Raw genomic sequence first — 46,431 nt, 5'->3', positions numbered from 1 at the left:
AGTCTCGTTTGGTTAATTGCTGTTTTTACTTTTGGGATTAGGCTCAATAAAGTTTTTACTAACTCGGTTACTTAAAGGCTTATTTTCAATGTTTTGTAATTCAATTTCTATGGCATCACAAGAAATATGAATTTCAAATAATGAAGTAAGCAAAGATAAGCTCAAGCAGCTTAAACTAACACCAAATAAAATAATGCCCGTGGTATTAAATTCTATAAATAATGCAAACATAGATAACGTACATAATAAAAAAGAGGCCACTCCGTATACTTGCATGGTCCTTATTAGTTTTATTCGCTTTCTAAGATTAGTTATTTGCGCCACTACAACAGGACGAATAGACTCACCTTCACGGGCATTCAATTCTCGTATTAGTTGCGCAAGCACTAAAAATCGGTTTGTATAGGCAAGTAATAACAATGAGATGGCTGGAAAAAGTAAACCTGGGGTAGTTAGCGTCATAATGTGTCCTTAAATCATATTATTTGCTTTAGGTTACGCGGGCTTATTGTACACATAAAGTAAATGAGGTGAATATTGCAAAATACTAATAATAGCCAATCAAATGTAACATCATTTGATTGGGTGACGCTTTATAATGCAGAAAATAGTTTAGAGGCCAATATAATAAAAGGACTGATTCTTAATGCGGGAATTGAGTGCCAAATAAAAGGTGAAATACTGCAAGGCGCAATGGGCGAGATCCCATTTGAACAAACACAAGTAAGTGTGCAGGTTTATGCGATAAAAGAGCGCCATGCACGTGAAATATTGGTAAACTATCAGCAAGTAAAACAATCCGCTCCAGATTGGGTGTGCCCTAATTGTAATGAGCATAATGGATCAACATTTGATTTTTGTTGGTCATGTGGGACCTTAAAGAATGACAAAAGCGAATAATTTTCAGCGTATTAGAGAGTTAAATTATTTACAAAAAGCGGTATTGGCCAGTGCGTTAATAGAGCGTATGTTGCCTAATTATGGACTATTTAGTGAGGCTACCGGCTTTGGCGATGAGGTTATTTTACGCAATGCTTTAAATGTATGTTGGGAAAAAATACTCCTTCCTAAAAGTAAAATTGATTTAGAAAAGCAAGTTGAAAAAATAGAACCTAATGTTCCTGAACTTGCCGATTTTGATATGTTTGGTACCTATCCTGCAATCGATGCTGCCACCTCATTACTGAGTTTAATGCATGGCCTTTTAGCACAAGATGAGCAAGAGTTTGTTAATGTGAGTAAAATATCACAGGCCACCGTAGCTCGCTTTATTGAGTACCAAATGACGGTTGAAGGTGATGTTGCCGATAACAAAGCGGTGCGTGAACACCCACTGATGCAATACGAAATAGAGGTATTAGGTGAACTAATTGATTTTGTAGAAGCAATGGGGCGTATCACTGCTGAAAATGTGAAAGCATTGAAAAAGCATGTCCTTGCTGATGGCCAAACTAACATTGGTTTAGCACTGTAAGTTATTTGTTTTAAACACCTTGTTAGGTGGCAGGAGAATTAACAATGCGAATTTTAGGCATTGAATCATCATGCGATGAAACTGGTATTGCTATTTATGATGACGAAAAAGGGCTGCTAGCCCATCAATTATATAGCCAAGTAAAAGTACATGCAGACTATGGTGGTGTAGTACCTGAACTTGCCTCGCGCGATCACGTACGTAAAACATTGCCGCTTATTGATGCGGCATTTGCGCAAGCGGGTTGTGGGCCTGAAGATTTAGATGGTATTGCTTATACGGCAGGGCCAGGTTTAGTAGGGGCTTTGTTAGTAGGTACCTCAATTGGTCGCTCCTTAGCATATGGCTGGGATATCCCAGCGGTGGCAGTGCACCATATGGAAGGGCATTTATTAGCGCCAATGCTTGAGGAAAACGTCCCCGAGTTCCCATTTATTGCCTTACTGGTTTCTGGCGGTCATACCATGATGGTAAAAGTTGCGGGCATTGGTCAATACGAAGTATTGGGTGAGTCGGTAGATGATGCTGCTGGTGAAGCATTTGATAAAACAGCCAAGTTACTTGGGCTTGATTACCCTGGAGGCCCTCGTTTGGCTAAAATGGCTGAACAAGGTGTTGCAAAGCGATTTGTTTTTCCGCGTCCAATGACAGACAAACCTGGCTTAGATTTTAGCTTTAGTGGCCTAAAAACCGCCGCTTCGATTGCTATTCGTGAAAACGACAGTGATGAGCAAACTAAAGCAGATATTGCCCATGCATTTCAAACAGCCGTTATAGATACTTTAGTGATTAAGTGTAAGCGCGCATTAAAACAAACGGGTATTAAACGTTTAGTAATAGCCGGTGGTGTAAGTGCTAATACGCAACTACGTTTGCAACTAGAGCGTGTGATGCAAGGTATGAAGGGTGAAGTGTTTTACCCTCGTACTGAGTTTTGTACTGACAATGGTGCAATGATTGCTTATGCTGGTATGCAGCGTTTAAAAGCGGGGCAGTTTGCTACGCTTGATATGAAAACTAAACCGCGCTGGCCAATCGATAGCTTAGAAGCAATATAATTAACCATAATTCAGGTTAGTTATTACTTCTTATCATCTGTAGGGGCTTGTTTAGTCCCTACTTTTGGTTCTTCCCCTTTAAATAAACGCACAATATTAGTGCGATGCCTAATAATGATCAGTAGCGTAATAAAGGTCACGGGTAAGGTATATAACGGCTTTATCCACCATGTATATAAAGGCGCTAGCGTAACGGCCACTAACGCGGCAAGTGATGAGTAACGAGTAATCGCGACAATCAGCAACCAAGTACCAATCAATAACCCTCCTAAAGAAAGCCCTATCGGTAGTAACGAGCCAAATGCAGTTGCAACCGCCTTACCGCCCTTAAAACTAAAAAATAACGGGTACATATGCCCTAGGCATGCAGCAACGGCGATTAAACCAAGCTCTAATGGCTCAAGTTTTAAAAAATAAGCGCCCCAAACAGGGATTGTGCCCTTTAAAATATCGAAGACTAAAACTAAGCATGCAGGAAGTGACCCGCCTAAGCGGTAAACATTGGTTGCACCTGGATTATTGGAGCCATGCGTGCGTGGATCGGGGAGTTTGAATAGCCGCGACACTAAAATGGCCGATGAAATCGAGCCGAGCAAATAGGCTAATACAAACATTAAAATGACTAACACGCGCTTCCTTATTTTTTAATCATTACTTTTAAGCTATTATTGGCGTCAAAATTTACGGGCTTCTTAAATTGCTCGCAATTTTGTAACTATTCTATTGTAGAAGTAATTTTAGTATATTTAAACACTGATTAAAGTATATACAGTATTAATTTGATTGATACAATATGTAATTAACTCAGTGACTTGTTACAGTCATTTGGAGTATCAATGGACAAGGTATTTATATCACAATTGCATGTCGAAACGATTATCGGGGTGTATGATTTTGAAAAGAAAAGTAAACAAAGCCTGTACTTTGATATTGAGATGCTAAGCAATATTAAGCCCGCAGCACAAAACGACGATATTAACTTGGCACTGGATTACGCTAAGGTAAGTGAGCGTGTTATCGAACACAGTACGGCTAAACCGGTAGAGCTTTTAGAAACACTGGTGGAGCAATTAGCGCAAATCATTTTAACCGAATTTAATACCCCAAAAGTGACAATAAAAGTAAGTAAGCCCGCTGCAGTTGCACAAGCGCAAACCGTCGGTGTAGAAATAACCCGCAATAAGGCTACGGCTTAAATGGCGCAAATATTTATTAGCTTAGGGTCGAATATTAATAAAGCAGAGCATATCAGGCGTGCTTTAGTGGCGTTAAATAAACATTTTAAAAATACACAACATTCTTCGGTGTTTGAAAGTGAAGCGGTGGGTTTTGCCGGTAATAACTTTTACAACTCCGTACTTGCTGCCACTACCGATATGGCGCTTGAAGATGTGTGTGCGTTATTAAAACAAATAGAGCGCGATAATGGTCGCAAAGCAAATGATAAAAAATTTAGCCCGCGCACCTTGGATCTCGATTTACTCTTTTACGATGATGTCATTTGCGAGAGCCCAGCTCAACTACCACGTGACGAAATTACCAAAAATGCCTTTGTATTACAGCCTTTAGCAGAGGTGGCTCCTGATTTTTATCACCCTGTAGCAAAAAAAACGATTGCCCAAATATGGAATGCATATAACAACCCTCAACAAAAACTATGGAAGGTGGAGTTTTCTAACCCATGAGTATTATAGAAATAATTGTTTTAGCCCTAATTCAGGGATTTACTGAATTTTTACCTATATCGAGTTCTGCACACTTAATTTTACCATCACAAATTTTAGGCTGGGAAGATCAAGGCTTGGCATTTGATGTTGCCGTTCATGTAGGAACGTTAATTGCTGTTGTTATTTATTTTCGTAAAGAAGTGGCCGATATACTCGGTGCTTGGTTTAAATCGTTTGGTGCACAAGGTACAACAGATGACAGCAAACTAGGCTGGTGGATAATTTTAGGTACTGTGCCTGCCGCTATTTTAGGGCTATTGCTAAAAGATTTTGTTGAACTGTATTTGCGCAGTGCATGGGTGATTGCAACCACAACCATCGTATTTGGCTTGTTGTTGTGGTACGCCGATGCTAAAGGTAAGCAAATAAAAACAATTTATCAGCTTAACTGGAAAACCGCACTCATCATTGGCTTTGCGCAAGCCGTTGCGATGATCCCAGGGACTTCTCGCTCAGGTATTACCATGACCGCGGGTTTAATGCTGGGTATGAATAAGCAAAGTGCAGCCCGTTTTTCGTTTTTGCTGGCTATTCCGATTATTTCAATGATGGGCCTTTATTACACAGCAGAGCTAGCGCTTGGCGATCATATTGTTGATTGGACTGCTTTATTGTTAGGTGTAGTGCTGTCGTTTTTATCAGCTTATGCTTGTATTTTTATGTTTTTAAAAGTGATTGAGCGAATGGGAATGCTACCATTTGTTATTTATCGTTTATTATTAGGTGTCGGTTTAATATTCTTTTTAATGCTATAAGCTATTAATCTTCAGGGAAGCCTCCCACTTTGGGAGGCTTTTTTATTTGCGCCAAGGGTTAATGGTAACTTAAGCTAAATTTTGGCATTATAACGCCATTAAATTTTGCCCTAGAGCAAACTCCGCGCAGGATGAAAGGATAGTAAATGCATATACATATTTTGGGTATTTGTGGCACATTTATGGGTGGTATTGCCGCTATAGCTAAATCATTAGGTCATCACGTTACTGGGTCTGATCAAAACGTTTACCCACCAATGAGTACCCAATTAGAAGAGTTAGGAATCGAGCTAACCCAAGGCTATGATGTATCTCAACTAGAACCGGCACCCGACATCGTCGTCATAGGTAATGCTATGAGCCGAGGGAACCCGTGTGTTGAATATGTATTAGATAAAGGCTTGCCTTATACCTCAGGCCCAGAGTGGCTTAAGCATAATTTACTACAAAAATCATGGGTGCTGGCGGTGGCAGGAACCCATGGTAAAACAACCACCGCCAGTATGCTGGCGTGGATACTTGAATATGCGGGTTTAAAACCGGGCTTTTTAATTGGCGGAATTGTACAAAACTTTGGTCTTTCTGCGCGAGTTGGGCAAACGCCATTTTTTGTTATAGAAGCCGATGAGTACGACACGGCCTTTTTTGATAAACGCAGTAAGTTTGTTCATTATTTACCTCGAACACTTATTTTAAATAATCTTGAATTTGATCATGCTGATATTTTTGAAGATTTAAACGCAATTAAAAAACAATTTCACCATTTGATACGTACACTACCGCAAAGCGGCAAAGTGCTTTGGCCAAAAAATGATGAAGCACTGAGCGATGTGATTGCAAAAGGGTTGTGGAGCGAGAGCGAAACATTAGGTGATGATTGGAGTTATGAATTACTCAAAGCCGATGGTTCTCAATTTAATGTTTTACTAAATAGGCAGTTACAAGGCGTTGTTAGTTGGCAAGCGATTGGTGAGCATAACGTTAAAAATGCCATTATGGCTATTGCAGCAGCACGCCATGTGGGAATTGCAATAGAGCACAGTATTGAAGCTTTGGGCGAGTTTATCAGCCCAAAAAGGCGGATGGAGCTTAAAGCAGATATTAATCATATTAAAGTGTATGACGATTTCGCCCATCACCCTACCGCGATTCAAACAACACTTGCGGGGCTGCGTGCTAAAGTGGGGGATGAAAAAATTATTGCGATTTTAGAGCCGCGCTCTAACACCATGAAAATGGGGGTGCATCAATTTACACTTCTCGATTCACTTCGCGATGCAGATGATGTGCTGTTATTTGAACCAGAAAATTTAAACTGGTCACTTAAAAAGCAAGCTGACAAAGCGGGTATGCAGTGCTTTGATTCTACAACCGCTATTATCGAAACAGTGCTTGAAAGTATTGAGCCAAATCAACATGTTTTAATTATGAGTAATGGTGGTTTTAATGGCCTTCATCAACAACTTGTTGATGGCTTGGCCAATAAATACAGCGGAGAATAATGTGCAATTTAAAGATAAAATCACCTTAGCATTTAGTGGTGCATCAGGCGCTCCATATGGATTGAGGTTGCTAGAAGTGTTACTTGAGCAACAATTTCAAGTGTATGTGCTTATTTCAAGTGCCGCGCGCGTAGTTTTTGATACCGAGTCCAATATAAAGTTATCAGGGAATGAAGACAAAGCCACAGAGCAATTAAGCCTGTTATATAACGCAAAACCTGGGCAGTTAAAGGTATTTGGTAAAGATAATTGGTTTAGTCCGGTGGCTTCGGGCTCTGCAGCGCCGAAAAAAATGATAGTATGTCCATGTAGTGCCGGGTCTGTGTCTGCGATTGCAGTCGGCGCATCAGATAATTTATTAGAGCGCGCCGCCGATGTGGTGATAAAAGAGCGAGGCCAGCTTATTCTAGTGCCACGCGAGACGCCATTTAGCGAAATTCACTTGGAAAATATGCTCAAATTGTCGCGTTTAGGGGTCACTATCATGCCCGCTGCTCCTGGGTTTTATCATCAACCACAAAGTATAGAAGACTTGGTTGATTTTATGGTGGCGCGAATTTTAGATCATTTAAATATTGAACATAATCTCACAAAGCGCTGGGGTTATGGTGAGGGTAAGAAATGAATAAGCAAAATATTGCTTTAAATATTGAAGGCCTTACCAAGGTTTACAAAAATGGGGTAGAGGCAGTAAAAGGGGTTGATTTACAAGTGCATGAAGGTGACTTTTTTGCACTGTTAGGTCCAAATGGGGCGGGTAAATCAACCACTATTGGGGTGATATCTTCTTTGGTTAATAAGACCAAAGGTAAAGTTGAAGTATTTGGTCATGATATTGATACCGACCTAGAAGCAGCGAAAGCGAACTTAGGTTTAGTGCCGCAAGAGTTTAACTTTAGCCAGTTTGAAACCCTAAGCCAAATACTCGTTAATCAAGCAGGCTATTATGGTGTTCCTCGCGCGCAGGCGCACAAACGTGCTGACAAGTACTTAGCACAGCTAGGGTTACTTGAGAAAAAAGATAAGCAAGCACGTACTCTTTCTGGTGGTATGAAGCGTCGTTTAATGATTGCACGTGCCTTAATGCATGAGCCCAAATTACTTATTTTAGATGAGCCGACAGCGGGGGTTGATATAGAGCTTCGCCGCTCAATGTGGGACTTTTTAAGGCAAATTAACGAACAAGGTGTGACCATTATTTTAACAACCCACTACCTTGAAGAAGCCGAATTACTGTGTAAAAACATCGCCATTATTGATTCTGGTCGCATAGTTGAAAACACCACTATAAAAGCTTTATTGGCTAAATTAGACAAAGAAACCTTTGTACTGGATTTAAAACAGCCTACCAATCCGGTGACACTTGAAGGGTATAATTTTACCATGACTGATGAGCACACCATTGAAGTTGAAGTGGCTAAATCACAAGGGCTCAATGCTGTATTTAGTGCGTTAACCGAACAAGGTAATACTGTGCTAAGCATGCGTAATAAAGCAAATCGATTAGAAGAATTATTTGTAGGTTTATTAGAGCAAGGGCGGGGCGAATAAATGTTTAAATATGGCGTAGCCTTAAAAAGTATTTGGATTAAAGAGTGTATTCGCTTTTTGCGTATTTGGGTGCAAACCTTAGTGCCGCCAGCGATTACTATGAGCTTATATTTTGTTATTTTTGGGAACTTAATAGGCTCGCGTATTGGCGATATGGGCGGCTTTAGTTACATGGAGTTTATTGTTCCTGGCCTTATTATGATGTCAGTTATAACAAACTCTTACTCGAATGTAGCTTCAAGCTTTTACTCAACTAAGTTTCAAAAAAGTATTGAAGAGTTATTAGTTGCACCTGTGCCTAATTACATCATTGTACTGGGTTATATGGGCGGAGGTATGACCCGTGGCATTATGGTTGGTTTTATCGTAACGTGCGTTTCTTTATTTTTTGTAGATATACAAATACACAATATTTTTGTGATTATAGCCACTGTTATTCTCACCTCGGCGGTGTTTGCCTTGGGCGGGTTAATTAACGCTATTTATGCAAACAGCTTTGATGACATAAGTATTATTCCGACCTTTATTTTAACGCCGTTGACCTATTTAGGCGGGGTGTTTTATTCAATCACTTTACTGCCTGATTTTTGGCAAATGGTGTCGCAAATTAATCCTATTATTTATATGGTTAACGCATTTAGATATGGGTTTTTAGGTGTTTCGGATGTAGATTTATCGGTCGCAATGGGTGTGTTGTTGGTGTTTATCAGCGTCCTATTTACTTTAGCACTGACGCTAATCAAAAAAGGTGTGGGGCTAAGACACTAATGAGCGATGCAAATTCACGTAGTATTGTATCTAATCAAGCGGGACTTCATGAAAAGCTTGATGAAATAGTTAATAAACACTTACAGGCTGAGTTTAAAAAGCCAATTGCAACGCATACGCAAACCGCATTTGATGAAGTTAATGCTAAAGTGCAAGCCTTTAATGGGCCGCTTATTTTAGATTCCTGTTGTGGGGTCGGGGAGAGCACCGCTAATTTAGCAAAACTTCATCCTGAAGCGTTAGTCATAGGCATTGATAAGTCATCTCATCGACTTGATAAGCATGATGTTGAATATAAACAAAGTGAAAGTGGTCAATACATTTTAGTGCAAGCTGACTTAAATGACTTTTGGCGTTTAGCGGTGGCTGCTAATTGGCAGCCTACGCATCACTATTTGCTTTACCCTAACCCTTGGCCTAAGTCTAAACACATACAAAGGCGCTGGCATGGGGCGGCTATATTCCCGTTTATTGTAAAGTTAGGTGGTTTACTTGAGGTGCGCAGTAATTGGGATATTTATGTTAAAGAGTTTGCCAGAGCGCTTGAATTAGCGGGGAATCCATGTGAAACCGAATTGTTTGAGTCAGACGAAGCAATTACCCCTTTTGAACGTAAGTACTGGGCCAGTGGCCAGCAAAGCCACCGGCTTGTTATAAATCTTAAATAGCTAATTGTTGCTTAAAGTGAGTCACATGTGGCGTTGGTTTACCAAGGTAACTACCTTGCATCAGCGCCACATTTAGTTTATTGAGTAGCTCGGCAACCGTGTTGTTTTCTACCGCTTCAACAACCAATTCAAATTCAAGCTGCTGGGCTATATCAGCAATATAGGCGATAAATAGCGACGTATTTTCATCATTTACCAGTTGCTTGGTGATCGCACCATCGAGTTTAATACCATCTACCTCAATCTTTAACGTATTGAGCGTATTAATAAACTCATTACCCCAACAATGCATCACTATTTTTGCCCCTTTACTTTTCACCATCGCAATAAATGATTTTATTTCATAGTAGTGTGTAATGACCTGCGACTCTAATATTGAAATAGTAATGTTTTCAGGGTTGGGGTAGCGATGAAGCTCATATGCTATGTGATCATAAATAGTGGGATCTGCAATATTTTCAGCGCACACAGTTAACCCCCAGCTGATTGCTGATTTGCGAAAGCGCGAAATGCATTGAGTAAATAAGGTACGTGTTAACATCCCATCCATACGCAGTCTATTTAGTGCATTTGCAAAGGTATCAGGGGTTAAAATCTCCCCTTGTGAAGTGACTATTCTCGGTGAGCAATCATACCTAATAACTTCATCGGTATGAGTATTTATAACCGGCTGAAAGTAAGGAACAACACGATGAGCATCAAATGCTTCACGAATTTCTTTTGCTATTTCAACATTATATAAATATAGAGATTTAGCGTCATTAATTGCCTCACAGTAGTTAACTATGCTCTGATCGCCCTGCTTAGATTGCAGTAACGCAATATGAGCATTCTTAAGCAGTAATGACTTATTGCCTCTAGCTACACCAGCGTTAAGTGTAATATAAATAAAAGGCTGATTTAAAAACGGTATATTTTTATTATGCGATTGTATGATGCTATATAGCTCATCAAAGGGAGTTTCTTTATCAGTCAAAATAGCGAGTTTATTAGTTGCAATACGATAAATACGTGCGTGCAAACGGGCTTGCTGCTTAAAGTGACTAAGTAGTTTTTTCATCACTTCATCGGTTGTTTTTGTGCCAAAAAAGCGACTGATATTATCAATTTCGTTCACTAAAATAATCGCAATTTGCAAATGATGTTCATTGCTTTTTTTTAGCCGTTTTTCTAAGGCAATATGATTTTCAAATCCGCTTGCATGGTCGCTCATTAATGAACGACGTACTCCATAGTAATAAAGAATATAAACTATTAATAAAATAATAATTACGCAGCAAAAATGAAACATAGATTGATATAAGTCTGTTTTTAACGCATTGCTAATTTTATCAACGCTAATATCTGCAGCTGTAATATAGGTTCTGCCATTTTTTGCCAGATGAGGAATATATACTGTTTTAGAATGACCGCGATGCGCTGTTGAGGTTTCAAAAATAGGGGCCGTTGATAAAAATGCAGCCATAGTTATTGGCGTGGCTTCGGGATAAAGATCTAAAAACTGAGTAACTTTACCGTTATTTTGATCATCTTGAGTGTAGCTAGAGGCAGTAAAATAAACATTTTCATCAATCAGTACCATTGAATATAAATAATCTATATTTAAATCATTGGCCAATGCCGAAAGCTGGTCGGCTTTATTTTGATAGCTTGAAAAGCTAATTTCTTGCGCTACTTTATCGTGATAATCATTACCTAAAATGTACTTTACGCTGGTGGCTGCATTTAATAAACGATTATCAATGCTGCGTATCACATCATTATTGATGGCAGTGTAGGTGTAGTAACTGTAAATTATTAAGCTGACTAAAAAAAAGACGGTACCGAGCGCCAACCGAGTTAATTTTAGATTTCCTTTTAGCATGCAACATCCTTATTTTTTGTTAGATTTATTATACTTAAAAATTATAAATGCCCAATATTTTAATTACCCTTTGTACTAAATATAAAAAATAGTGAAATGTTATCTATTTTGTATTGTCTTTTATGGCTTAAAACGAGACATTTTTGTCATATTGCAGTAAAGTTAGCGCAATTTTTTAGAAATGCCGTTGCTTAAAAACACCTTAAATTAGCGTGTTTTACAAACTAACAGGTGTTTTAGTCACACACTAGGTATGAAGATGGATCAAAAGCGTTGTGCCGTCGCCTCTAAAGAAAGCCTCAAACGGATATTTACCGTTCCAGAGGCCCCTGACTCAACTTTGAGCAAAATAGAGCTTGAAATTTCGAGTAATTTAGCAGGTTTCTTAAACGAAAATATCGCGGCAATTGAAAAACCATTACATGAAATAGAAAAAGATTTTCAATCGGCGGCTATCCCTGAAGAGCCAACGTTTGTGTCTTGCTATGCCCAAGATATTATGGAACAGCTGGTTGCTCATTCTGTACATACCGCAGCGCCAAGCTTTATTGGTCACATGACATCTGCTCTGCCACATTTTTTACTGCCGTTATCGAAATTAATGGTTGGGCTAAATCAAAACCTTGTAAAAATAGAAACCTCAAAAGCGTTTACCCCATTAGAGCGTCAAGTTTTAGGAATGATGCATCATTTAGCTTATAGCCAAAGTGATGGTTTTTATTCTAAATGGATGCACAGTGCAAAAACCTCTTTAGGAGCATTTTGCTCTGGTGGCACAGTAGCTAACATTACAGCACTTTGGATTGCCCGCAACCGCTTATTGAAAGCGGATGGCAACTTTAAAGGCATTGCTGCACAAGGTTTAGTGGCGGGAATGCTCCACTATGGTTACAAAGGACTGGCGGTTTTAATCTCTGAGCGAGGTCATTACTCATTAGGCAAATCGGTTGATTTACTAGGTATTGGCCGTGAGAATTTAATTGGTATTAAAACATCGGCTGATAATAAAGTTGATGTAGATGCTATGCGAGAAAAAGCGCTAGAGCTTGAAGCGCAAGGCATTAAAGTGATGGCAATTATTGGTGTAGCCGGAACGACTGAAACTGGTAATATCGATCCACTTGAAGACATGGCTAATTTAGCACAAGAGATTAATTGCCACTTTCATGTTGATGCGGCGTGGGGCGGAGCTACTTTACTCTCTAATACTCATAGGCACCTTTTAAAAGGTATTGAGCATGCAGATTCAATCACCATTGATGCGCATAAACAAATGTATGTACCGATGGGAGCAGGTTTGGTGCTGTTTAAAGACCCTGCTGCAACTGATGCCATCGAACACCATGCTGAATATATTTTACGTAAAGGCTCTAAAGATTTAGGCAGCCATACCCTTGAGGGGAGCCGCCCTGGTATGGCGATGTTAGTGCATGCTTGCTTACGTGTTATTGGTCGTAAAGGCTATGAAATGCTTATCGATCGCAGTATTAAAAAAGCACGTTACTTTGCTGATTTGATAAAAGCAGATGAAGACTTTGAATTAATATCAGAACCTGAGCTATGTTTGCTAACTTATCGTTATGTCCCTAAGCAAATTAAAAATGCGATAGCACAGGCCGACGCACAAACCCGTTTAGATATCTTTGCCGCGCTTAATCGTTTTACTGCAAGCATGCAAAAACGTCAACGTGAATCAGGTCGCTCGTTTGTATCGCGTACACGTTTAACGCCAGTTCAATATGATAACCAACCAACCGTAGTATTTAGAGTGGTGCTTGCGAACCCGCTTACATCAGGTGCAATATTAAAAGAGATATTAGAAGAGCAGAAAGAACTAGCTCAAACCGACCCTGTATTTAAAAAGTATTTACGAAAATATATGTAACTAACCTGAACTCTGGTTAAGAGGTTTATTAACATATTGAATCAAAAATGATATTTATGTTTATTTTCTCTAGCCAGAGATTTTCAGTGAAAACAAGGCGAACTTACGCGTCAATAGCTAGCCTATTGCAAGTAAATTCAACGCAGTTAGCGCTAAAAAATAGCTGCTTGAGATAGATTTATTATTCAGAGTTCAGGTTAAATATAAATGCTAATAAAAAGACGCTTAATAGCGTTCTTTTTGTTACTGATTAAAAGCAACTCGCCTTTATGAGGTTGCTGATAATTTGTTGCGAAGGCTTTATTTTTTCCATCGCTAAATATTCATCGGGCTGATGCGCTTGGTTAATTGAACCCGGTCCCATGACGATGGTTTCACAACCCAGTTGTTGTATAAATGGTGCCTCAGTACAGTAATTAACAGCCACTGCTTTTTGCCCTGCTATATTTTCGGCTAGTTTAACTAACGCGCTGTCTGTGCTTCCTGTAAATGCTGGAATTGGCTCATGTAAATCAATCACACTGACCGAATTAGGGTATTGCTGATTTATATCGTAGGTTGCATCAAGCAGCAATGCTTGCAGCTCTTGTACACTTAAGCCAGGAAGAGGGCGCATATCAATGTGCATTTCACAGCAACCGCAAATCCGATTTGCATTATCGCCCCCATGAATATTACCTAAATTGAGCGTTGGGTGAGGAATTTCAAAGTGATTTATTGAATATTTATTCTTAAGTTGTTCTTTTAAGATTAGCAATTTTGTAATCACTTTATGCATCACTTCGATGGCGTTAAGACCCCGTTCGGGATCTGAGCTATGTCCTGAACGGCCGACAACTCTTATTGCTGTACTCATATGACCTTTATGAGTAAATACCGGAGTCATATCAGTAGGTTCACCAATAATACAGCGACTTGGCTTTAAATTTGGGTGCTTACAGATTTGTTGCGCGCCAGCCATAGTGGTTTCTTCGTCTGCGGTGGCTAATATTAAAATTGGTTGTGTTTGTTGCTTTTCATCAAGCTCACTAATAGCCTGCAGTACAAAAGCAAAAAAACCTTTCATATCAATGCTACCTAAGCCAAATAGTTTGTTATCTCGCTCAGTTAATTTAAATGGGTTGTGATTCCAACGACTATCATCAAATGGCACTGTATCAGTGTGGCCTGCTAGCATTAAACCGCCGTCGCCTTGACCGCGTTTTGCTAATAAGTTGTAGCGACCTTTGTTGCCTTCTAACTCTATTATTTCACAGTTAAAACCTAAGCTTTCACACCATTGCGCTAGCAATTCAATGACACTTTTATTACTCATGCATAAATGATCTTCAATGGCACTGATAGAGGGGGCAGCAATCAATTGCTGGTACATCGAAATAAATGACGGCAGAGACATAAAAAATTCCAAAATAAGTATTCATTTTAATTGCATAACAATATAAAAGTATTTATGATGAATATCAATTCACTTTTTAAGCATAAATATATTAAAGTTACGCCATGAAAATAATACGACGATAGTTATCACTCACAAATTTAATCTGTTTGGCTGGGTTAGACCCTAGTGTAAACAAACAACATGGAATGTGGTCACTAATTTTAGATAAAGAGTAAATAATGAACGTAGTAATTATAGGTGCCAGCGGTTACAGCGGCGCAGAACTGGCTAGCTTAGTAGCAAAACATCCAACGCTTTCACTAACTGGCTGTTATGTATCAGCGCAAAGTTTAGATAAACATAAATTGCTTAGTGAATTGTATCCTGAGCATTTAGGGTTACTTGATTTACCTTTGCAGCCACTAAATGAACATGCACTTGCTGATATCACTCATTCAGCAGATTACGTTTGTCTGTGCACCGATCATAAAGTAAGTGTGGATTTAGCGCCTCAGTTTTTAGCGATGGGCAAAAAGGTATTTGACCTTTCCGGTGGCTATCGTCTTGCAAGTAATGATGATTACGTTACTTATTATGGTTTTGAACACCAGCATCCAGAGCTCCTCAATGAAGCTGCATATGGCCTTGCAGAGTGGAATAGTGAGGCCATTGCAAAGGCGCAGTTAGTTGCTGTAGCTGGCTGCTACCCAACTGCCGCATTAAACGCATTAAAGCCTCTTCAGCAAGCTGGATTGCTAAGTGATGAGCGGATTATTATTAATGCTGTATCGGGAGTAACTGGAGCAGGTCGTAAAGCAAGTATTGGCACACATTTTTGCGAAGTATCGCTTGCTGCTTATGGTTTGTTTAACCATCGTCATGGGCCTGAAATACAACAGCACCTAGGTCATGAGGTGTTATTTACTCCTCATTTAGGTAATTTCCCGCGCGGTATTTTAGAAACTATTTATGTGCAATTAAAGCCGGGTGTGACCAGTGAGCAAGTAGCTAAAGCGTATCAAGTCTTAGCGGATGAGCCATTAATTCGTTTGCTTGGCAGCAAAATCCCTTCGATTAAAGGGGTGGCCAAACAACCTTATGTAGATATTGCGTGGCAGCAGCAAGGCTCACAGTTAATAGTAATGGCAGCAATTGACAACTTATTAAAAGGGGCAGCTGGTCAGGCTCTGCAATGTATTAATTTGTCAATGGGTTTGCCTCACACTACAGGCTTAGTAGGAGCGTTTAAATGAGCAGTAAAACGTGGGTTATTAAACTCGGTGGCGCAGTACTCAATACTGAAAATGCCGCTAAAGCGCTTTTTGAGGTTCTTAATGAGCAACATGATGCACAATTTGTCATTGTGCATGGTGGTGGCTCATTAGTTGATAGCTGGTTAAAAGAGGCTGGTTTTGCCAGTGCTAAACACCAAGGTTTACGTATTAGCCCTAAAGAACAGATGCCTTATATTGTTGGAGCCCTTGCGGGTGCGGCAAACAAACAACTCATGGCGCAAGCAATTAGTGTTGGTCATAAGCCGGTGGGGTTAAGTTTATATGAAGCAGGGATCACCGCCTCGCAAAAATTAAAAGCATTGGGTCAAGTAGGTCAATGTCACAACAATGCTGATTCTATTATTAATGATTTACTCAGTGCTGGCCGGTTACCAATCATCAGTTCTATCGGCTTTGATGAGCAGGGCTTGTTATACAACGTTAATGCCGATGAAGCAGCCGCCGCAGTGGCAAATAATTTAAATGCAGAACTTATTTTTATGACGGACGTAGAGGCGGTACTTGATGCCAATAAGCAGCCTTTACATCAACTTGACACAAAACACATTGATACTTTAATTGCAGAGGGAGTAATTGTGGGCGGGATGGAGGTCAAAGTTAAGACCAGTCTTCACGCTGCCCAACATTTACGACGCGGTGTGTACATTTCCAGCTGGCAAAAGCCAGAAAACTTAACTGCTTTGCTGCAAGGCGAGCATGTCGGAACTAAAGTAACACCATAGGTTGAACATGTTTAAAGATTTTTTAACGGGTCTAGAATTAGACCAACAAGGCGCACTAAATTTATTAAAATTAGCGCAAGATATTAAAGAAAGCCCTGCAAAGTATAGCCAAGTGCTAGCTGGTAAGTCAGTGGTTACTTTGTTTGAAAAGCAAAGTTTACGTACTCGCCTTTCATTTGATATTGGTATAAACCGTTTAGGGGGCCATGCGGTATACCTTGACCAACAAAATGGTGCAATGGGCGCCCGCGAATCAATAAAAGATTTTGCCTTAAATATTTCGACTTGGGCAGACGGGATTGTTGCGCGGGTTAATCAGCACAGTACGTTAACGACACTCGGTGAGTATTCATCCGTTCCTGTGATTAACAGTTTGTGTGATTTATATCACCCATGCCAAGCATTAGCTGATTTTTTAACGCTACAAGAAGTACATGGTGATGTTAGCCAGTTAAAGCTTGCCTACCTAGGTGAGGGCAATAATGTAACGCACTCATTAATGCTATTAGCCGCTACTTTAGGAACAGACTTTGTCGCTGTAACACCAAAAGGCAGCTCACCTGATTCGCAAGTACTTAAAAAAGCAGAGCAAATAGCAGCGATGAATGGCGCTTCTGTAATGGTAAGTGACAGGGTTGAGGCTGCAGTAGGCGCTAATGTTGTTTACGCCGATACCTGGGTATCAATGGGGGATACAACTCCTCTTGAGCAAGTAAAAGAAAAATACATGCCTTATCAATTAAACCAGGCATTGTTAGAAAAAACTGGTGCAACTACGGTATTACATTGCCAACCGGCACACCGTGAGTTTGAAATTACTTCTGAGGTAATGGATGGCCCTGCATCAAAAATTATACAGCAAGCAGAAAACCGCATGCATGCGCAAAATGCGCTATTAGTTACATTGTTAAATCCAAATTTTGTTAAGGAACACCTATGAGTTCAATTAAAAAAGTCGTTTTAGCCTATTCTGGTGGTCTTGATACATCGGCTATCGTGCCATGGTTAAAAGAGAACTACGGCTGTGAAGTTATTGCCTTTGTTGCCGATGTTGGCCAAGGAGCTGAAGAACTTGAAGGCGTAGAAGCTAAAGCTATAGCGTCTGGTGCATCTGAGTGTTACGTGGTTGATTTAAAAGATGAGATGGTAAGCGATTATATTTACCCAACACTTAAAACAGGCTCTATATACGAAGGAACCTACTTGCTAGGTACTTCTATGGCACGTCCAATCATCGCCAAAGCCCAAGTTGAAATTGCCCGTAAAGTGGGTGCAGATGCACTTTCTCATGGCTGTACGGGTAAAGGTAACGACCAAGTACGTTTTGAGTCATGTTTTGCAGCACTGGCTCCTGATTTAAAAGTGATTGCGCCATGGCGTGAGTGGGATTTATCAAGTCGTGAATCATTGCTTGATTACCTAGCCGAGCGTGATATTCCGTGTTCTGCATCAGCAACTAAAATTTACAGTCGTGATGCTAACGCATGGCATATCTCCCACGAAGGCGGCGAGCTTGAAGACCCTTGGTGTGAGCCAAGTGAGCAAGTATGGACCTGGACTAATTCACCAGAGCAAGCGCCCGATAAAGCTGAGCATGTCACTTTATCAGTTGTAGAAGGTGAAGTGGTTGCTGTAAACGGCGAACAATTAAAGCCTTACGACTGTTTAGTTAAACTAAACGACATAGCTGCCCCGCATGGTATTGGTCGTGTTGATATTGTAGAAAACCGTTTAGTGGGCATGAAATCACGCGGTTGTTACGAAACACCAGGCGGTACAGTGATCATGGCTGCGCTTCAAGCAATTGATGAGCTCGTTCTTGATAAGTCAAGCCGTAAATGGAAAGAGGTACTCGGTGGTGAATTTTCGCATTTAGTTTACGACGGTCGTTGGTTTACGCCGCTTAAAGATTCTATTTTAGCCGGTGCAGAAGCGCTTTCTACACTAGCAACGGGCGAAGTGGTACTTAAGCTTTATAAAGGCCAAGTGACAGCGGTTCAGAAAAAATCACCTAACAGTTTATATAGCGAAGATTTTGCTACCTTTGGTGAAGACGATGTTTATGACCAATCGCACGCAGAAGGCTTTATTCGTTTATTCTCACTATCAAGCAGAATTTCAGCATTAGCTAAAAAGTAATTTTTTATGCCCCTTGAAATTAAGGGGCTATTATCGGGTTTGGAGAGATTTCATGGCATTATGGGGCGGGCGTTTTTCTACGGGTCCAGATGAAGCGTTTAAACAATTTAACGATTCACTTCCCTTCGATTATCAATTAGCAGAGCAAGATATTATTGGCTCTGTTGCATGGGCTGGCGCACTTGAACAAGTCAACGTGTTATCTAATGACGAACACCAAAAGCTGGTATCGGCACTTTATGAGTTACTTGAAGAGGTAAAAGCAGAACCACACGCTGTTGCCACCTCAGGTGCTGAGGATATTCACTCGCATGTTGAAGCAGCGCTAATTGAAAAAGTGGGTGATTTAGCTAAAAAATTACACACAGGCCGAAGCCGTAACGACCAAGTTGCTACCGACTTTAGACTCTGGTGTCGCGATACTGCCGATCATATTTTAAAAGCGATTGCGCAACTTAAAGCAGAGTTTATTGGGTTAGCTGAACGTGAGCTTGGCACAATATTACCAGGTTATACCCACTTACAACGTGCACAACCGGTGTTATTTAGCCATTGGTGTATGGCTTATGTAGAAATGCTTGAGCGTGATGAAAGCCGGTTGCAAGATGCCCAGGCAAGAATGAACTACTGCCCACTCGGCAGTGGCGCTCTTGCAGGCACTGCATACCCGATTGACCGCCATGCACTTGCACAAGGGCTAGGATTTACTGGCGCGACTAAAAATAGTTTAGATGGAGTATCTGATCGTGACTTTGTGGTTGAGCTATTAAGCTGCGCGTCTATCTCTATGATCCACTTATCGCGTATGTCTGAAGACTTAATTTTTTATAACTCAGGAGAAGCTGGGTTTATCGAACTGGCTGATAATGTTACATCGGGCTCATCTTTGATGCCGCAGAAAAAGAACCCAGATGCATTAGAGCTAATTCGTGGTAAAACTGGCCGGGTGTTTGGTGCGTTTAGCGCAATGATGATGACTCTAAAAGCACTACCGCTTGCCTACAATAAAGACATGCAAGAAGACAAAGAAGGCATTTTTGATGCCATGCCAACATGGCTTGCGTGTATTCATATGGCACAAGCGTGTATTAAAGGTATAAAAGTTAAAGCAGGTAAAACCCTTGCAGCGGCAAAAGGTGGCCACGCGAATGCAACCGAACTTGCTGATTATTTAGTGGCTAAAGGTGTACCGTTCAGAGAAGGGCATCATATTGTTGGGGTGTTGGTACAATTAGCTATTAGTGAAGGTAAAACGTTAGAGGAGCTTTCACTAGAGCAGTATAAATCAGTAAATCCAGTGTTTGAAGATGACGTGTATCCGGTACTTGAAATTGACGCCTGTATTAAAGCACGCCAAGCGCTTGGCGGTACATCATTAGAGCAAGTAAGTAAAGCGGTGAAAGACGCGAAAAAAAAACAGCAAATAACGGTTCGTGATGCCAACTTAGATGACGTAGAAGCAATTGCTAAACTCGTACAGCACTGGGCAACAGTCGGCGAAAATTTACCGCGCGCTAAAAGTGATATGGTGCACTCAATTAATGAGTTTGCCGTAACCGAGATAGACGGTCAGGTATCGGGTTGTGCTTCACTTTATATTTACGACACAGGATTAGCTGAAATACGTTCATTAGGCATTGATCCTAAAAGCGCAGTAACGGGGCAGGGACGAGAACTGGTTGAACACTTATTAGTGAAAGCCAAAAAGTTGGCACTCAACCGTGTCATTGTTCTGACTCGTGTACCTGACTTTTTCGAAAATCAGCGGTTTAGTTTCTGTAACAAAGAGAGCTTACCTGAAAAAGTCATGAAAGATTGTGAGTTATGTTTACGTAAAGAAAACTGTGATGAAGTCGCAATGGAATATATGTTAAAGCCAAGTAATAGCATGGAGATCCCTTGTAAAAACGTGGCTTGAGCAATCCCTAGGATAAAAAACGCACGGTGACCCCGATGCGTTTTTTTTGAGTAAAATAAAATAATTTTTAAATTAACATACTATTAATTTAAAGTTGGCATATCGGTTGCACTTGTAATTCTGTAGTGTGTTGTTGAGTCAATTAATCAACGAAGGCAATACGTTACAGCAGTTATTTAGTAACTGCTCCAGGTGGTGTGATTTAAATTTACGCCAATAATAAAAATTTAATACTCAAAAGGATTAATCACATGCAAATTTCAGCTAATAGCCAAGTACAAATGCAAGCATACAATAAAACGCAACAATTAAAGCCTGCAATGGAACAAACTGCTAGCCCTAAAACCCTACAATCTGATACAGTAAGTATCTCTCAAGAGGCGATGGCTGCGGCGAGCACTGATTTACAACGTGGTGGTATTATTTTGCCTACAAGACCTAAATAAATAATTAAAGGTTATGGATGTTTTTAACTGAATTTTTTGGTTTTTTTTCGCTGTCAGCCCTAGTAATGTGGGGATTCCTGATGGCGTTTTTCTTTAATGTGTTTGTATTTAGTATTGGTGTAAAAAGAAATACAACACTGCTAGCAAGTTCTTTTATTTTATTCATATCTTACTCATCTTCAGACTACTTTTTAACATGGCTGTCGATATATGAAATTACTTATCTGGATTGGGCTTTATATGATTTAGTTACCCTTATAGCGCTTGCCATTACTTATAAATTAATAAAAAAACTACACCATCATTTTTATATCTGATATTTGGTCTTACGATAAACATGAACTTGTTATTTTTTATGTATGTTGATGTTTTTATGAAAAATAATAATACACCTTGGTTTTTCTGGGATGTTTATACTTTTGGTGTTACCTGCATAGATTTTATTATGATTGTAGCGCTAATAGTTGATAGAGACTTTTTAGGTATACACATTCTTAAGAATAAACTATTCGGGCAACCTGATACTAATTCCGAAAACAACTTTTCATAAACATGTATATAGGCTATACCCTTGGTGAATATGTAAGCGCATTCATTCAATGGGGCTTTTTGATGGCTTTCCTTTATTGTTTTGTAAAAAGTATCAATACCCCACATAAATCTTCTCTATATTTAGCTGCAATAATGCTGTGCTCATATGTATTAAGTGATTATCTATACATAGTAGAACATGTATATCTTAATTGGATAGTTTACGATTTTTTTACCATTGCTTTTATTGTTTTTGCGATTAAAAGAGCTATAATTCTCTCCGCTTTACCTGCATATCTCATCATTATAGGTTTAACTATAAATAGTCTTTTAGTTGGTTTTATTTATTATGATTTATACATTCTAGGGAATACTCAAGAGTGGTGGTTTTGGAGTTTTTACTCTATTTCTATAAACTTAATTGATATATTAATGATAGCCTCTTTGGTAATAAACTTAGATTATGTAAATATCAATCAAGGTGCAAAAGCATTAAAACCTATGGTTAAAAATGGTATCTCAAATGGATGATTTTTTGCTCAGTCCATATGTATCTCTTTATATAGGCGCATTTGTTCAATGGGGTTTTTTAATGGCTTTTTTATACTCATTAGTAACGAGTATAAATAAACCCAAAAAAGAGGCTTTATGGCTGTCGCTAATAATGTCAGTTTCATACTCTTCAAGCTTGTTTATTGATATTCAAAATATTTCTTACATGCAACTATTACTATTTGATCTAATGACTATTTTGGCTATTTTGGTTGTAAGTAACTTCTTAACTAAAAATGTTATATCTACTTATCTATTATTAGGGTTAAGCATAAACTCACTGTTATTTTTTGGTATGCACTTAGATGTGTCAGTTTTTAATAACACTACACCATGGTGGTTCTGGTCATTATATTCGATGAGTATTAACTTAATGGACTTTATAATGATAGCTATTTTCTTTATCAATAAAGATTTTTTGGGCTTAGTGAGGCTTAAGAGCGTTCTGTTTCCATCAAGAGCGAAGCTACCTAGCGTAATGTAACGATACGCTAGGTGTTGTGTTTAATGCTTGGTTTTCCCGAGCCTTGACTGCAGGGCTTTCATTACTATGGTATCAACAAACTCACTCACATCCCCGTTATGGCGTGCTACTTCTTTTACTAGTGTTGATGATATAAAAGTATTGCGCTCGGCGGGCGTTAAAAATACGCTTTCTAAATCAGGGTTTAAACGGCGGTTCATATTCGCGAGCTGAAACTCGTAATCAAAATCAGAAACCGCTCTTATGCCTCTGATCAGTACATTAGCATTATGGTCACGGGCTAAATCGGCGAGTAGCCCTGAAAAGCCAATGACTTTTACATTATCTAAATGGCTTAAAATCTCATTTGCTAAATCAACGCGTTCTTCTAAAGTAAAACACGGTTTTTTACTTGGGTTATGAGCAATAGCCACAATAACTGTATCGAACATTTTAGCCGCACGCTGAATTAAATCAGTGTGGCCGTTGGTAAGAGGGTCAAATGTGCCTGGGTAGATTGCGGTCACTTTCATAATATTTACTGTGTTATTATTTTTAGCCGTAGTGTAGCAGTGTTTAGTGTGCAAAGCAGCCTTGTGAGTAAATTGTATATAACTGCAGCTGCGCAGTGTTACAAATGCAATGATTTGTTTATACTAGGCGGATTATTTTAATGCAGCATCGTATTTTCGAAAATTGAGTAATGAGTATATGAATACCAAGGATAAAATAATTCAAACCAGTATTTCATTGTTTAATGAACATGGTGAAAGAGCAATATCTACTAATCATATCGCATCGAGTTTAGGTATGAGTCCGGGTAATCTGTACTACCACTTTAAAAATAAAGAAGACATTATTCGCCATATATTTGCACTTTATCGTGACCATTTAAGTACTCATTTTAAGCCGGTCGATCAAGGCGACGATGCTTTTGAATACCTAGGTCCTTATCTAGATTCGCTATTTGAATTGATGTGGCGCTATCATTTTTTTTACGACAACCTTGGCGATATTCTCGCTCGCGATAGTCATTTAAAACAGGGTTACATTGATTTTCAACAGGAGTTACTTGAGCAGGTGCGTAACATCATTTTGGCCTTACGCGACAGCGAAATTATTGCTATTGATGAACAAGATGCTATCGAACTTGCTCATACGTTAAAATTAACGGTCAGCTTTTGGACACCCTATATGAAAGCAAGAAGGCTTAGTGGTGTGCTGGTTGAGCAAGATATCTACCCTGGTATTGTAAAAGTACTGACTTTATTTAAAGCCTACAGCACCGAAAAAAGCGCAAATAAAATTAATCAGTTAAGAGACAAGTACGCACTTTTAGCAAATGCTGCTCCCCAGAATCCTTAAGCCCGTTAAGTTGGTTAGTTCCTAGGCGCTAAATTTTTTGCTATAATCCGCCGCGCCCAATACCTGGGTGCGCGAATTCCCGCAGTCTAAGAGTTAAACTATGCTTAAATTTATCGTCAAACTTCACCCTGAAATAGCCATTAAAAGCCGTTCAGTCCGTAAACGCTTTACTAAAGTGTTAGAAAATAACATTAAAATTGTATTGCGTCGTGTTGACGAAAAAGTACAGGTACGTAATAACTGGGATAACATTTCAGTTGTAACAAAACTTGACGATGCTCAAACTCGCCTTGATTTTATTGATAGCTTGAAGCGCATTCCTGGCATCGTGCAGTTTATTGAAGTGACTGAAACAGACTTTAAAACGATTGATGACATTTATCAAAAAACTATTGAGCTAGTTGGTCACACTATTATTGGTAAAACCTTTTGTGTCCGTGCTAAGCGCATAGGTCAACATGATTTTACTTCAACTGAGCTAGAGCGTTACGTTGGTGGCGGGCTTAATCAACATGTTGAAGGGGCTCGAGTAAAGCTAAGTCGCCCAGAAGTAACGATTCGTTTAGAAATTAAAGACGAAAAAGCCTACATAGTGACGCAAACCCATTTAGGAATGGCGGGCTTTCCACTGCCAACACAAGACGATGTATTATCGCTTATGTCTGGTGGATTTGATTCTGGCGTTGCCAGTTATCAGATGATCCGTAAAGGCGCTCGTACACACTTTTTATTCTTTAACTTAGGCGGTGCTGCCCATGAAATTGGGGTTAAGCAAGCGAGCTACTATCTATGGAAACAATACAGCTCTACACATAAAGTTAAGTTTATTACTGTTGATTTTGAACCGGTTGTTGCTGAAATTTTAGAAAACGTTGAGAACAGCCAAATGGGTGTTGTGCTTAAACGTATGATGATGCGAGCGGGTAGTGCCGTTGCTGAAAAACTAAATATTCAAGCTTTGGTAACGGGTGAAAGTATAGGTCAGGTGTCTAGCCAAACCTTAGCTAATTTAAGCGTGATTGACCGTGTAACCGAGACGCTGATTTTACGCCCACTTATCCAACATGATAAGCAAGAAATCATTAATATAGCGCGCCAAATAGGCACTGCAGAAATGGCAGAGACGATGCCTGAATACTGCGGTGTGATCTCTAAAAAGCCGACAGTTAAAGCCAAAATTGAAGTAATTAAAGCAGAAGAAGAAAAGTTTGACTTTGATGTGTTAGATACCGTTATTGATAACGCCCGTGTTATGGATGTGCGCGATATTGATGTTGAGGCTAAGCAAGAGCTTAAAGAGGCAGAATCAGTTACAGAGTTACCAGAGGGAGCGGTTGTTGTTGATATTCGCTCGCCTGAAGAAGAAGATGCGGCGCCGCTGGAAATTGAAGGTATTGAAGTTATCCACTTACCGTTTTTCCGTTTAGCAACTAAGTTTGGTGATTTACCTAAAGGTAAAGACTATTACTTATATTGTCAAAAAGGGGTAATGAGCCAGTTACAAGCGCTTATTCTTCACGAAGAAGGCTTTACCACTGTTAGAGTATATCGTCGTTAATGGCTAAATATATTAGGGTCTGTTGACCCTTTGAGGTTAAATTTGCAGCAGTCTGTTTTGTATTTAGGCAAGGCTGAGCCTATGTGGTGTGGTTATTCCCCATAAATAGGCGATAACGCAGCATCAATGCCAAACAGGTGCTGCCCGAAGGGTTCTGCCTAGGGGCGATTTACTCTTTGTTGCCTACATGGATGTAGGTAAGGGGCATGAGCAGGACGCGGAAGCTTTGCTCGGTTTTTACTTAACCCACTAGGTTACAAACCTCGCGCCGCGATTAAACCACCCCTAGTTTGAAGAAATTTTAATCCGCAAAAGTCAACAGACCCTAAATGCGCGGATTTAGTCCGCGCTTTTTTTTGCCAAAATTTCAGTAAGTAAGGCGTCGTTATACGGGGTCGCAATATGGTGCAGTTTTCCTTGCTCACTTATATAGCCACAAATTGCCATGATCTCAGTTTGCCTATTATGCAAAACGTCTTGATGCATAGATGAGTAATTCTCTGCCGTTAAACTCATTACCTTGTAGGCGCGCTCGAGGGCATCAATAAGCTTAATATTAAGTTTAAGCGCGGTCGCAATATGGCACGCCTCTGTTAATAAATTAATAATTGAGCTATTAAACTGTGGCGCACGCAACTGGCCATTTTTTATATTGTACAGAGCGGTTAATGGATTTATTGCAATATTAACCAGTAGCTTTTCAAACCGTAGTTGTTCAATATTGTTACTGATAATTAACTGCGGAATAGTGTGTAATTGCGCACTAAGCTGTTGAATATTTTGCATAGCTAGTTGATTACAGCCCCCTAATACACTTTGCCCGTTTCCGGTATGTTGCACAATATTGGGGTTTGACTTAAATCCAGCCATGCTGGTGGTTAAAAAGTACAACGACTGCTGCTTTGTTAGCTGTTCATTTAATTGTTCAACATTACCCATGCCATTATGACTCAGTATAATATGGGTATTATTGCCTAGATAAGGTTTTACTTGAGCATAGGCTTGTTGCACTGCAAACGCTTTTACCGTGAATAAAACAATATCAAATTCAGGAGTTTGAGATAACTGCTCTTGTGAGATAAAAGTGGCGTTAATTTTTTCAGACGCAGCGTTACTGTGGCTGTAAAAGCGAGTATTAACTGTGCCTTTTCGAGTAAGTATATATATAGCGTGATGTTTGGCTAAAAAGTGGCTAAATAACAAGCCAATAGCGCCATCACCTACAACAAGTATGTTAGCCATAATGCTTCTTTTTACGCAGTGTTAACAGGGCTTTAGCTAAAAAGTAGCTCGCTGCACCAATAAAATCGGCAACAAAATCGGCCAGTGATGCTTGTCTGTAGGGAAGGCTATCTTGCATAATTTCTATTGCTGCACCGTAACCAGCGAGTAATAGTATTTGTGCATATAATGGGAGTTTAAACGCTTTATCCATAATAATGGCAAGTAAAAAGAAGATACCAAAATGCGCTACTTTATCAACATGCGGAAATAAGTTTGCCGCGCCCTTTACCTCTTTAGCAAATAAGAAGGTAAACGCAACAATACTAATTAAAAAAATTGCTTGGTAAACACGCCTTGTCACGAAAATTCCTAAAATCGTATAAAAAAGAAGCCTCAGTATATCAAACTAATTTAGTATCGCACCTGAACAAAATGCAGAAAAATGTAAAGATTTATCATTTTAACGTTATAATTGCGGCATAAAATTAAGATTAGATAGTTAGGAGAACGCTATGCCTTCATTTGATATTGTATCTGAAGTAGAAATGAACGAAGCACAAAACGCGGTTGATAACGCCAATCGTGAATTAGAAACACGATTTGATTTTAGAGGGGTCGATGCCTCAATTGAATTAAACGATAAAACAATTAAATTAAAAGCTGAAGCAGATGCTCAGGTTATGCAGTTGTTTGATATTTTAGCTGGAAAAGTTTCAAAGCGTGGGATGGATGTTGCTAGCTTAGAGCTACAAGATATTTCTCGTGCAGGAAAAAATGTTTTTCGTAACGTTGCACTTAAACAGGGTATCGAAAAAGACATGGCTAAAAAAGTAGTAAAAGCCATCAAAGACTCTAAAGTAAAAGTACAAGCGGCCATTCAAGGTGAAGAAGTTCGCGTAACAGGTAAAAAGCGTGATGACTTACAAGCGGCTATGCAAGTTGTGCGCACGGCAGATTTAGGTCAACCATTTCAGTTTAAAAACTTCCGCGATTAATTTATTGTTTCGAGCATGGCAGTATAGGTGCTGAGCTCAAAGGAATGCGTATAAAGCCAAACACGTTATATTGTTTGGCTTTTTTATTTTTAAATCTATGATAATTACCGAACCCCGAACCCCGAACCCCGAACCCCGAACCCCGAACCCCGAACCCCGAACTCTTTGGATTTGTAGATGTTTAGACGTCCGTTGACTTTTTTTAGTAAACAGATAACAATAGCAGCCTATTTTCAAGGTGCTTGCTAAACACTTCAATGGTGTGATTTTTTTAGTAGGATAATCGGGAAGTTGGTGCGTTTTCATAGATGAAGTCAATCCCAACACTGCCCCCGCAACGGTAAAGTTATGCTGTATTAAATTATGGTAACTGAGTCCGGAGACCGGCCTTGATTTAATCTTACTTACTAACATCTTTGCGGTGGGCAGAGATAGGGAACATCATGATAAATAAAACTGCATTGGGTGTGGCTATTTCGGCTGCGCTGTCTTTTTCTGCATCTGCAGAACAAACCATTGAAAGAATAACCGTTACTGCAAATAAATTTGAACAACCTATAAATGATGTATTAGCAAGTGTGGCAGTTATCGACCGCGCTGATATTGAAAAAGCGAATTACCGAGACTTACCTGCAATATTAAATACCATAGCTGGTATTGATATTGTCCGTAACGGCGGATTAGGTCAAAAAGCAGATATATTTGTTCGCGGTGCTAGCGCTAAATATGCCTTAGTATTGGTTGATGGCGTAAGAGTGAGCGATGCAAGCTCAGGTAGTGTATCGCTAACTAATATTCCAGTTAATAGTATCGAGCGTGTTGAAGTTATTAAAGGTGCCAGAGCAGCTATTTATGGCTCTGATGCGGTAGCCGGAGTAATTAATATCATTACCCGTAAAGCCTCAAATAATACGCTTTCGGCTACTTTGGGCAGTCATAGTTACAGTAATTATCAGCTTGCTGGTGGGCTTGCAAAAGAGGCGCTTAGCTTTAATTATAATCTAGGCTATGAAGAGACAGATGGTTTTGATGTTACTGGCAAAGACCCTGTGGCTGAATACACCAAAGATCACGATGATGATGGCTACAAAAATAAAAACATTGGCTTTAATTTAGCGTATGAACTGGCTGAACTAGGTGAGTTGAGCTTACAGTCTCAGTACAGTGAAGGTGAAGCGCAGTATGATAACGCATGGGGTAACGATGCCTACGATTTTGAAAACTATACCGCTAAGCTAGGCTGGAAAAAAGCCTCAGAAATATATACCCAAAGTACTTCATTGAGTGTATCGCAAGAAGAAAATACTCAAACTGGCACCGATGTTCAGCAAGTGTATAGCACAGAGCGTGTTGAGTTTGAATACCGAGGGCTTTATAGCCTAACGCAAGAGCTTGATTTATCAGGTGGTTTTAATTACTTGTCTGAGGATTTATCAAACTCTTCAGCAACGTCATCAGAAGAAAAACGCGATAATAACGCATTGTTTATAGGCGCGTTTTATAGTCATGATAAATGGTTAGCAAATGCGGTTATCAGAACCGATGATTATGACTTCCACGGCCGTGCAAATACTTACAGTACTGGGCTTGGATATAAAGCGAATCAGTATGTAACGGTACGTTTAAATCATGGCACCGCATTTAGGGCGCCGTCTTTAATTAATGCGTTTGTAACTAACAGCCCATACTACCTACCAAATAATAATATTAAGCCTGAGGAAGCCTTAAACAATGAGTTTGGTGTTACCCTAGAAACTCAATGGGGGCGTTATGATATTGCTATTTTCGATAACCGTATCAATAATTTAATTAGTAATAATTATGATGCAGACTCAGGTAAATATATTGCAACTAACATAGATAAAGTATCTATGCAGGGGATAGAATTATCGGCTGAGTTTTCAGCGTTAGGCTTTGAACACTCTGTTAATGTTAGTTTTTTAGATGCTACAGATGAAAAGACAAATACAGATTTACCACGCAGGCCTTCAGAGTCGTTTAATTATCAACTCGCCAAATCATGGGGCGATTTTGATGCCAGTTTAGATATGCAGTATCGCTCATCGCGTCCATCAATTGCGTATTATGATTCTGAACTCGCTGACTATACGGTATTTAATTTAGCAGCCAATTACCAGTTGCTCGATAATTTGTCGTTAGCTGCTCGAATAGAAAATATTACTGATAAGGAATATTTTACTGCAGCAACAGGGTTTGCTGCCAGTGGTGAGCTATTAGGTTATAACAGCGCAGGAAGAACTTTCTTTGTGGGGGCAAATTATCAGTTTTAATTATCACTTTTAGTTGCCGAAAAACAAATAGCCCAGCAAATTGCTGGGCTATTTGGTTATAGCTTTAAAGCACTTTATTCACTTAAAAACTCAGTAAACTCGGTTTCGAACTTATGTAATTTGGGTGCAATTAAAATACTGCAATAGCCCTGCTCAGGATTTTCATTGTAATAGTCCTGATGGTAGTGCTCTGCGGGGTAAAAAGTGGTTGCTGGGCTCACCTCAGTCACTATAGGTTCGCTAACATGGCTTTGCAGCTCTGCAATAACGGCCTGTGTTTGTACTTGTTGTTGCTCATTATGATAATACACAACGCTGCGGTATTGAGTGCCTATATCGTTACCTTGGCGATTTAACTGGGTGGCATCGTGTAGGGTAAAAAACATCGCGAGTAAGGTTTTAAAGCCGATAACACTGGCATCAAATTCAACCTTAATTACCTCTGCATGGCCACTGTTGCCAGTGCAAATAGTTTTGTATGTTGGGTTATCGGTATGTCCACCAGTATAACCAGAGCAAACACTGAGTACACCTTTTACACGCCTAAATGCTGCATCAATACACCAAAAACAGCCGCCGCCGAGTGTTGCTACTTGTGTGGTCGAACTCATAAGTACTTCCTCAATTGTTAGGGATATGTGCACTGAATAAAGCGCCGTAACAGCTAGTTACGACGCTCTGAGTGACTTAGATCTCTTTAAGCGGTTTTTCAGCGGCTTGCTTATCAAGTTTTTGTTGTAAAAACTCAGGTGATTGTGTGTTTCGCGCTAGTGCGTAATAGGCCGCTGGCACTACAAACAGAGTAAGTATGGTGGCAACCGTTACGCCAGTAAATACCACCACACCAATTACCATTCTACTTTCCGAGCCAGGCCCTGAGGCGAGTACCAAAGGTACGGCACTCATAACCGTTGTTAGGGAAGTCATAATAATAGGGCGCAAACGCTGTGTAGCCGCTTGTAAAATAGCCTCACTAAATTCTACGCCTTTATCACGTAACTGGTTGATAAATTCAACAATCAGTATACCGTTTTTAGCACTTAACCCAATGAGCATAACAATGCCTATTTGGCTGTATATATTAAGTGTTAAGCCCATACTCCACAGGCCAAACATAGCGCCCATTAACCCAAGTGGCACAGTTAACATAATAACAAGCGGATGCATAAAGCTTTCAAACTGAGCAGCGAGCACTAAAAAGGTCACGGTCAATGCCAGCACAAACACATAGGTCATGGCTGAGGCACCTTCATAAAACAATTGCGACTCACCTTTATAGTCAATGGCACCATCAATGTCGTTTTCCTCTGAGGCAACCTTGTTTAAAAAGTTTAGTGCTTGTTCTAGCGTGTAACCATCAGCGAGGTTGGCACTTAAAGTAATTGCACGCATTCGGTTATAGCGGTTTAAACGCGAGGCGGTGGCTTCTTCTTTTAAGCTAATAAGGCTATCAAGAGGAATAAGTTCTCCGCTACGTGATTTTAGGTATATATTTGAAATATCAGTCGGGTTGGCAAAGTCTTGTTTTGTGCCCTTTAAAATTACATCGTATTCTTCACCGCGGTCAATAAAGGTGGTTACACGGCGTTGGCCAAGCATGGTTTCAAGTGTACGACCCACATCAGAGACTGATACGCCTAAATCAGCGGCTTTATTTTTATCAATACTGACTAAAAACTGAGGGAAGGTTTCTTTATAATCATGATCAATACGCACTAATCCAGGGTTTTTCTCAGCGCGTTTAATAATTCTATCTCGCCAATCGGCAAGTTGGGCATAATCATTACCTTGCAAAACAAATTCAATAGGGCGAGATGAACCACCTCCGCCAATACCACGGCGCATAATAGCAAATGCACGGACATCGGTGACCTCTTGCATTTTGCCGCTTATTTCATCCATGACTTCCCAGGTTGAGCGTTTGCGCTTATCCCAATCAGCCATGCCAACAATAGCCACGCCGCCACTGCCACCCCAACCTGGGACTCGAACAAGCACTCGACTTAGTTCGCCAGATTCAGAATAAGGCATCAAGCGCTCTTCAATTTTTGCCATATTAGCTGCGTTATTTTCATAACTTGCCCCTTCAGGGCCATTCATAAGCACAAAGAAGGTGCCACGATCTTCTTTAGGGGTAAGTTCAGAGGGTATTTGTAAAAATAATGAATAACTAACAAACCCAGCCAAAACTAAGCTCAGCATTAAGCCCCATTTACGGGTCATGTTTGACGCTAAAGCGTTACGGTATCCATTTTCTAATTTAGTAAAAAAACGGTCCATAACTTGGCTAAACTTACTTTCTTTTTCAGAGGCCTTTAACACTTTTGAACACAGCGCCGGAGATAGTGTTAATGCAGTAATGCTGGAGAAAAACACGGCAGCACTTACCGCCATAGCAAACTCTGTAAATAGTGCGCCAATTCGTCCTTCCATAAACACTAATGGTACAAACACGGATATAAGCACTAAGGTGGTGGCTATAATTGCAAAGCCCACCTCACGTGCGCCGCGATAAGCTGCCAATAAAGGCGGTTCACCAAGTTCAATACGGCGGTGAATATTCTCTAGCATTACAATGGCATCATCGACCACTAAGCCTATTGCTAATACTAGTGCCAGTAGAGTTAATAAGTTAATTGAATAACCCATTGCTAATAAAAACATAAAACTACCGACTAAGGCGACCGGTACGGTGACCGCAGGAATAAGAGTGGCGCGAATGTTACCTAAAAATATAAAGATAATAAGCACTACTAACCCCATAGAAATTGCTAAAGTTTTATAAACCTCATTAATTGACTCTTTAATAAATACCGAAGAATCATAACTGTCTTCTATGGTGGTGCCTTCAGGTAAATTACGTTTTATTTTTTCCAGTTCACTGCGGGCGTTATCAACCACAGTTAGGGTATTGGCTTTGGCTTGTTTAACAATACCCATACCAATCATATTACGGCCATTACCTCGGAATAAACTTTCATCATCAGCGGCTTCTAGTTTTACGTCAGCCACTTCGCCTAGACGCACTAAATAACCATCTTCACCTCGTTTAATAACTAGGTTTTGAAAATCACGTTGGTTTTTATAGCTGCGTGCAGTGCGAACGGTAAAATCACGATCAACTGATTCAATTTCACCGGCCGGAAGTTCTACATTTTCACTACGCAGTGTTTGCTCAATATCACTAGAGGTAATGCCACGGGCGGCCATCGCTTGGCGGTTAAGCCATACTTTCATAGCATACTTTCGCTCCCCCCCAATGCGCACATTCGATACGCCATCAACAACGGCTAATCGATCTACAATAAAACGCTGTGCATAATCAGAAAGTTGCAATGAATCCATGGTTTCGCTGTTAAGTACAAACCACGCGATAGGGCTTTCGTCACTATTTGATTTTGATACTTCAGGAGGGCGTACTTGTTCGGGTAGGCTGTCTAATGCCCGTGCAACACGTTCACGTACATCGTTAGAGGCATCGTCTATGTCGCGGTTAATATTAAACTCAATGGTAATGTTTGAGCGGCCATTACGACTCGATGAGTTAATACTTTTAATACCCTCAATCCCCGAAATACGGTTTTCGATAACTTGGGTTATTTTTGTTTCAATAATTTCAGCAGATGCACCGGTATATTCAGTACTAATATTTACAATCGGTGTTTCAATATCTGGATACTCTCGCAAAGGCAACATGCTAAAAGCAACTAAGCCAAATGTGAGTAACAGTAAGTTAATAACAATCGCAAAAACGGGGCGTTTGACGCTAGTATCGGTAATTTTCACGTGTTACCCCTTAACGCTTACTTTACTACCTGAGCGAATTTTAATTATTCCCTCGGTAACAATTTGCTCGCCATTACTTAACCCTTTGTCTATCGCAACCCAGCCATTATTTCTACTTGCAACATGTACTTCTTTACGGTTTGCTATGCCATCTTCAATTTGAAAAACGTAATGCTTATCTTGCAGAGGAATAATGGCCTTTTCAGGCACCATCAGCGCTTGGTTACTGCTTAGCTCTAGTGCAGTTTTAAGCAACATACCTGGGCGAAGTAAACCTGATTTATTAGCAAAGCTGGCTGTTACTTCTACACTGCGAGTGATTGAGTCGATACGTGAGCTTATATGGGTTACTTTACCGCTGAAGGTTTGATCAGGGTAAGCATCGTTTTGAGTGCGAACAATCATTCCGTTTTTCAATTGAGCTAAATACTTTTCAGGCACTTTAAAATCAACTTTTATAATACTAATGTCATCGAGGGTTGTGATCACAGTACTATTATTAATATACGCACCCACCGATATTTCGCGTTTCCCCAGTAACCCAGAAAAAGGCGCGGTGATGGCCATTTCATTGAGTTTGGTTTTAGCACTTTCAAGTTGTGCTTCGCTGGCATCAACGCGAGCGAGTTGTTCTTCAAGCAATGACTTGGCCGTCGCTTGCGAGCGAGAAAGCTCGGTCAGTCTGGCTAATTGACGTTTTTCTTCTTGTAAATTAATGCTAAGTTCTTTTACTGCAAATTGTTCTTGTTGGTTTTGCAGTTGTACTAATTTTTGTCCTTTGCTGACCAAGTCGCCATCTTCAAAGTAAATGCTAGTGACATAATCGTTTTGGGCGCTTTTAATGTAGATAGCCTGATTAGCACGAGCACTGCCAATGGCTTCAATCATAATTGCGTTTTCTTGCGATCTTACCGTGTGGGCAGAGACTTGCGTTGTCATTGCCGAGTAATTGGCTTGCTCGCCCTGTGATGCGGGAAAATACAAATAAACGCTAAAAATTATTAGTAACGAAATAATAAATGGAAATAAGGCTTTACCTGATTGTTTAGAGTGCATTGTTTTCATACCTGAAAATAGATTATAAGTATTGTACGAAATCAGGACAAAAAAAGGCGGTTATGTATCTCATTAATTTGTGCGTTAAGCGTAAAAATAACTGATACTTAGTCATTGCGCATATTTAACAGTAATAATGGGAGTTAATTGATGAGCTTTAAAACATCATGCAAACGCTGTTTAACGCTGAGAAAGTTAGCATTGTGGGCTATTATTATGTTTATATTTTATATGGCGTTTTTTCAGTATGGCTAATATAAATAAACAAATACTAAAATACCGAGCGCAAGGCGCTAAAAATGGAATTGAAATATTAGTGGTCGGCAGCATTGGCTTGATTGTTATCATGCTGTTTAATTTATTACGCCCAGGCGAAATAAGTATTATCGAAATTTTTTTAGTAAGTTTATGTATTGCTGCAATTTTAATTGGCTTTTTTAAAACACAAGAACCTTTTTATAGTATTATTTTAACTGAGCAGCAATTAATATATCAGCATAAGTATGGACAATGGCATTTACACCCAGAGAATTTGCACCATTGTGGTATACCTAAGGTTGATAATGGTATTGATTACCTTGAGCTTAATGCGATTGGTATTAAGTTAAATGATATAGATTCATTCTTGTCTGCTTTAGCTCCAAGAATTGCGGGTAAATTGTTGATAGAGCAGCGACATTTCTTTATGCAAGTTGTTCAGAAAAATTGCAAAAATGGGCATTGCCCATCAGAATGGTTAGTTGAAGATAATAAATATAGGTCAAAAAAAGGAATTGACTATAATGGGCTCATAGCGATGTTTGCTAATAGGGCTAAACATCTTCAGCTTTTAACAGGGTATGACTTACTGTTACCAGCGAGTGTAATAGAAAGTGATATTTGGGAATTTAGCGCAAATTTAAATAAATGGAAGCGCGATCCCTCTCAGTTTATAAAGTCGCAGTGTGAATAATAATATAAGCACTCACTGCGGGATTAGGAATAACGATGAGCCAAGACAGATCTTTCATTAAAAGTGGTCGAAACACCATAATACATAAAAACAGAAAACTAGATTTAGTGATTGTTAATGGTGAGACTCACCCTAAAATTAAAGTAACAGGTAATGGTCTTGAGCCATTTAAAGAAGAACTGCCAAAAAACCGCCGAGATGCAAAAGAGCGTTACCTCGACGTTGTTTATATTACTAGTGCTGATGTATTTAGCGAAGAAAAACAATTGTTGTTTATTCAATCCTTAGATGGCCGCGAATATAAAGTAGATTACAGTAAAGTTGGCACTAAATTATTTGTTCGTATTCATCAAGATAGCTATTTATAATTTATAATGGCATTTTTTTTGCTTAATAGTTTTATTAGATAATTTTAAGACAAAAAGGTGCTGAGTATGAGAGCAATTTCGTTAATACCACTTATGTCATGCTTGCTTTTGGCTGCATGCGGAGGGGGAGGTGGTGCTGATAACAGTGATATAAAAACATCAGTATTTGCAGGTAACGATCTTCAAGTTGTAGAAAAATCAGAGTTTACTATTTCTGCAAAAGGCTCTCCTGCAGATGGTACATTTACTTGGCAGCGTGTAAGTGGCCCTATTATAGATGTGTTTCCGCTTGAAGGGGCTGAACAAACCATTACTGCACCAGATGTAAAGTCTGACAGTGAACTGGTATTAAGAGTTAGCTATCAAACCTCAGATGGCAGTTTAGTGAGTGACGACTTGAGTGTTTTCATTGCCTCTAATAATCAGCTTCCTCTTGCTGTTGTTACTCAAGTTGCTCCTGCAAACTTGCCCTCAGTTTATAAGGATACTGTAACCCTTAGTGGTTTAACTTCCACAGACCCCGATGAAAATGGCGAAATTAGCAGTTATTTGTGGCAATTATTGTCAGGGCCGGATTTAACAATTGATAGCTATACCAATCCAACGCTTAGTTTTCCTCATCCATTATTAGAAAATAACACCAACTTAAAATGGCAGCTCACCGTAACAGATGATGAGGGCGGAGTATCTGCATCACAATTTGATATGACCCTTAATAAAACAGCTCAAGTGATTATTGCCGATGCAGGCGCTAATCAAACAGTAGAAGAGTTTGATAAGGTTATTTTAGATGCCACAGCCAGTGAAGCGGCAACTCAATCTTATCAATGTATGTGGCAACAACTTACCGGTAATACAGAAACCCTGATTGAACCGAAGTCATGTACTGCCAGCTTTTTTGCCTCTGATATTGATTTAAATGCAACGCTTAGCTTTGAAGTACAAGTTATGGACTTAAAAGGGCGCACCGACACAGATACCGTATTTATTGATGTAACACCCAAAGCGCTTGGGTTAATAAATGATACAGGGGTAGGAGAGTGTTATAACAATACTCAGCGAATTAATTGTAATAATGATGAATTTCCAGCTCAAGATGCTGATCTTGGGCGCGATAGTTTTGCCAATCGTTTAGGTAAAGTGGGTAAAGGGAATCTGGCTTTTGATTACACCAAACTTAATGAGTTTGCCGATGAGCTTCTCGATGATGCGCAAAACTTTAGCTGTATTCGTGATAATACTACCGGCCTTGTTTGGGAAGTGAAAAGCCCTTATTCCGGTGTGTTACCAAATACTTCGTTGCGTGATGGACAAAACCGTTATATTTGGCAAGGTACAGTAAATAGCGGCGATGTAAATGGTAGCGCTAATACCACATGCCCGAGCGATACTGATTGTGGATTACAAACCTATATTGATGAAGTTAATGCGCTTGATTTTTGTGGCGGCAGTAACTGGCGTTTACCCACTTATACTGAACTTTTAGGTTTAATTGATTACGGTAAACAAGGGCAAAACGTATTGATAGATACTGCATTTTTCCCTAATACACCATCGACTAACAGTGTAGGGCATTTACGCTACTGGACTTCGCAAACGGCTGTTGATGGTGCCAGTTTATCTCAGGCTTACACTATCGATATGATGGATGGCAACGACTTAGCCTATCCAAAAGATAATGCCGCTTATGTGCGCTTAGTTAGAAATCGTTAAGGTGATTATTATGAAATTAATTAAAGTCTCTATGTTATTAGCCTTAGGATTAAGTCAGTCACTTGCAGCGCAGCAGTGTTATCAGGAAGTCGCGACTAGCGATGATACCGACCGATTTGTGATTAATATTGATGGCACTGTATCAGATACTAAAACAGGGCTAATGTGGCAGCGCTGTAACTATGGTCAAGTTTATAATAGCGAAACAACTAGCTGCGATGGCGATACTCAACCATTAAATTGGCAAGCTTCACTTAAAGGCGCACTTAATGACACCACGGCAAATTATAACGACTGGCAAGTGCCGAGTATTAAAGAGTTAGCTAGTATAGTAGATCACCGTTGTACCGATCCAAGTATTAATGCGGGTATTTTTTTAGCAACGCAGTCGCAAAATTATTGGTCTAATACCTCGGGTATTAGCAATATAAATTCGGCATGGGTTTATCAGTTTGCAAGTGGTTTAAATAGCTTACATGCTAAAACAAGTAACGTATATTTACGCCTAGTACGCTATGAGAAGTAGTTAATTAATATATTAGCGAATCTAAAAATACTCTTTTATTTACGGTTAGCTTTTTTATTTACACTATTTTAATAATAAAGCCTGGTTGTAGTTGTCACCCAGGCTATTTTTTTGCCATTATAGGCCGTGAATTAACGACCAAGGACTATAAAGGTGTATTTAAGCTATTTTGGTTTACAAGAAAAGCCATTCTCAATTTCGCCTAATCCCCACTACTTATTTTTAAGTGAACGCCACAAAGAAGCATTAGCACACCTTACCTATGGACTAGGTGAAGACGGTGGCTTTGTGCTGTTAACTGGTGAAGTGGGGACGGGTAAAACCACCATAACACGTAGTATGTTAGAGCGACTGCCTGAAAATACCCAAGTAGCCATGATCCATAATCCTGCGTTATCAGAACTTGAACTGTTAGCCAGTATTTGCGATGAATTACAAATAACTTACGACGCCAAAAATGCCACGCTGAAGAGTCTAACGGATGTGATTAAAAAGCACCTTGAGTTTAATAATAAAGCGGGGGGGCATACTATTTTAATTATTGATGAAGCACAGTTGCTTGCCCCCGATGTGCTTGAACAACTTCGGTTATTAACCAATATCGAAACCGACCATAAAAAGTTATTACAAATAGTATTAGTAGGGCAGCCTGAGTTACAGCTACTTCTAAAGCGAAATGAGTTAAGACAGCTGGCACAGCGTATTACAGCTAGGTATCACTTGTTAGCGCTAACACCAGGGCAAACCATTGCTTATATTGAACATCGGCTACATATTGCAGGTTGTGACAAGAAAATATTTTCAATGGAAGCGATGCAAATGGTGCATCAGCTAACTGGCGGTGTGCCACGATTAATGAATCTGGTGTGTGAACGCGCATTAGTAGGGGCATTTTCTAAACAACAAGAAATTGTTGGCAGTGATATTGTTAAGCAAGCGGCGAGTGAATCTTTACCTATCGACTTTATTGCCACAAATAATAAGGTGAGTAAAACAGGTTCGATTTGGCCCTATAGCGCTGCTGCGTTAATGCTTTTTGGTGCAGGAATTGGCCTGTCATTTATTCTTTAGTTAGGTGATTCATGTCTTATTTATTAGATGCGTTAAAGCAGTCAAAGCACGATACCATGAGCGCAGAGCAATATGACTTGCAAGCGCAACAATTAAAACAACAACATCAGTTGATGACCTATCGTCGAATTAGTTTTTTACTCGCCGGAAGTTTATTGGCGACGGGTATATTGACCAGTGGCTTTTTTGTCGGTAAGTGGCTGCAACAAGAAAATGTAGCCGTAAAAAATGAGGTTGTTCAAAATGACCTTAGTCAAAAAGACTCAGCAGTAGTAGAAAAACCAACAAGCCCAGAGGAAGTACAAAAAACGGTTGCTCAAGAAGTAACAACCCCTCAAGCGCCCCTTGTTACAACTGCGCCTAACAATTCTGTGCCACTGGCAGGGCAATTGGTTTATGTACAAACCCCAACGGGTGTACAGCAAATGTTGCTTACGCCACAAGGGCAATATTTACCTATGAGCGTTAATCAAACGTCTCAAGGGCAAACGCAAAATTTCTCGGCGCAGAGTAACGTTTCATCTAGTTTTAAATCACCGAGCAGCCAACCGAAAAGCGTACCAACTCAATCAACGAAAAGCACACTCAGTGCCGATGAGTTGAGTAAATACAAAGTGTTAGGTAAACCACTTAATCAAAATGTGCCTGCTCAGCCAGAATCAACCGCTGAACTAGATACGGTTCCCGACACGCTGAAAAATGCGTTTGCGCAAGCCGTTAATGACACAGAGACAACAACCGACTACGAAGTAACTCAAGGCTCTCGTCATTCATCACGGGTACAACCCGTTGAGCTACTGCCTGATGGCCTACAAAGTATGTTGCCAAGCATTAAATATCAGGCACATATTTATTCGTCGACAGCAGATAAGCGCTGGATAAAACTCAATGGCAGAGAGCTATATGAAGGGGAGTCTATTGGTGCATTGAGGGTGCTAGAAATAGCACCGGATCAGAGCGTACTTGATTTTGATGGCTATGAATTTAGCTTAAAAGCCCTGCAAGATTGGCCACAATAGTGGCCAATTAACTAAAGATAGAGTGCTTATAAAAACCCTCTAAATCTATATTATATTCTTTGGGTTTCACTGCTGATTCAAGCGTGTCTTGTGTTCTTTTGCTTGATAAGTCAATATCTTGAACTTCAGTGTAACGCCCATGTTTGGCATTAAAAAACGTTTTTACGACTGGTTTTAATGGTGTTGCAGGGTTACTTTGGGTAACCAGCCCCACTTTTTGGCTGGAAAGTTTTACCAGCGTGCCCACAGGGTGAATACCAATACATTGAATAAATTTATTAAGTAGCACGCCATCAAAGCTATCTGGGCAACCTTGTTTTAATATTTTAAACGCCTTAATTGGCTCCATACCCGCTTTATAAACCCGTTCAGCAGTTAATGCATCATATACATCAACAATAGAGGCCATACGAACGTATTGGCTTATTTCATCGCCTTTCTTACCAAAGGGGTAGCCTTTACCATCTAAGCGCTCATGGTGCATACCTGCGATATCAACAGCAATCCCCGTTAACCCTGCGTCTTCTAGTATTTCTTTGCTAAAGCGCGCATGGTTTTGCATCACTTTAAATTCTTCGTCACTGTAGCGACCTGGTTTGTTGAGAATCGCGTCAGGTATTTTTATTTTTCCCATATCATGCAATAGGGCACCTGTTGCAAGTTCTTCAATGATTGGTTTTTCAATATTGAGATGTTTTGCAAAAATACTCATTAAAATAGACACATTTATCGAGTGCTCTAATAAATAGGCATCTTTTTGGCGCATTTGCGTAATGCACGCCAGCGCATCTTGATTTCTAAATACGGAGTCAATAAACCCGCTAGCCAGCTCCCTAAAAGGAGCAACATCAACAGTGCGGCCAGATTCTATATCGCCAAATGCTTTGGTTTGTAAGTTTTTTGCTTCATCATAAAGCTTTTTAGCTTTACTCATTTCTTGCTCAGCGCTGTGGGTTATTAACCATGGATCGCGCTGTTTGATTTCGTGCTTAGTAGCAGGCGTTGGTTGTGTTTCAGATTCTTCAGAGGTGAGCATTTTATTAGGATCGATTTCAACCTCTAAAATGCCAGATTTTATTAATTTATCAATTCCACTTTGAGTTTTAACCCAGCCTTGGTTTTTTATTCTAATATTGCCAGTTTGTTTAATAACTTTTTGTACAAACATACCAGGCTTTAGCTGTGTAGTAGGAATGGTTTTCAAAATGAACTCTAATTAACAAGTATGATTAGAGAAAGTAACAAATAAATTCATATTTAGAAATAAAAAAAGGCATCAAATTGATGCCTTTTTAATTAAATGATGACTATTTTCTATTCATCATCTTCAACAAGCGTCATTAACGAGGTGTTACCGCCTGATGCCGTTGTATCGATACTGATTGTTTTTTCAGTAATAAGGCGCTTAATTAGCGTGTCGTAATACTCTGAGCTGATCACTGGCAGTATTGCGCCTTTACGTTGTGCAAGCTGTTGGCTGAAGTAGCCTAAGCGAGAAGAACGTGCAGCAACTACCGCACCCGCTAGGTGAGGGTGTGCCAATATAGCTTGTAACTGGTTTGGTTTAGCTACTTGGAATACACCTTCAGCAACGCCGGTTGCAATAAACTTATCTCTAAAAGCAACCGCTTCATCATAAAATATTTCAGATGCTACCGTTATTACTGTGTTACCAGCAGCAAGCGCGGTAATAATCGATAGTGCCCAAAAGTTAAATGAGGTGCTTTTATCTGCGTAACAAACCACACAACCACGAGCTTCAAGGTGAAGTGTATTCGACTCACCTGTTGGCCCTGGCAATGTTGTATATTTACGCATGTGCTTTTCTAAGCGGTTTAACTGAGCACGTGCATCGGCAAGTGTTAACGCTAAATCGTCTGCAAGGTCATCAATAATTTCAACGGTTGCTACTTTCGCTAATAACTGACGTACCGCAGAAACACGATCATTCAGTGGCGTTGCACGCCAGATTTTTTCATCGCGCATAGAGTTAACCATCAGCTTTTCTACTTGCTCATTTGCGCCACTGTAGTGGTGTAAATCAAGCTCATCTGGCGTTAGGTTAGTCATTTGTACGTTATCTGGTGAAGCTTTTTCTTTTATTAGGCGTTGTAGGTAGTTTGGTCCACCGGCTTTAGGGCCAGTACCAGAGAGTCCACGGCCACCAAACGGTTGCACGCCAACAATGGCACCAATCATATTACGGTTGATGTATACGTTACCTGCACGCGACATTTTCGCTAAATGTTCACAGCGCTCTTCAATGCGAGAATGAATACCCATTGTTAAGCCGTAACCCGTGTTGTTGATTTGGTCGACAACACTATCAAGCTCACTCGATTTAAAGCGGATAACATGCACACACGGGCCAAATACTTCACGTTTCAATACCGATAAGTCTTTAATTTCGTATAAACGTGGTGCAAAGAAAAATGCGCCATTTTCGCTGTTATCAGGAATTTTACACTCATAGTGAAGTGTTGCATTACCCTTGAGGTATTCAACATGGTCGTTGAGTGTTTTAAGCGCTTTTTCATCTATTACTGGGCCTACGTCTGTAGAGAGTAATGATGGGTCGCCAATATGCAACTCAGCAAGTGCGCCTTTAAGCATATCGATAATGCCATCAGCTACGTCTTCTTGAATAAAGAGTACGCGTAATGCTGAACAACGTTGACCCGCACTTTGGAAACCAGAACTGATAACATCATCAACAACTTGCTCAGGAAGCGCTGTTGAGTCAACAATCATACAGTTTTGGCCGCCAGTCTCTGCAATTAAAGGCACCTGAATATCGTTACGTGCTGCTAATGTTTGCGAGATAAGCGTGCCCGTTTCAGTTGAACCAGTAAACATAACAGCTTGAATACGCTCATCAGGAACAATGGTTTTACCTACTTCGCTACCGCGAGCAATGACAGGTTGTACAACGTGCTCAGGTAAACCAACTGATAGCATTAATTCAATGGCACGTAGTGCGATTAAGCTGGTTTGCTCTGCTGGTTTTGCAATAACCGTGTTACCAGTAACAATGGCTGCTGCAACTTGACCCAAGAAAATAGCGAGCGGGAAGTTCCATGGGCTAATACATAAAATAACACCACGGGCTTCAAAGCGTTCATCTTGCGCAAGCTCTTCTGCACGGGCTGCGTAGTAACGACAAAAATCAACGGCTTCACGTACTTCATCAATACCATCTTGTGCTACTTTACCTGCTTCTTTAATACAGATAGCAACAAGCTCATCGTGATGGCGCTCTAAAATATCAGCAACGCGACGCAACAAATTGGCGCGCTCTTTTACCGGTGTTTGTGACCATGATTCAAATGCGGTTTCAGCGTTGGCTAGCAACACTTTCATTTCATCGCTATTTTGTAATTTTATATGGCCAATAATTTCTTTATGGTTTGCAGGGTTTTTAACTGCCAGCGCGCCCTCTGGTACTTGACTTTCATTAATTAAGTGCTCTTCAAACCAAGTGTCTAAATTTTCTTTAAACGGGGTGATCACGTTAATATCAGTTAAGTCCATACCTTTTGAATTGGCACGTTCTTCACCGTATAAATCAATTGGCATTTTTATCTGTGTGTTGTATTTATTACGTAAACCTTGCAGTGTTTCAACAGGATCTGGCAATAATGCTTCAACCGGTTGTGTGGTATCTACAATGGCATTTACAAATGACGAGTTAGCGCCGTTTTCTAGTAAACGACGCACAAGGTAAGCAAGCAGGTCTTCGTGTTGGCCGACCGGTGCGTATACGCGGCACTGAATTTTTTCTTCATCAACGATTTGGTCAAATAAAGATTCACCCATACCGTGAAGACGTTGGAATTCAAAACCTTGGTTATCACCTTTGGCTACTTCTAAAATAGTCGCTGCAGTGTAGGCGTTGTGTGTTGCAAATTGCGGGTAAAGTACATCACGTGCTTCAAGCATTTTAATCGCACACGCTTTATATGATACATCCGTGGTTGCTTTACGGGTAAACACCGGGAAGTAATCTAAACCATTTTGTTGTGTGGTTTTGATTTCTGTATCCCAGTATGCGCCTTTTACTAAACGCACCATCATTTTACGACCCACACGGGTTGCTAGGTCGGTCAGCCATTCAATAACAAAAATAGCGCGTTTTTGATAAGCCTGAACCGCTAAACCAAAACCTTGCCAATCGCCTAAATCGTCATCGCTAAATACTGCCTCAATAACATCAAGAGAAATATCTAAACGGTCAGCTTCTTCAGCATCAACAGTAAACCCGATGTCGTATTTTTTAGCGGCAAGTGCAAGTTCTTTTAGTTTTGGAACGATTTCTTCCATTACGCGTTCTTTATGAGTGAACTCATAACGCGGATGAATAGCCGATAACTTTACAGAAATACCCGGGCTTTTAATCGGGCCACGACCATTCGCCGCTTTACCGATAGCATGAATCGCATTCATGTAGCTATCAAAGTAACGCTTAGCGTCTTTCATTGTGCGAGCGCCTTCACCTAGCATATCGTATGAATATACATAGCCTTTTTGCTCTTTTTCAGCAGCGCGCTCAATTGCTTCGTTAATGGTACGACCCATTACGAATTGCTTACCCATTATCTTCATCGCGAAGTTAACAGATTTACGGATAACAGGCTCGCCTAAACGACCAATTGTTTTTTTAAGTATGCCAAACTGCTGCTCTTTCGTTTTGTCGTTATAGTTAACCATTTTACCGGTTACTAATAATCCCCAAGACGAGGCATTAACGAATAAAGAATCACTACTACCTAAGTGAGAGCTCCAATCGCCATTTGCTAATTTATCACGTATTAATGTTTCTTGAGTTGCTTTATCAGGAACGCGAAGCAGTGCTTCGGCTAAACACATTAATACCACACCTTCTTCACTCGATAGTGAAAATTCATTTAATAGCGCATCAACACCGCTTTGACCATCTTGGTCTTTACGAATGTTTAAAACTATTTGGCGAGCTCTTTCCCATGCACGGCTTCGTGCTTTAACACCGACTTCTGCAAGTGGTAAAATGTGATCAATAACCGCATTTTCATCAATACGGTAAAAGTCACGGATCTTTTGTCTGATCGGACAAGTCGTTGTTAAATCGCCATTGAATAACATAAGCAACCCTCAGGAGTGTTAAGACTTAGGATAATTGTTAATTATCGCTAAATGTTGTTGGTGTAAAGCGTGCATTCTAATTAAAATCCAGCAGAATATGCTGGTTAATTTTGCCGTTTTACGATAATTTACAGGGCATATTATTAACTTATCCATATAAAATACTGATATGACTAATCCGAATAGATTACGCCTGCTTGATCGTATCGATATATCAATTTTAGACGTTTTGCAGCGCAATGGTAGAATTTCAAATGTTAACCTCGCAAAGCAGGTTAATTTAAGCCCCAGTCCCTGTTTAGATAGGGTTAAACGTTTAGAGCAAGAGGGCTATATTGAGGGTTACTTCGCCAAGCTAAGTGAGGAAAAACTTAACCAAAGCTTAGTGGCCCACGTACAGGTATCGTTAGTCACCTCAAATACAGCGGTATTTAAAGTATTTCGTGAGCATATTCTTAAAATTAAGCAGGTTGTTGAATGTGATATGGTAGCCGGTGGCTATGACTACTTATTAAAAATTCGCGTTTCCAACATGGACGAATACAGAGAAGTATTAGGTGATTTGGTTGATATCCCAGGAGTCGGAACTCATCACACGTACATGGTGATAGAAAAAATCAAACAAGATACTGGACTGCGTTTAGATATGTAATGCAGAGTGTTTTATTAAAAATAAACTATAGCAGGCATAAA

The 46,431-nt window shown here is 39.9% G+C and carries 43 protein-coding genes and 1 riboswitch; of the genes, 31 read left to right on the top strand and 12 right to left on the bottom strand.

What is annotated here, in order from left to right; genetic code table 11:
- Positions 1 to 12 precede the first annotated feature (12 nt).
- On the bottom strand, positions 13 to 462 hold the full coding sequence (locus P20439_RS08220) for a DUF2721 domain-containing protein (RefSeq protein ID WP_008466063.1): 450 nt from the start codon (positions 460 to 462) through the stop codon (positions 13 to 15).
- A gap of 75 nt (positions 463 to 537) precedes the next feature.
- Between P20439_RS08220 and P20439_RS08215 the strand changes: the two genes are divergently transcribed.
- Genes P20439_RS08215 through tsaD form a run of 3 tightly spaced genes read left to right on the top strand, consistent with a single transcriptional unit; the run spans position 538 to position 2,532 of the window.
- Positions 538 to 900: a DUF2007 domain-containing protein gene (locus tag P20439_RS08215; protein ID WP_008466062.1), complete on the top strand. Its 363-nt coding sequence runs from the start codon at positions 538 to 540 to the stop codon at positions 898 to 900.
- Positions 884 to 1,474: a YjaG family protein gene (locus P20439_RS08210; protein WP_008115608.1), complete on the top strand. Its 591-nt coding sequence runs from the start codon at positions 884 to 886 to the stop codon at positions 1,472 to 1,474. Before P20439_RS08215 ends, P20439_RS08210 begins: the two co-directional genes overlap by 17 nt.
- 44 nt (positions 1,475 to 1,518) lie before the next feature.
- Complete coding sequence (tsaD, locus tag P20439_RS08205; protein WP_008466060.1) at positions 1,519 to 2,532, top strand: tRNA (adenosine(37)-N6)-threonylcarbamoyltransferase complex transferase subunit TsaD; 1,014 nt, start codon at positions 1,519 to 1,521, stop codon at positions 2,530 to 2,532.
- 23 nt (positions 2,533 to 2,555) lie between these two features.
- Here the strand turns inward: tsaD and plsY are convergent, their stop codons facing one another.
- Complete coding sequence (plsY, locus tag P20439_RS08200; protein ID WP_008466051.1) at positions 2,556 to 3,161, bottom strand: glycerol-3-phosphate 1-O-acyltransferase PlsY; 606 nt, start codon at positions 3,159 to 3,161, stop codon at positions 2,556 to 2,558.
- 207 nt (positions 3,162 to 3,368) lie between these two features.
- Here plsY and folB point away from each other — a divergent pair, with 207 nt between their 5' ends.
- The 8 genes from folB to P20439_RS08160 all read left to right on the top strand — a co-directional run bounded on the left by folB (position 3,369) and on the right by P20439_RS08160 (position 9,503).
- Positions 3,369 to 3,728 carry a dihydroneopterin aldolase gene (gene folB, locus P20439_RS08195; protein ID WP_008466049.1) on the top strand — a complete coding sequence of 120 codons (360 nt, stop codon included), beginning with the start codon at positions 3,369 to 3,371 and terminating at the stop codon, positions 3,726 to 3,728.
- A complete protein-coding gene (folK, locus tag P20439_RS08190; protein ID WP_008466048.1) occupies positions 3,729 to 4,217 on the top strand; it encodes a 2-amino-4-hydroxy-6-hydroxymethyldihydropteridine diphosphokinase in 489 nt (162 codons plus the stop codon).
- The gene (locus P20439_RS08185) at positions 4,214 to 5,014 is read left to right on the top strand and encodes an undecaprenyl-diphosphate phosphatase (protein ID WP_008466046.1); all 801 of its coding nucleotides are present in this window, start codon (positions 4,214 to 4,216) and stop codon (positions 5,012 to 5,014) included. Before folK ends, P20439_RS08185 begins: the two co-directional genes overlap by 4 nt.
- 146 nt (positions 5,015 to 5,160) lie before the next feature.
- Positions 5,161 to 6,516, top strand: a complete 1,356-nt coding sequence (gene mpl / locus P20439_RS08180) for a UDP-N-acetylmuramate:L-alanyl-gamma-D-glutamyl-meso-diaminopimelate ligase (protein WP_008466044.1) — start codon at positions 5,161 to 5,163, stop codon at positions 6,514 to 6,516.
- A 1-nt stretch (position 6,517) separates the two neighbouring features.
- Positions 6,518 to 7,141 carry a flavin prenyltransferase UbiX gene (locus P20439_RS08175; RefSeq protein ID WP_008466042.1) on the top strand — a complete coding sequence of 208 codons (624 nt, stop codon included), beginning with the start codon at positions 6,518 to 6,520 and terminating at the stop codon, positions 7,139 to 7,141.
- Entirely contained in the window at positions 7,138 to 8,067 is a 930-nt protein-coding gene (locus tag P20439_RS08170; RefSeq protein ID WP_008466040.1) for an ABC transporter ATP-binding protein, read from the top strand. The genes P20439_RS08175 and P20439_RS08170 overlap by 4 nt, the downstream gene beginning before the upstream one ends.
- On the top strand, positions 8,068 to 8,835 hold the full coding sequence (locus P20439_RS08165) for an ABC transporter permease (RefSeq protein ID WP_008466038.1): 768 nt from the start codon (positions 8,068 to 8,070) through the stop codon (positions 8,833 to 8,835).
- A complete protein-coding gene (locus P20439_RS08160; protein ID WP_008466036.1) occupies positions 8,835 to 9,503 on the top strand; it encodes a tRNA (guanosine(46)-N(7))-methyltransferase TrmB in 669 nt (222 codons plus the stop codon). Before P20439_RS08165 ends, P20439_RS08160 begins: the two co-directional genes overlap by 1 nt.
- On the opposite strand, the gene P20439_RS08155 is transcribed toward P20439_RS08160, so the two are convergent.
- Positions 9,496 to 11,367, bottom strand: a complete 1,872-nt coding sequence (locus tag P20439_RS08155; protein WP_008466034.1) for a GGDEF domain-containing protein — start codon at positions 11,365 to 11,367, stop codon at positions 9,496 to 9,498. The two genes, P20439_RS08160 and P20439_RS08155, sit on opposite strands and share 8 nt — an antisense overlap.
- 259 nt (positions 11,368 to 11,626) lie before the next feature.
- Here P20439_RS08155 and panP point away from each other — a divergent pair, with 259 nt between their 5' ends.
- Positions 11,627 to 13,252, top strand: a complete 1,626-nt coding sequence (gene panP / locus P20439_RS08150; protein WP_008466033.1) for a pyridoxal-dependent aspartate 1-decarboxylase PanP — start codon at positions 11,627 to 11,629, stop codon at positions 13,250 to 13,252.
- Between the two features lie 250 nt (positions 13,253 to 13,502).
- On the opposite strand, the gene argE is transcribed toward panP, so the two are convergent.
- Positions 13,503 to 14,648: an acetylornithine deacetylase gene (gene argE, locus P20439_RS08145; RefSeq protein WP_008466031.1), complete on the bottom strand. Its 1,146-nt coding sequence runs from the start codon at positions 14,646 to 14,648 to the stop codon at positions 13,503 to 13,505.
- A gap of 221 nt (positions 14,649 to 14,869) precedes the next feature.
- Between argE and argC the strand changes: the two genes are divergently transcribed.
- The 8 genes from argC (at position 14,870) to P20439_RS08095 (ending at position 22,717) form a co-directional block, all read left to right on the top strand.
- Positions 14,870 to 15,883 (top strand): N-acetyl-gamma-glutamyl-phosphate reductase, encoded by a 1,014-nt coding sequence (gene argC / locus P20439_RS08140; protein WP_008466029.1) that lies wholly within the window; start codon positions 14,870 to 14,872, stop codon positions 15,881 to 15,883.
- On the top strand, positions 15,880 to 16,647 hold the full coding sequence (argB, locus tag P20439_RS08135; RefSeq protein WP_008466023.1) for an acetylglutamate kinase: 768 nt from the start codon (positions 15,880 to 15,882) through the stop codon (positions 16,645 to 16,647). Before argC ends, argB begins: the two co-directional genes overlap by 4 nt.
- Before the next feature lie 7 nt (positions 16,648 to 16,654).
- Positions 16,655 to 17,587: an ornithine carbamoyltransferase gene (locus P20439_RS08130; protein ID WP_008112653.1), complete on the top strand. Its 933-nt coding sequence runs from the start codon at positions 16,655 to 16,657 to the stop codon at positions 17,585 to 17,587.
- Positions 17,584 to 18,786 carry an argininosuccinate synthase gene (locus tag P20439_RS08125; RefSeq protein WP_008466021.1) on the top strand — a complete coding sequence of 401 codons (1,203 nt, stop codon included), beginning with the start codon at positions 17,584 to 17,586 and terminating at the stop codon, positions 18,784 to 18,786. The genes P20439_RS08130 and P20439_RS08125 overlap by 4 nt, the downstream gene beginning before the upstream one ends.
- A 52-nt stretch (positions 18,787 to 18,838) precedes the next feature.
- The gene (gene argH / locus P20439_RS08120; protein WP_008466019.1) at positions 18,839 to 20,704 is read left to right on the top strand and encodes an argininosuccinate lyase; all 1,866 of its coding nucleotides are present in this window, start codon (positions 18,839 to 18,841) and stop codon (positions 20,702 to 20,704) included.
- A 251-nt stretch (positions 20,705 to 20,955) separates the two neighbouring features.
- Entirely contained in the window at positions 20,956 to 21,150 is a 195-nt protein-coding gene (locus tag P20439_RS08115; RefSeq protein WP_008466017.1) for a hypothetical protein, read from the top strand.
- Between the two features lie 612 nt (positions 21,151 to 21,762).
- A complete protein-coding gene (locus tag P20439_RS08100; protein WP_242376025.1) occupies positions 21,763 to 22,212 on the top strand; it encodes a hypothetical protein in 450 nt (149 codons plus the stop codon).
- Positions 22,205 to 22,717, top strand: coding sequence for a hypothetical protein (locus P20439_RS08095; protein ID WP_033104036.1), 513 nt, complete (start codon positions 22,205 to 22,207; stop codon positions 22,715 to 22,717). Before P20439_RS08100 ends, P20439_RS08095 begins: the two co-directional genes overlap by 8 nt.
- 20 nt (positions 22,718 to 22,737) lie before the next feature.
- On the opposite strand, the gene coaD is transcribed toward P20439_RS08095, so the two are convergent.
- Complete coding sequence (gene coaD / locus P20439_RS08090) at positions 22,738 to 23,229, bottom strand: pantetheine-phosphate adenylyltransferase (RefSeq protein ID WP_024601870.1); 492 nt, start codon at positions 23,227 to 23,229, stop codon at positions 22,738 to 22,740.
- A 178-nt stretch (positions 23,230 to 23,407) separates the two neighbouring features.
- Here coaD and P20439_RS08085 point away from each other — a divergent pair, with 178 nt between their 5' ends.
- Entirely contained in the window at positions 23,408 to 24,061 is a 654-nt protein-coding gene (locus tag P20439_RS08085; protein ID WP_008466007.1) for a TetR/AcrR family transcriptional regulator, read from the top strand.
- Positions 24,062 to 24,161: 100 nt separating this feature from the next.
- Positions 24,162 to 25,619 carry a tRNA uracil 4-sulfurtransferase ThiI gene (thiI, locus tag P20439_RS08080; protein WP_008466006.1) on the top strand — a complete coding sequence of 486 codons (1,458 nt, stop codon included), beginning with the start codon at positions 24,162 to 24,164 and terminating at the stop codon, positions 25,617 to 25,619.
- Between the two features lie 339 nt (positions 25,620 to 25,958).
- Here thiI and P20439_RS08075 read toward each other — a convergent pair whose 3' ends face one another.
- Both P20439_RS08075 and P20439_RS08070 read right to left on the bottom strand, forming a co-directional pair.
- Positions 25,959 to 26,861, bottom strand: a complete 903-nt coding sequence (locus P20439_RS08075) for a ketopantoate reductase family protein (RefSeq protein WP_008466004.1) — start codon at positions 26,859 to 26,861, stop codon at positions 25,959 to 25,961.
- Positions 26,854 to 27,204: a VanZ family protein gene (locus tag P20439_RS08070; protein ID WP_008466003.1), complete on the bottom strand. Its 351-nt coding sequence runs from the start codon at positions 27,202 to 27,204 to the stop codon at positions 26,854 to 26,856. Before P20439_RS08070 ends, P20439_RS08075 begins: the two co-directional genes overlap by 8 nt.
- 151 nt (positions 27,205 to 27,355) lie before the next feature.
- Between P20439_RS08070 and P20439_RS08065 the strand changes: the two genes are divergently transcribed.
- Both P20439_RS08065 and P20439_RS08060 read left to right on the top strand, forming a co-directional pair.
- Complete coding sequence (locus P20439_RS08065) at positions 27,356 to 27,838, top strand: YajQ family cyclic di-GMP-binding protein (protein WP_008466001.1); 483 nt, start codon at positions 27,356 to 27,358, stop codon at positions 27,836 to 27,838.
- A gap of 241 nt (positions 27,839 to 28,079) precedes the next feature.
- Positions 28,080 to 28,245: riboswitch (cobalamin riboswitch) on the top strand.
- A 36-nt stretch (positions 28,246 to 28,281) separates the two neighbouring features.
- Entirely contained in the window at positions 28,282 to 30,129 is a 1,848-nt protein-coding gene (locus P20439_RS08060; RefSeq protein WP_008465999.1) for a TonB-dependent receptor domain-containing protein, read from the top strand.
- 74 nt (positions 30,130 to 30,203) lie between these two features.
- On the opposite strand, the gene msrA is transcribed toward P20439_RS08060, so the two are convergent.
- From msrA to P20439_RS08045, 3 genes are all read right to left on the bottom strand, one after another.
- Complete coding sequence (msrA, locus tag P20439_RS08055; RefSeq protein WP_008465998.1) at positions 30,204 to 30,740, bottom strand: peptide-methionine (S)-S-oxide reductase MsrA; 537 nt, start codon at positions 30,738 to 30,740, stop codon at positions 30,204 to 30,206.
- Positions 30,741 to 30,816: 76 nt separating this feature from the next.
- Positions 30,817 to 33,915 (bottom strand): efflux RND transporter permease subunit, encoded by a 3,099-nt coding sequence (locus P20439_RS08050; RefSeq protein WP_008465996.1) that lies wholly within the window; start codon positions 33,913 to 33,915, stop codon positions 30,817 to 30,819.
- A gap of 3 nt (positions 33,916 to 33,918) precedes the next feature.
- Positions 33,919 to 34,971: an efflux RND transporter periplasmic adaptor subunit gene (locus tag P20439_RS08045; RefSeq protein ID WP_008465994.1), complete on the bottom strand. Its 1,053-nt coding sequence runs from the start codon at positions 34,969 to 34,971 to the stop codon at positions 33,919 to 33,921.
- Positions 34,972 to 35,218: 247 nt separating this feature from the next.
- Here P20439_RS08045 and P20439_RS08040 point away from each other — a divergent pair, with 247 nt between their 5' ends.
- The 6 genes from P20439_RS08040 (at position 35,219) to P20439_RS08015 (ending at position 40,620) form a co-directional block, all read left to right on the top strand.
- On the top strand, positions 35,219 to 35,923 hold the full coding sequence (locus P20439_RS08040; protein ID WP_008465989.1) for a DUF2982 domain-containing protein: 705 nt from the start codon (positions 35,219 to 35,221) through the stop codon (positions 35,921 to 35,923).
- A gap of 35 nt (positions 35,924 to 35,958) precedes the next feature.
- On the top strand, positions 35,959 to 36,291 hold the full coding sequence (locus P20439_RS08035; RefSeq protein WP_008465987.1) for a hypothetical protein: 333 nt from the start codon (positions 35,959 to 35,961) through the stop codon (positions 36,289 to 36,291).
- A 66-nt stretch (positions 36,292 to 36,357) separates the two neighbouring features.
- Positions 36,358 to 38,004, top strand: a complete 1,647-nt coding sequence (locus tag P20439_RS08030; RefSeq protein WP_008465985.1) for a DUF1566 domain-containing protein — start codon at positions 36,358 to 36,360, stop codon at positions 38,002 to 38,004.
- Positions 38,005 to 38,014: 10 nt separating this feature from the next.
- On the top strand, positions 38,015 to 38,530 hold the full coding sequence (locus tag P20439_RS08025; protein ID WP_008465984.1) for a DUF1566 domain-containing protein: 516 nt from the start codon (positions 38,015 to 38,017) through the stop codon (positions 38,528 to 38,530).
- A gap of 153 nt (positions 38,531 to 38,683) precedes the next feature.
- Positions 38,684 to 39,601 carry an ExeA family protein gene (locus P20439_RS08020; RefSeq protein WP_008465983.1) on the top strand — a complete coding sequence of 306 codons (918 nt, stop codon included), beginning with the start codon at positions 38,684 to 38,686 and terminating at the stop codon, positions 39,599 to 39,601.
- An 11-nt stretch (positions 39,602 to 39,612) separates the two neighbouring features.
- Positions 39,613 to 40,620, top strand: a complete 1,008-nt coding sequence (locus P20439_RS08015; RefSeq protein ID WP_008465982.1) for a general secretion pathway protein GspB — start codon at positions 39,613 to 39,615, stop codon at positions 40,618 to 40,620.
- A 7-nt stretch (positions 40,621 to 40,627) separates the two neighbouring features.
- Here the strand turns inward: P20439_RS08015 and P20439_RS08010 are convergent, their stop codons facing one another.
- Both P20439_RS08010 and putA read right to left on the bottom strand, forming a co-directional pair.
- Positions 40,628 to 41,824, bottom strand: coding sequence for an HD-GYP domain-containing protein (locus P20439_RS08010; RefSeq protein ID WP_008465981.1), 1,197 nt, complete (start codon positions 41,822 to 41,824; stop codon positions 40,628 to 40,630).
- Between the two features lie 110 nt (positions 41,825 to 41,934).
- A complete protein-coding gene (gene putA / locus P20439_RS08005) occupies positions 41,935 to 45,738 on the bottom strand; it encodes a bifunctional proline dehydrogenase/L-glutamate gamma-semialdehyde dehydrogenase PutA (RefSeq protein WP_008465980.1) in 3,804 nt (1,267 codons plus the stop codon).
- A 169-nt stretch (positions 45,739 to 45,907) separates the two neighbouring features.
- Here putA and P20439_RS08000 point away from each other — a divergent pair, with 169 nt between their 5' ends.
- Positions 45,908 to 46,390, top strand: a complete 483-nt coding sequence (locus P20439_RS08000) for a winged helix-turn-helix transcriptional regulator (protein ID WP_008110899.1) — start codon at positions 45,908 to 45,910, stop codon at positions 46,388 to 46,390.
- Positions 46,391 to 46,431 lie beyond the last annotated feature (41 nt).

Source organism: Pseudoalteromonas sp. BSi20439 (genome assembly GCF_000241165.1).
Lineage (GTDB): Bacteria > Pseudomonadota > Gammaproteobacteria > Enterobacterales > Alteromonadaceae > Pseudoalteromonas.
This window is presented reverse-complemented; position numbering and strand designations above follow the sequence as displayed.

Coding starts and splice junctions, on each gene's coding strand:
- P20439_RS08220 (WP_008466063.1), bottom strand. CDS start 462: ATGACGCTAACTACCCCAGGTTTACTTTTTCCAGCCATCTCATTGTTA.
- P20439_RS08210 (WP_008115608.1), top strand. CDS start 884: ATGACAAAAGCGAATAATTTTCAGCGTATTAGAGAGTTAAATTATTTA.
- tsaD (WP_008466060.1), top strand. CDS start 1,519: ATGCGAATTTTAGGCATTGAATCATCATGCGATGAAACTGGTATTGCT.
- folB (WP_008466049.1), top strand. CDS start 3,369: ATGGACAAGGTATTTATATCACAATTGCATGTCGAAACGATTATCGGG.
- folK (WP_008466048.1), top strand. CDS start 3,729: ATGGCGCAAATATTTATTAGCTTAGGGTCGAATATTAATAAAGCAGAG.
- P20439_RS08185 (WP_008466046.1), top strand. CDS start 4,214: ATGAGTATTATAGAAATAATTGTTTTAGCCCTAATTCAGGGATTTACT.
- mpl (WP_008466044.1), top strand. CDS start 5,161: ATGCATATACATATTTTGGGTATTTGTGGCACATTTATGGGTGGTATT.
- P20439_RS08170 (WP_008466040.1), top strand. CDS start 7,138: ATGAATAAGCAAAATATTGCTTTAAATATTGAAGGCCTTACCAAGGTT.
- P20439_RS08165 (WP_008466038.1), top strand. CDS start 8,068: ATGTTTAAATATGGCGTAGCCTTAAAAAGTATTTGGATTAAAGAGTGT.
- P20439_RS08160 (WP_008466036.1), top strand. CDS start 8,835: ATGAGCGATGCAAATTCACGTAGTATTGTATCTAATCAAGCGGGACTT.
- P20439_RS08155 (WP_008466034.1), bottom strand. CDS start 11,367: ATGCTAAAAGGAAATCTAAAATTAACTCGGTTGGCGCTCGGTACCGTC.
- panP (WP_008466033.1), top strand. CDS start 11,627: ATGGATCAAAAGCGTTGTGCCGTCGCCTCTAAAGAAAGCCTCAAACGG.
- argE (WP_008466031.1), bottom strand. CDS start 14,648: ATGTCTCTGCCGTCATTTATTTCGATGTACCAGCAATTGATTGCTGCC.
- argC (WP_008466029.1), top strand. CDS start 14,870: ATGAACGTAGTAATTATAGGTGCCAGCGGTTACAGCGGCGCAGAACTG.
- argB (WP_008466023.1), top strand. CDS start 15,880: ATGAGCAGTAAAACGTGGGTTATTAAACTCGGTGGCGCAGTACTCAAT.
- P20439_RS08130 (WP_008112653.1), top strand. CDS start 16,655: ATGTTTAAAGATTTTTTAACGGGTCTAGAATTAGACCAACAAGGCGCA.
- P20439_RS08125 (WP_008466021.1), top strand. CDS start 17,584: ATGAGTTCAATTAAAAAAGTCGTTTTAGCCTATTCTGGTGGTCTTGAT.
- argH (WP_008466019.1), top strand. CDS start 18,839: ATGGCATTATGGGGCGGGCGTTTTTCTACGGGTCCAGATGAAGCGTTT.
- P20439_RS08115 (WP_008466017.1), top strand. CDS start 20,956: ATGCAAATTTCAGCTAATAGCCAAGTACAAATGCAAGCATACAATAAA.
- P20439_RS08100 (WP_242376025.1), top strand. CDS start 21,763: ATGGCTTTCCTTTATTGTTTTGTAAAAAGTATCAATACCCCACATAAA.
- P20439_RS08095 (WP_033104036.1), top strand. CDS start 22,205: ATGGATGATTTTTTGCTCAGTCCATATGTATCTCTTTATATAGGCGCA.
- coaD (WP_024601870.1), bottom strand. CDS start 23,229: ATGAAAGTGACCGCAATCTACCCAGGCACATTTGACCCTCTTACCAAC.
- P20439_RS08085 (WP_008466007.1), top strand. CDS start 23,408: ATGAATACCAAGGATAAAATAATTCAAACCAGTATTTCATTGTTTAAT.
- thiI (WP_008466006.1), top strand. CDS start 24,162: ATGCTTAAATTTATCGTCAAACTTCACCCTGAAATAGCCATTAAAAGC.
- P20439_RS08075 (WP_008466004.1), bottom strand. CDS start 26,861: ATGGCTAACATACTTGTTGTAGGTGATGGCGCTATTGGCTTGTTATTT.
- P20439_RS08065 (WP_008466001.1), top strand. CDS start 27,356: ATGCCTTCATTTGATATTGTATCTGAAGTAGAAATGAACGAAGCACAA.
- P20439_RS08060 (WP_008465999.1), top strand. CDS start 28,282: ATGATAAATAAAACTGCATTGGGTGTGGCTATTTCGGCTGCGCTGTCT.
- msrA (WP_008465998.1), bottom strand. CDS start 30,740: ATGAGTTCGACCACACAAGTAGCAACACTCGGCGGCGGCTGTTTTTGG.
- P20439_RS08045 (WP_008465994.1), bottom strand. CDS start 34,971: ATGCACTCTAAACAATCAGGTAAAGCCTTATTTCCATTTATTATTTCG.
- P20439_RS08040 (WP_008465989.1), top strand. CDS start 35,219: ATGGCTAATATAAATAAACAAATACTAAAATACCGAGCGCAAGGCGCT.
- P20439_RS08035 (WP_008465987.1), top strand. CDS start 35,959: ATGAGCCAAGACAGATCTTTCATTAAAAGTGGTCGAAACACCATAATA.
- P20439_RS08030 (WP_008465985.1), top strand. CDS start 36,358: ATGAGAGCAATTTCGTTAATACCACTTATGTCATGCTTGCTTTTGGCT.
- P20439_RS08025 (WP_008465984.1), top strand. CDS start 38,015: ATGAAATTAATTAAAGTCTCTATGTTATTAGCCTTAGGATTAAGTCAG.
- P20439_RS08015 (WP_008465982.1), top strand. CDS start 39,613: ATGTCTTATTTATTAGATGCGTTAAAGCAGTCAAAGCACGATACCATG.
- putA (WP_008465980.1), bottom strand. CDS start 45,738: ATGTTATTCAATGGCGATTTAACAACGACTTGTCCGATCAGACAAAAG.
- P20439_RS08000 (WP_008110899.1), top strand. CDS start 45,908: ATGACTAATCCGAATAGATTACGCCTGCTTGATCGTATCGATATATCA.